Origin of the sequence: Pseudomonas sp. PAMC 26793 (assembly GCF_000313235.1) — a bacterium.
Taxonomy (GTDB): Bacteria; Pseudomonadota; Gammaproteobacteria; order Pseudomonadales; family Pseudomonadaceae; genus Aquipseudomonas; species Aquipseudomonas yamanorum.
Genome location: NZ_AMXG01000058.1, coordinates 115,344 through 170,019, shown reverse-complemented (window position 1 = coordinate 170,019; position 54,676 = coordinate 115,344). Strand labels below are relative to the sequence as shown.

General features: G+C 60.5%; 61 protein-coding genes (2 of these 61 only partly in view). 34 read left to right on the top strand and 27 right to left on the bottom strand.

Translation table 11 applies throughout. The features are described 5' to 3' along the window. Positions 1-326 carry the 3' portion of a hypothetical protein gene (locus tag D109_RS0131315; RefSeq protein WP_152416434.1) on the top strand. 22 nt of this gene lie to the left of the window's left edge, so only the last 326 of its 348 coding nucleotides appear in the window; its start codon lies beyond the left edge, outside the window; the stop codon is at positions 324-326. 65 nt (positions 327-391) lie between these two features. On the opposite strand, the gene D109_RS0131310 is transcribed toward D109_RS0131315, so the two are convergent. Next, positions 392-1,096: an SDR family oxidoreductase gene (locus D109_RS0131310; RefSeq protein ID WP_017480393.1), complete on the bottom strand. Its 705-nt coding sequence runs from the start codon at positions 1,094-1,096 to the stop codon at positions 392-394. A 100-nt stretch (positions 1,097-1,196) separates the two neighbouring features. Here D109_RS0131310 and D109_RS0131305 point away from each other — a divergent pair, with 100 nt between their 5' ends. The 3 genes from D109_RS0131305 (at position 1,197) to rarD (ending at position 4,204) form a co-directional block, all read left to right on the top strand. Beyond that, positions 1,197-2,099, top strand: a complete 903-nt coding sequence (locus tag D109_RS0131305; RefSeq protein ID WP_017480392.1) for a LysR family transcriptional regulator — start codon at positions 1,197-1,199, stop codon at positions 2,097-2,099. A gap of 76 nt (positions 2,100-2,175) precedes the next feature. Next, entirely contained in the window at positions 2,176-3,186 is a 1,011-nt protein-coding gene (locus tag D109_RS0131300) for an aldo/keto reductase (protein WP_017480391.1), read from the top strand. A 136-nt stretch (positions 3,187-3,322) separates the two neighbouring features. Continuing rightward, positions 3,323-4,204: an EamA family transporter RarD gene (gene rarD / locus D109_RS0131295; RefSeq protein ID WP_026078343.1), complete on the top strand. Its 882-nt coding sequence runs from the start codon at positions 3,323-3,325 to the stop codon at positions 4,202-4,204. Between the two features lie 60 nt (positions 4,205-4,264). On the opposite strand, the gene hppD is transcribed toward rarD, so the two are convergent. Both hppD and D109_RS0131285 read right to left on the bottom strand, forming a co-directional pair. Continuing rightward, positions 4,265-5,341 (bottom strand): 4-hydroxyphenylpyruvate dioxygenase, encoded by a 1,077-nt coding sequence (gene hppD / locus D109_RS0131290; RefSeq protein ID WP_026078342.1) that lies wholly within the window; start codon positions 5,339-5,341, stop codon positions 4,265-4,267. 245 nt (positions 5,342-5,586) lie between these two features. Beyond that, a complete protein-coding gene (locus D109_RS0131285) occupies positions 5,587-6,510 on the bottom strand; it encodes a DMT family transporter (protein WP_017480388.1) in 924 nt (307 codons plus the stop codon). 77 nt (positions 6,511-6,587) lie between these two features. Here D109_RS0131285 and D109_RS0131280 point away from each other — a divergent pair, with 77 nt between their 5' ends. From D109_RS0131280 to D109_RS0131270, 3 genes are all read left to right on the top strand, one after another. Next, positions 6,588-7,460 carry a LysR family transcriptional regulator gene (locus tag D109_RS0131280; protein ID WP_017480387.1) on the top strand — a complete coding sequence of 291 codons (873 nt, stop codon included), beginning with the start codon at positions 6,588-6,590 and terminating at the stop codon, positions 7,458-7,460. Positions 7,461-7,571: 111 nt separating this feature from the next. Further along, positions 7,572-9,116, top strand: a complete 1,545-nt coding sequence (locus D109_RS0131275; protein WP_017480386.1) for an EAL domain-containing protein — start codon at positions 7,572-7,574, stop codon at positions 9,114-9,116. 196 nt (positions 9,117-9,312) lie between these two features. Then, the gene (locus D109_RS0131270; RefSeq protein ID WP_017480385.1) at positions 9,313-9,678 is read left to right on the top strand and encodes a histone-like nucleoid-structuring protein, MvaT/MvaU family; all 366 of its coding nucleotides are present in this window, start codon (positions 9,313-9,315) and stop codon (positions 9,676-9,678) included. 170 nt (positions 9,679-9,848) lie between these two features. Here D109_RS0131270 and D109_RS0131265 read toward each other — a convergent pair whose 3' ends face one another. After that, positions 9,849-10,385, bottom strand: a complete 537-nt coding sequence (locus D109_RS0131265; protein WP_017480384.1) for a DUF4946 domain-containing protein — start codon at positions 10,383-10,385, stop codon at positions 9,849-9,851. A gap of 193 nt (positions 10,386-10,578) precedes the next feature. Here D109_RS0131265 and gloA point away from each other — a divergent pair, with 193 nt between their 5' ends. After that, positions 10,579-11,100, top strand: a complete 522-nt coding sequence (gloA, locus tag D109_RS0131260; RefSeq protein ID WP_017480383.1) for a lactoylglutathione lyase — start codon at positions 10,579-10,581, stop codon at positions 11,098-11,100. Positions 11,101-11,163: 63 nt separating this feature from the next. Here the strand turns inward: gloA and ahpF are convergent, their stop codons facing one another. The 3 genes from ahpF to D109_RS0131245 form a co-directional block, all read right to left on the bottom strand. After that, on the bottom strand, positions 11,164-12,729 hold the full coding sequence (ahpF, locus tag D109_RS0131255) for an alkyl hydroperoxide reductase subunit F (RefSeq protein WP_017480382.1): 1,566 nt from the start codon (positions 12,727-12,729) through the stop codon (positions 11,164-11,166). Positions 12,730-12,856: 127 nt separating this feature from the next. Further along, positions 12,857-13,420 carry an alkyl hydroperoxide reductase subunit C gene (gene ahpC, locus D109_RS0131250; protein ID WP_017480381.1) on the bottom strand — a complete coding sequence of 188 codons (564 nt, stop codon included), beginning with the start codon at positions 13,418-13,420 and terminating at the stop codon, positions 12,857-12,859. A gap of 149 nt (positions 13,421-13,569) precedes the next feature. Continuing rightward, the gene (locus tag D109_RS0131245) at positions 13,570-14,496 is read right to left on the bottom strand and encodes a site-specific integrase (RefSeq protein WP_017480380.1); all 927 of its coding nucleotides are present in this window, start codon (positions 14,494-14,496) and stop codon (positions 13,570-13,572) included. A 161-nt stretch (positions 14,497-14,657) separates the two neighbouring features. On the opposite strand from D109_RS0131245, the gene D109_RS0131240 reads away from it, so the two are divergent. After that, positions 14,658-15,665 (top strand): DNA-binding protein, encoded by a 1,008-nt coding sequence (locus D109_RS0131240; RefSeq protein ID WP_017480379.1) that lies wholly within the window; start codon positions 14,658-14,660, stop codon positions 15,663-15,665. Here D109_RS0131240 and gorA read toward each other — a convergent pair whose 3' ends face one another. Together gorA and galU are read right to left on the bottom strand one after the other, a co-directional pair. After that, positions 15,666-17,024, bottom strand: coding sequence for a glutathione-disulfide reductase (gene gorA / locus D109_RS0131235; protein WP_017480378.1), 1,359 nt, complete (start codon positions 17,022-17,024; stop codon positions 15,666-15,668). 103 nt (positions 17,025-17,127) lie between these two features. Next, positions 17,128-17,967 carry a UTP--glucose-1-phosphate uridylyltransferase GalU gene (galU, locus tag D109_RS0131230; protein WP_003212579.1) on the bottom strand — a complete coding sequence of 280 codons (840 nt, stop codon included), beginning with the start codon at positions 17,965-17,967 and terminating at the stop codon, positions 17,128-17,130. Between the two features lie 307 nt (positions 17,968-18,274). Between galU and D109_RS0131225 the strand changes: the two genes are divergently transcribed. Together D109_RS0131225 and D109_RS0131220 are read left to right on the top strand one after the other, a co-directional pair. After that, entirely contained in the window at positions 18,275-18,460 is a 186-nt protein-coding gene (locus tag D109_RS0131225) for a hypothetical protein (RefSeq protein WP_003212580.1), read from the top strand. Positions 18,461-18,605: 145 nt separating this feature from the next. Next, entirely contained in the window at positions 18,606-18,890 is a 285-nt protein-coding gene (locus tag D109_RS0131220) for a hypothetical protein (protein WP_003212581.1), read from the top strand. On the opposite strand, the gene D109_RS0131215 is transcribed toward D109_RS0131220, so the two are convergent. The 4 genes from D109_RS0131215 to D109_RS0131200 form a co-directional block, all read right to left on the bottom strand. Next, positions 18,891-19,121 (bottom strand): hypothetical protein, encoded by a 231-nt coding sequence (locus tag D109_RS0131215; protein WP_003212582.1) that lies wholly within the window; start codon positions 19,119-19,121, stop codon positions 18,891-18,893. Between the two features lie 63 nt (positions 19,122-19,184). Continuing rightward, positions 19,185-20,096 (bottom strand): c-type cytochrome, encoded by a 912-nt coding sequence (locus D109_RS0131210; protein ID WP_017480377.1) that lies wholly within the window; start codon positions 20,094-20,096, stop codon positions 19,185-19,187. Further along, positions 20,093-20,743, bottom strand: a complete 651-nt coding sequence (locus tag D109_RS0131205; RefSeq protein ID WP_026078341.1) for a c-type cytochrome — start codon at positions 20,741-20,743, stop codon at positions 20,093-20,095. Before D109_RS0131205 ends, D109_RS0131210 begins: the two co-directional genes overlap by 4 nt. 195 nt (positions 20,744-20,938) lie before the next feature. Beyond that, positions 20,939-21,289: a hypothetical protein gene (locus D109_RS0131200; protein ID WP_017480375.1), complete on the bottom strand. Its 351-nt coding sequence runs from the start codon at positions 21,287-21,289 to the stop codon at positions 20,939-20,941. A 211-nt stretch (positions 21,290-21,500) separates the two neighbouring features. Here D109_RS0131200 and D109_RS0131195 point away from each other — a divergent pair, with 211 nt between their 5' ends. The 4 genes from D109_RS0131195 (at position 21,501) to ada (ending at position 23,899) form a co-directional block, all read left to right on the top strand. Beyond that, positions 21,501-21,803 (top strand): DUF1883 domain-containing protein, encoded by a 303-nt coding sequence (locus D109_RS0131195; RefSeq protein WP_003212586.1) that lies wholly within the window; start codon positions 21,501-21,503, stop codon positions 21,801-21,803. A gap of 11 nt (positions 21,804-21,814) precedes the next feature. Then, positions 21,815-21,979 carry a hypothetical protein gene (locus tag D109_RS1000000134710; protein WP_017480374.1) on the top strand — a complete coding sequence of 55 codons (165 nt, stop codon included), beginning with the start codon at positions 21,815-21,817 and terminating at the stop codon, positions 21,977-21,979. 98 nt (positions 21,980-22,077) lie between these two features. Continuing rightward, the gene (gene alkB, locus D109_RS0131185; protein WP_017480373.1) at positions 22,078-22,758 is read left to right on the top strand and encodes a DNA oxidative demethylase AlkB; all 681 of its coding nucleotides are present in this window, start codon (positions 22,078-22,080) and stop codon (positions 22,756-22,758) included. A gap of 76 nt (positions 22,759-22,834) precedes the next feature. Next, entirely contained in the window at positions 22,835-23,899 is a 1,065-nt protein-coding gene (gene ada / locus D109_RS0131180) for a bifunctional DNA-binding transcriptional regulator/O6-methylguanine-DNA methyltransferase Ada (protein WP_017480372.1), read from the top strand. 6 nt (positions 23,900-23,905) lie between these two features. Here the strand turns inward: ada and D109_RS0131175 are convergent, their stop codons facing one another. Continuing rightward, positions 23,906-24,490, bottom strand: a complete 585-nt coding sequence (locus D109_RS0131175; protein ID WP_017480371.1) for an ABATE domain-containing protein — start codon at positions 24,488-24,490, stop codon at positions 23,906-23,908. A gap of 174 nt (positions 24,491-24,664) precedes the next feature. Here D109_RS0131175 and D109_RS0131170 point away from each other — a divergent pair, with 174 nt between their 5' ends. From D109_RS0131170 to D109_RS0131135, 8 genes are all read left to right on the top strand, one after another. Then, positions 24,665-25,543, top strand: a complete 879-nt coding sequence (locus D109_RS0131170) for an alpha/beta fold hydrolase (RefSeq protein WP_017480370.1) — start codon at positions 24,665-24,667, stop codon at positions 25,541-25,543. A 110-nt stretch (positions 25,544-25,653) separates the two neighbouring features. Continuing rightward, positions 25,654-26,718, top strand: coding sequence for a nitronate monooxygenase family protein (locus D109_RS0131165; RefSeq protein ID WP_017480369.1), 1,065 nt, complete (start codon positions 25,654-25,656; stop codon positions 26,716-26,718). A 127-nt stretch (positions 26,719-26,845) separates the two neighbouring features. Continuing rightward, complete coding sequence (gene modA / locus D109_RS0131160; RefSeq protein ID WP_017480368.1) at positions 26,846-27,613, top strand: molybdate ABC transporter substrate-binding protein; 768 nt, start codon at positions 26,846-26,848, stop codon at positions 27,611-27,613. Next, positions 27,614-28,294 carry a molybdate ABC transporter permease subunit gene (modB, locus tag D109_RS0131155; protein ID WP_017480367.1) on the top strand — a complete coding sequence of 227 codons (681 nt, stop codon included), beginning with the start codon at positions 27,614-27,616 and terminating at the stop codon, positions 28,292-28,294. It abuts the gene before it with no gap. A gap of 5 nt (positions 28,295-28,299) precedes the next feature. After that, positions 28,300-29,379 (top strand): molybdenum ABC transporter ATP-binding protein, encoded by a 1,080-nt coding sequence (gene modC / locus D109_RS0131150; RefSeq protein ID WP_026078340.1) that lies wholly within the window; start codon positions 28,300-28,302, stop codon positions 29,377-29,379. 204 nt (positions 29,380-29,583) lie between these two features. Beyond that, positions 29,584-30,612, top strand: coding sequence for a DNA topoisomerase IB (locus tag D109_RS0131145; RefSeq protein WP_017480365.1), 1,029 nt, complete (start codon positions 29,584-29,586; stop codon positions 30,610-30,612). A gap of 144 nt (positions 30,613-30,756) precedes the next feature. Further along, positions 30,757-32,391: an ABC-F family ATP-binding cassette domain-containing protein gene (locus D109_RS0131140; protein ID WP_017480364.1), complete on the top strand. Its 1,635-nt coding sequence runs from the start codon at positions 30,757-30,759 to the stop codon at positions 32,389-32,391. 82 nt (positions 32,392-32,473) lie between these two features. Next, positions 32,474-33,178 (top strand): YoaK family protein, encoded by a 705-nt coding sequence (locus D109_RS0131135; protein WP_017480363.1) that lies wholly within the window; start codon positions 32,474-32,476, stop codon positions 33,176-33,178. Between the two features lie 141 nt (positions 33,179-33,319). On the opposite strand, the gene D109_RS0131130 is transcribed toward D109_RS0131135, so the two are convergent. Beyond that, positions 33,320-33,673, bottom strand: coding sequence for a hypothetical protein (locus tag D109_RS0131130; protein ID WP_003212599.1), 354 nt, complete (start codon positions 33,671-33,673; stop codon positions 33,320-33,322). Between the two features lie 109 nt (positions 33,674-33,782). On the opposite strand from D109_RS0131130, the gene D109_RS0131125 reads away from it, so the two are divergent. Further along, the gene (locus tag D109_RS0131125; protein WP_017480362.1) at positions 33,783-34,043 is read left to right on the top strand and encodes a hypothetical protein; all 261 of its coding nucleotides are present in this window, start codon (positions 33,783-33,785) and stop codon (positions 34,041-34,043) included. Between the two features lie 123 nt (positions 34,044-34,166). Here D109_RS0131125 and D109_RS0131120 read toward each other — a convergent pair whose 3' ends face one another. The 3 genes from D109_RS0131120 to D109_RS0131110 form a co-directional block, all read right to left on the bottom strand. Beyond that, positions 34,167-34,478, bottom strand: coding sequence for an AzlD domain-containing protein (locus tag D109_RS0131120; protein WP_017480361.1), 312 nt, complete (start codon positions 34,476-34,478; stop codon positions 34,167-34,169). Continuing rightward, the gene (locus D109_RS0131115) at positions 34,475-35,170 is read right to left on the bottom strand and encodes an AzlC family ABC transporter permease (RefSeq protein WP_017480360.1); all 696 of its coding nucleotides are present in this window, start codon (positions 35,168-35,170) and stop codon (positions 34,475-34,477) included. The genes D109_RS0131120 and D109_RS0131115 overlap by 4 nt, the downstream gene beginning before the upstream one ends. A 72-nt stretch (positions 35,171-35,242) precedes the next feature. Then, the gene (locus D109_RS0131110) at positions 35,243-35,458 is read right to left on the bottom strand and encodes a hypothetical protein (protein WP_003212603.1); all 216 of its coding nucleotides are present in this window, start codon (positions 35,456-35,458) and stop codon (positions 35,243-35,245) included. A gap of 177 nt (positions 35,459-35,635) precedes the next feature. Between D109_RS0131110 and D109_RS0131105 the strand changes: the two genes are divergently transcribed. From D109_RS0131105 to D109_RS0131055, 10 genes are all read left to right on the top strand, one after another. Further along, on the top strand, positions 35,636-35,992 hold the full coding sequence (locus D109_RS0131105) for a metalloregulator ArsR/SmtB family transcription factor (protein ID WP_017480359.1): 357 nt from the start codon (positions 35,636-35,638) through the stop codon (positions 35,990-35,992). 18 nt (positions 35,993-36,010) lie between these two features. Further along, positions 36,011-37,294 carry an arsenic transporter gene (locus tag D109_RS0131100; protein ID WP_017480358.1) on the top strand — a complete coding sequence of 428 codons (1,284 nt, stop codon included), beginning with the start codon at positions 36,011-36,013 and terminating at the stop codon, positions 37,292-37,294. 13 nt (positions 37,295-37,307) lie between these two features. Further along, the gene (locus D109_RS0131095; protein WP_017480357.1) at positions 37,308-37,778 is read left to right on the top strand and encodes an arsenate reductase ArsC; all 471 of its coding nucleotides are present in this window, start codon (positions 37,308-37,310) and stop codon (positions 37,776-37,778) included. Positions 37,779-37,858: 80 nt separating this feature from the next. Further along, positions 37,859-38,650 carry an AraC family transcriptional regulator gene (locus D109_RS0131090; RefSeq protein ID WP_026078339.1) on the top strand — a complete coding sequence of 264 codons (792 nt, stop codon included), beginning with the start codon at positions 37,859-37,861 and terminating at the stop codon, positions 38,648-38,650. 74 nt (positions 38,651-38,724) lie between these two features. Next, positions 38,725-39,336: a LysE family transporter gene (locus D109_RS0131080; RefSeq protein ID WP_017480355.1), complete on the top strand. Its 612-nt coding sequence runs from the start codon at positions 38,725-38,727 to the stop codon at positions 39,334-39,336. A gap of 868 nt (positions 39,337-40,204) precedes the next feature. After that, positions 40,205-41,854 carry an AMP-binding protein gene (locus D109_RS0131075; protein WP_017480354.1) on the top strand — a complete coding sequence of 550 codons (1,650 nt, stop codon included), beginning with the start codon at positions 40,205-40,207 and terminating at the stop codon, positions 41,852-41,854. 22 nt (positions 41,855-41,876) lie between these two features. Beyond that, complete coding sequence (locus D109_RS0131070) at positions 41,877-42,644, top strand: SDR family NAD(P)-dependent oxidoreductase (protein ID WP_017480353.1); 768 nt, start codon at positions 41,877-41,879, stop codon at positions 42,642-42,644. A gap of 11 nt (positions 42,645-42,655) precedes the next feature. After that, positions 42,656-43,840 (top strand): acetyl-CoA C-acyltransferase, encoded by a 1,185-nt coding sequence (locus D109_RS0131065; RefSeq protein WP_017480352.1) that lies wholly within the window; start codon positions 42,656-42,658, stop codon positions 43,838-43,840. 9 nt (positions 43,841-43,849) lie between these two features. Then, the gene (locus D109_RS0131060) at positions 43,850-44,977 is read left to right on the top strand and encodes an acyl-CoA dehydrogenase (RefSeq protein WP_017480351.1); all 1,128 of its coding nucleotides are present in this window, start codon (positions 43,850-43,852) and stop codon (positions 44,975-44,977) included. A gap of 9 nt (positions 44,978-44,986) precedes the next feature. Next, positions 44,987-45,760, top strand: a complete 774-nt coding sequence (locus tag D109_RS0131055) for an enoyl-CoA hydratase (protein ID WP_010171088.1) — start codon at positions 44,987-44,989, stop codon at positions 45,758-45,760. 139 nt (positions 45,761-45,899) lie between these two features. Here D109_RS0131055 and D109_RS0131050 read toward each other — a convergent pair whose 3' ends face one another. The 9 genes from D109_RS0131050 to arnT all read right to left on the bottom strand — a co-directional run. Further along, the gene (locus tag D109_RS0131050; protein WP_017480350.1) at positions 45,900-47,051 is read right to left on the bottom strand and encodes an acyl-CoA dehydrogenase family protein; all 1,152 of its coding nucleotides are present in this window, start codon (positions 47,049-47,051) and stop codon (positions 45,900-45,902) included. A 3-nt stretch (positions 47,052-47,054) separates the two neighbouring features. Next, positions 47,055-48,158 (bottom strand): enoyl-CoA hydratase/isomerase family protein, encoded by a 1,104-nt coding sequence (locus D109_RS0131045; RefSeq protein ID WP_017480349.1) that lies wholly within the window; start codon positions 48,156-48,158, stop codon positions 47,055-47,057. Between the two features lie 142 nt (positions 48,159-48,300). Further along, positions 48,301-48,999: an HPP family protein gene (locus D109_RS0131040; RefSeq protein ID WP_017480348.1), complete on the bottom strand. Its 699-nt coding sequence runs from the start codon at positions 48,997-48,999 to the stop codon at positions 48,301-48,303. Positions 49,000-49,174: 175 nt separating this feature from the next. Continuing rightward, on the bottom strand, positions 49,175-49,354 hold the full coding sequence (locus D109_RS1000000134705) for a type VI secretion system contractile sheath small subunit (protein ID WP_256219629.1): 180 nt from the start codon (positions 49,352-49,354) through the stop codon (positions 49,175-49,177). A gap of 521 nt (positions 49,355-49,875) precedes the next feature. After that, entirely contained in the window at positions 49,876-51,498 is a 1,623-nt protein-coding gene (locus D109_RS0131030; RefSeq protein ID WP_017480346.1) for a glycosyltransferase family 39 protein, read from the bottom strand. Positions 51,499-51,501: 3 nt separating this feature from the next. Next, positions 51,502-52,881 (bottom strand): UDP-glucose/GDP-mannose dehydrogenase family protein, encoded by a 1,380-nt coding sequence (locus D109_RS0131025; RefSeq protein WP_017480345.1) that lies wholly within the window; start codon positions 52,879-52,881, stop codon positions 51,502-51,504. After that, positions 52,878-53,291 (bottom strand): 4-amino-4-deoxy-L-arabinose-phosphoundecaprenol flippase subunit ArnF, encoded by a 414-nt coding sequence (gene arnF, locus D109_RS0131020; RefSeq protein WP_017480344.1) that lies wholly within the window; start codon positions 53,289-53,291, stop codon positions 52,878-52,880. Before arnF ends, D109_RS0131025 begins: the two co-directional genes overlap by 4 nt. After that, a complete protein-coding gene (gene arnE / locus D109_RS0131015) occupies positions 53,288-53,635 on the bottom strand; it encodes a 4-amino-4-deoxy-L-arabinose-phosphoundecaprenol flippase subunit ArnE (RefSeq protein ID WP_017480343.1) in 348 nt (115 codons plus the stop codon). Before arnE ends, arnF begins: the two co-directional genes overlap by 4 nt. Then, positions 53,632-54,676: the 3' portion of a lipid IV(A) 4-amino-4-deoxy-L-arabinosyltransferase gene (gene arnT, locus D109_RS0131010; protein WP_017480342.1), read on the bottom strand. It continues 611 nt past the right edge of the window; only the last 1,045 of its 1,656 coding nucleotides appear in the window; its start codon lies off the right edge, out of view; the stop codon is at positions 53,632-53,634. The genes arnE and arnT overlap by 4 nt, the downstream gene beginning before the upstream one ends.

Below are 54,676 nucleotides of genomic sequence, written 5' to 3'. Positions count from 1 at the left end.
TGAAAGTAGCCATCGTGCTTATTGCCACCCTCGCCATCGCAGGGCAAGCAGAAGCCCGTGGTGGGTACGGCTATGGATGGGGTCACGGTGGTTACCATGGTGGTTGGGGCTGGGGTGGCCCGGCCCTGCTGGGCGCAGTGGTGGGTGGATTGGTAGTGGGCTCGGTGGTCGCCAACTCCCAGCCTCCGGTCTACGTGCAGCAACAACCGGTTTACGTGCAACCGCAGCCGGTGTACATCCAGCAACCGCCGCCGGTCTACTACCAGGCGCCGCCTCCTCCGGGCTATTACTACCCGCCGCAACCGGTTCCGGCACCGCGTTATTAAGCGCGGCCCGATTACTGATAATGCAGGTCCCGCCTAAAAGCGGGACCTTTTTTATTCCGCTGCCTTTAGAGCAATCCACCGCCGTCGACATCAATCACGCTGCCAGTGATAAACCCGTTCTCCATCGCCAGCACATACCCGGCAGCCACTTCTTCGGCCTGCCCCACTCGCCCCACCGGCAATGCCTCGCCCGCCTTGGCAAACATCGCCAGTCGCTGCTCCTCGGATAAGCCCGAATACGCCTCGGTATCGATCACCCCGGGACTCACCACATTGACCCTGCGTGGCGCCAGTTCCTTGGCCAGTTGCTTGCCCAGCGCTTCAGTGGCCGCATTGATCCCGGTCTTGATGAATTGCCCTGCAACCGTTTTGCGCCCCAACTGTCCCGACGTCAGGGTGATGCTGCCGTGCTCGGCGAGAAAGGGCAGCGCCGACTGGATCGCCCGCAGCGACCCCCAGAGCTTCACGTTGAAGTTGTCTTGCGCCAGGGCCAGGTCCGTCTCGATCAAGGCCTTGGCCTGTACCGCCGGCCCTGCCGTGTAGACCAGATGATCAAACGGCCCCACTGTTTCGAACAAGCGCTGCAACGAGGCCGCGTCGGTCACGTCGACCGGCTCGCTGCGCACACCGTTCTCCACGGTTGAAGACAAGCGCCGCCCGGCCAGCACCACCTGGGCGCCGCGTGCCACGGCCTGCTTGGCCACGGCGGCACCAATGCCGCTGCTACCGCCGATGACAATGATGGTTTTGCCGCTGAGGGGAGAAGTCATGGAGCCCTACCTGGTTGAGAAAATGAGCTTTCATCTTCCCAGCTTGGCAATCGTTGAAAAATCCCGGTAAAACGACAAGATCTTTAAAGGATTTTTACAGATGAGTTCAATCCTCGACCTTGAAGTCTTCGTACGCACCGCCGACACCGGCAGCCTGTCCGCCGCCGCCCGTAGCCTCAGCCTGACCCCGGCGGCCGCCAGCATTGCCCTCAAGCGCCTGGAAACCCGCCTGGGCATTCGGCTGCTGGCGCGCTCCACCCGCAGCATGCGCCTGACCGAAGAAGGCCGGCGCTACCTGGACAGCGTGCGGGTGGCCCTGGAGGCGTTGTCCGAAGGCGAACAGGCGATCAAGCAACAAGGCCAAAGCCTCAGTGGTTTGCTGCAGTTGGCTGCGCCCTCGGATTTCGGCCGCAATGTGCTGCTGGGCTGGCTGGATGAGTTCAAGCTCGAACACCCGAACGTTCGCCTGCAATTGCTGCTCAACGACAGCAATGCCGACCTGTTTCGCGAAACCGTCGACATCGCCCTGCGTTTCGGCGTACCACGGGACTCCAGCCTGGTGGCGCTGCCGGTGGTGCCCGACCATACGCGGGTGCCGTGTGCCAGCCCCGACTACCTTGCGCGCCACGGCACGCCACAGATCCCTCAGGACCTGGCACAGCACAGCACGCTCCGCTATATGCGCCAGGGTCGGGCGAACAACACCTGGTACTTTCGCCAGGGTGAGCGCCTGCAGGAAGTCGAGGTCAGCGGCGACTACTTGAGTGATGACGGCGAGATCGTGCGGCGTTGGGCATTGGCCGGCCATGGCATTGCTTATAAAGCGCGACTGGATGTAGCCCGCGACATCAAGGCCGGGCGCCTGGTGCCTTTGCTCACCGATTGGCAAGGCGAGCCGACGCCGTTCAACTTGATGTGCCCGCATCGCCTGCAAGTGTCGGAACGGGTCAAGGTACTGCATCGCTTTCTGCAGCTGCGCTGCGCCGAACTATTACCGCAATAACCGTCCCAGGGCTTGTTCCAGAGCCTTGCTGTCTGGTATTGGATAGGGACTGTCTCCCCCTTATGAGGTGTTCACGATGATTTACCGCACACTGGGCCAGTCCGGGTTGAAGGTCAGCGCACTGACCCTGGGCAGCATGATGTTTGGCGAGCAGACCAACACCGAGGATTCGCTGCGCATCATCGACAAGGCCTGGGATCAAGGCATCAATTTTATCGACACCGCCGACGTCTACACCGGCGGGCGCTCCGAGGAGATCGTCGGCGAAGCCATCGCCCGCCAGCGCCAGGATTGGGTGCTGGCCTCGAAGGTCGGCATCGGCCCCGTGGACGGCGTGCCCAACCGCAGCGGCTTGAGTCGCAAGCGGATTTTCAACGCGCTGGAAGCCAGCCTGACGCGCCTCGACACCGATTACCTGGACATCTATTACCTGCACCGTGAAGACCACAACACGCCACTGGAAGTCACGGTTTCAGCGATTGGCGACTTGATCCGCGAGGGCAAGATCCGCCATTGGGGCTTGTCCAACTACCGCGGCTGGCGGATCGCCGAAGTGATCCGCGTGGCCGAGCGCCTGGGGGTGGACAAGCCGATCATCAGCCAGCCGCTGTACAACATCGTCAACCGCCAGGCCGAGGTGGAGCAGATCACCGCTGCCGCCGCCTATGGCCTGGGCGTGGTGCCTTACAGCCCACTGGCCCGTGGCGTGCTCAGCGGCAAATATGCGCCGGACGTAACGCCTGAAGCCGGCAGCCGTGCCGGGCGCCAGGACAAGCGCATCCTGGAAACCGAATGGCGCGTTGAATCCCTGCGCATCGCCCAGCAGATCCAGCAATACACCCAGGGCCGTGGCGTGGGAATTGTTGAGTTTGCGATTGCCTGGGTGCTGAACAATTCGGCGGTCAGTTCGGCGATTGTCGGGCCGCGCACCGAGGCGCAGTGGGATGCCTACACCGGCGCGCTGGAGGTCAAGATCACCGCGGAGGATGAGGCGTTTATTGATTCGCTGGTCACCCCAGGCAATGCGTCGACGCCGGGGTTCAATGACGTGGGCCACTTTGTCTCGGGCCGAATTGCCCGGCTATAAGCACACTTTACGGGAGGATCCGAGCGCTCCTCCCGTAAAGCGCCCCAAAACAGAGCAAACATCTCACCTTAAAAGCACTATATTCCCTCCCTGAAATCTCCCCTCTTTTGTATGAATCGGTTTTCGCGAGGACAGCGTGTCTAAAGGTGTTGTGTTATCGGTCTTGGCCTCGGTGTTGTTTGCCGTGATGTATTACTTCACCTCGCTGCTCACGCCCTTGAGCGGCCTGGAGATCTTCGGCTGGCGGATGTTACTGACGGTGCCCTGCATGACGGTGTTCATGATCGTCAGCGGCGAGTGGCGGCGGGTGTGGGAGTTGGTTCGGCTGGTGGCGGCCAAACCCGAGTTGATCGGCGGGCTGCTGTTGTCTTCAGCCTTGCTGGGGATGCAGTTATGGCTGTTCATGTGGGCACCGCTCAACGGGCGTAGCCTGGATGTCTCCCTGGGGTATTTCCTGCTGCCGTTGACGATGGTGCTGACCGGGCGCCTGGTGTACGGCGAACAATTATCACGCCTGCAAAAGGTCGCGGTGTTTTTTGCCGGCGTCGGCGTGCTTAACGAGTTGTATCAGGTCGGTGGTTTCTCTTGGGCCACGTTAGTGGTGATCATCGGTTACCCGATCTATTTCATCGTGCGCAAGCGCCTGAAGACCGACCACCTGGGCGGGCTGTGGCTCGACATGGCGCTGATGTTGCCGGTGGCGTTGTGGTTCGTGCAAAGCGGCGAACAGGGTTTTGCCGTGCTTGATGCCCACAAGGGCTTGTACGCCTTGATCCCGATGCTGGGCTTGATCAGTGCCTCGGCGCTGGTGTGCTACATCATTGCCAGCCGCATGTTGGCGTTCAGCCTGTTCGGGCTGCTCAGTTATGTGGAGCCGGTGCTGTTGCTCGGGGTCGCCTTGTTGCTGGGGGAAAGCATCAAGGCGGGAGAATGGCTGACCTATCTGCCGATCTGGCTGGCCGTGATGGTGCTGGTATACGAAGGTTTCAAGCACCTGGTTCGCCAACGTAAAGCCTGATTCCAGGCGAAAAAAAGCCCGGTCGCGGATCCCCACGACCGGGCTTTTTTACCTCAACGATCAGTCAGTGGTGAGCACACCACGGCGTACCTGATCGCGCTCGATGGATTCGAACAGCGCCTTGAAGTTACCTTCGCCGAAACCGTCATCACCCTTGCGCTGGATGAACTCGAAGAACACCGGGCCCATCAGGGTTTCCGAGAAGATCTGCAGCAGCAGGCGCTTGTCCCCCGCCACCGACGAACCGTCCAGCAGGATGCCCCGCGCTTGCAGTTGGTCCACCGGCTCGCCGTGGTTTGGCAGGCGGCCTTCGAGCATCTCGTAGTAGGTGTCTGGCGGCGCAGTCATGAAGCGCATGCCGATTTTCTTCAGCGCGTCCCAGGTCTTGATCAGGTCATCGGTGAGGAACGCCACGTGCTGGATGCCCTCGCCGTTGAACTGCATCAGGAACTCTTCGATCTGCCCGGCGCCCTTGGACGACTCTTCGTTCAACGGGATGCGGATCATGCCGTCCGGGGCGCTCATGGCCTTGGAGGTCAGGCCGGTGTACTCGCCCTTGATGTCGAAGTAGCGCGCCTCACGGAAGTTGAACAGCTTCTCGTAGAAGTTCGCCCAATAGACCATGCGCCCGCGGTACACGTTGTGAGTCAGGTGATCGATGACTTTCAACCCGGCGCCCACCGGGTTGCGCTCAACGCCTTCGAGGTACACAAAGTCGATGTCATAGATCGAGCTGCCTTCGCCGAAGCGGTCGATCAGGTACAGCGGCGCGCCGCCAATGCCCTTGATCGCCGGCAGGTTCAATTCCATCGGGCCGGTTTCGATATGGATGGGCTGTGCGCCCAGTTCCAGGGCCCGGTTGTAGGCCTGTTGCGAGTCCTTGACGCGAAACGCCATGCCGCACACCGACGGGCCGTGCTCGGCCGCGAAATAGGAGGCGATGCTGTTGGGTTCGTTGTTGAGGATCAGGTTGATCTCGCCCTGACGGTACAGGTGTACGTTCTTGGAGCGGTGGGTCGCGACTTTGGTGAAGCCCATGATCTCGAAGATCGGCTCCAGGGTGCCCGGGGTTGGCGAAGCGAATTCGATGAATTCAAAGCCCATCAGGCCCATTGGGTTTTCGTATAGGTCTGTCATTTTCGGTGCCTCATCATTCTTGTAGTTACAAATGTTTATTTGCGAGCAAGGATGAGGTCAGCGGGTGGCGCACAGGAGATACCCCGCACGCTGCGGGCGAGGAAGTCACCAAAGATGAGGGGGGACCCGAGTAGCTTCATGGTTACATCAGTCTCTTACGGGCGAGGCTTGCGTTAGCGCAAGTCCTTATTCTTGTATGCGTAAATCGATTCTACACAGCGTAAACAGATTTGTCCGTACTCTTATCAAATCCCCATTGCCCTCACCCGCGCAAGGGGTTTGTTGCACAGGTAGATGCCCAGCAGGATCACTGCCCCGCCCAGTAGCATCGGCGCGGTGAGTCGCTCGCCGAGCAGCAATGCACCGCAGATCACCGCCGTCAGCGGATTGAGGGCGATGAACACACCCGCGCGGGTGGCGCCGATGCGGCGCAGGCCATCGTAGTAGCCGATGTAGGCGAGTGCCGAGCCCAGCACGCCGAGGTACAACAAGCTCGTCAGTTGGGGCAGATTAATCGCGCCCAACGCCGCCACGGTCAACCGCCCCGTCACCAGCGTGGTGAGCGTCAGCATCAGCGTGCCCAACAGGATCGACCAGGTCACGGTTTGCAACGGGCCCAGGCTCTGGTTGAGGCCCCGGGAGAATAGCGAGTACACGCCCCACCCCACCACACAGCCAAAGATCAACAGATCACCGATCCAGGCATTCGCGGTGCCCTGCAATAGCTGCGGGTTGCGGCTAACGATCACCAGCCCCGCGCCGCCCAGGCACAGCGCGATACCCAACAGTTTCACCTGCCCCAGCCGCTCCTTGAACAGTAGCCACGACGCCAGGCCAATCACCGCCGGGTTCAGCGCCACGATCAGCGACGCCCGGGATGCGTTGATGTAATGCAGGCCATAGAAAAAGCACAGGTTGTAGAAAAAGATCCCGAAAAAACCGAGCACGGTCAGTTGCGCAAGCTGTGCGTTGGTCGGGCGCACCAGGCGAATGCGCGCGACACCCAGGAATACCAATAAGGCCACGCTGGCCAGCACAAAACGAACGGTCGCCGCCAGCAGCGGGTCCAGGCCTGCGGCCAGATAGCGCCCGGCCACGAAGGTGCCGCCCCAGATCATGGTCACCACCGCCAATTTCAAATACGTGAGACGGTCAGAAGTCGGGGTCATCAGGTTTCTACTCAAAAAACGTGGGATTGGTTTATTGTTTAGCTAATTCCTTGTCATCGTAAAATGAGTAAATACTCATGACCCTTACCCAACTGGAAATCTTTTCCCTGGTGGCCGAGCTGCAAGGCTTCACCAGCGCCGCCAATCGCCTGGGCATCAGCCAGTCGGCGGTGTCCCATGGGATCAAATCCCTGGAACAGGAACTGGGTGTGGAGTTGATCCGCCGCCATCAATCTCAAGTCGAACTCAGCGATATCGGCCAACAACTGCTGCTGCGCGCCCGGGCCATGCTCGGGCTGGCCAATACACTGCGACAGGAAGCCGCCGATGCCCGCGGGATGAAGCGCGGTACGCTGCGGATCGGTTCGTTTGGGCCGACTTCATCCATTCGCCTGTTGCCGAAAATTTTGCAACGCTTTCGCGAGCTGCATCCGGGCATCGAGGTGCACGTCGACGAAGGCCCTGATCGGCAGGTGATGCAGTGGCTGGAAGAGCGACGCATCGACGTCGGGTTTGTGGTGCTGCCTGAAGAGCGCTTCGATACCTTCCCGCTGATCGAGGATCAGTTGGTCGCACTGCTGCCATCGGGGCATCACCTGGGCGCGCAGCCGAGTATCAGCCTCAAGGCGCTCTGCGGCGAACCCTTCATCCTGACCCAGGCCGGCTCGTCCGAACTGGTCTCAAGGCTGTTCGCCGGGGCCGGGCTGCAGCCGGATGTGCGCTACCGCTGTTCACAATTGCTCAGCACCCTGGACACCGTGCGCCGAGGCGACGGCGTGACCATTGTCGCCGAGTTGTCATTGCCTGAATCCGCAGCGCCGGATTACCTGATCAAGCCGCTCAAGCCTGCCGTCAAACGCCAGGTCGGGCTGGCGGTTCTGGATCGACGACAGTCCTCGCCGGCGACCCTGGCGTTTATTGAACTGGCCACACGTTTGCAGCTTGATTGAGCAGGCAGGGTCGCGTGCCGCCATCTATCATGGCCAATACCAATACGCTTTGTTGGACGTCCCGACCGCATTTGAGCGTCTTATCACCCCCTCCCGCTACAGGCTGCACAAATGCCACTGACCGTCCAAGGCCCACGAAAAGCCAGCACCCGCCTCCTGATCACCTTGCTCAGTGGCGCACTCCCGATTTTGCTGGGGGTGCTGATCCTGTACTGGCAAGCCGGGCGCACCCTGGAGTACAGCACCGCGCAAACCGCCCGGGAAGCCGTGCGCCAGTTCGACCTGATGCTCGACAACACCGCCCTCGCCGCCAAGGACTTGCTGCCGCTGGCCGGCCATGAATGTGATAACCCGACACAACTGGCGCTACGGGAACAAGTCACCCGCCGGCCTTTTGTGCGCGCCACGACCTTGTCCTGGCAGAGAAACATCTATTGCAGCTCGTTGTTCGGTGGCAACTACCAGTCGCCGGTCAACCCTGAAGACTACGTCGACGGCCGCCTTTGGCTGATGAAAGGCAACCCGGTGACACCTGACACCGCATTGCTGGTGTATCGCCTCACCGAGGGCGACCGGGGGGCCTTTGCCTCCATTGATGGCTACCACTTGACCAACGCCTTGCGCCTGATCAGCCGATATACCGACCTGGTGTTGCAGGTGGGGCCTAACTGGCTGGCGTCGGATGGCAAGGTGCACAGCACAGCGCTGCCGACATTTTCCGTCGCGCACCATCATCTCGACTCCACGCGGTATACCTACAGCGTGGAAGCCGGGATGCCGGAGGGTGAAACCTGGCGCTACATGCAAGCGCGGTATCCTGCACTGTTCGTCCTGGTGGTGTTTTTCGGCGTGTTGGCCGGCATCCTCGCCCACTGGCTGCAAAAGCGCTCATCGGCACCGACCCTCGAGCTGCAACGTGCCTTGGGTGCCAATGAATTCGTGCCCTATTACCAGCCGGTGGTACGTGGCCAGGACATTCGTCAGTGGGCCGGCTGCGAAGTGCTGATGCGCTGGAACCACCCCAAGGAAGGCCTGGTGCGCCCCGACCTGTTCATTCCCCTGGCCGAGCATTCCGGCCTGATCGTGCCAATGACCCGCGCCTTGATGCGCCAGACCGCCCTGCAACTCGCGCCCCACGCCGCGCAGTTCGCGGATGGCTTTCATGTCGGGGTCAACATCACCGCCCGCCATTGTCACGACCTGGAACTGGTGGAGGACTGCCGGGAATTCCTCGCCGCCTTCCCGCCGGGCAAGGTGATTCTGGTGCTGGAATTGACCGAGCGCGAGTTGATCGAACCCACGGATGTGACCCGCCAACTGTTCCAGGCGCTGCACGAAATGGGGGTAATGATTGCGATCGACGACTTCGGTACCGGTCACTCGAGCCTGGGTTATTTACGCAACTTCAATGTCGATTACTTGAAGATAGATCAAAGCTTCGTGGCGATGATCGGGGTTGATGCACTCTCGCGGCATATACTCGACAGCATCATTGAACTGTCCGCCAAGCTCGACTTGGGCATCGTTGCCGAAGGTGTCGAAACACCAGAACAGTGCGAATATCTTGCCGCTCAAGGTGTTGATTTCTTGCAGGGCTACCTGTTTGGCAAGCCTGTACCTTGCGATGAGTTCATTAGATTCCTGAACAGCCATTGAATAGCCATCCACTTCAACGGAAATATTGTTATTTATACAAAAGACATGATTTACTCATGGCTGATTAACTACTACAATTTTTCCTGCCTGTGCTGAATTGGCAGGAAGGCCACTTTTGTTGAGTCGCCTTAAGGCTCTTGGCTTATCGCTTTGTTTGCAGTAGATATCAGCCAAATACACTATTGGAGTATAGATTTTGTCCAGACTCGCCGAATTTCGCGCAGCAGAAAAAGCCCTTCAAGAGCAGCTTGCCCAGCTGGAATCCCTGAAGAACGACGCAGGCCTGAAGAAAGAAATCGAATTCGAAGAAAAGCTGCAAGGGCTGATGAAAACCTACGGCAAAAGCCTGCGCGACATCATCTCCATCCTGGATCCTAACCCGAGCAAGTCCGGCGCCTCCGTCGCCACCGCACCAAAACAGCGCCGTGCACGTGTGGTCAAGGTTTACCACAACCCGCACACTGGCGAACTGATCGAAACCAAAGGCGGCAACCACCGCGGCCTGAAGGCATGGAAAGAACAATACGGCGCGGCCACTGTAGATTCCTGGCTTCGCGGCTAATGCTTTGCAGCTAGTACAATCGCACTAAGAAAAGCCCTGCTCATGCAGGGCTTTTTTGTTTACAGGCATCGATATTGAAACAAAACAGGACCAGGACACTTTCAAAAACGAACTTAAAAAAACATTTCACTTTGTTCAGATTGACTAATTTCCTGCTTTGCCTACAGCGCTCAAAGTTTCAGGCTATCACGCACCGAACTGACTTCATCCTTGCTTGATTCGTAAGCCTGCGCCTGGCCTGCGTATGAAAATACATAGGCCTTATCGGTGTCGACCGCTCCCACCAGGGTTTGCGACAGCACATGCCGACCGTTCTCGGTGATTACACAAGTAGTTTCCAACGCCTCAAGGCGGCTCAATGTTGTGGGGTGCATCTTGGTGCACACACTTTGATAACCGCCTTGGGCAAAGTCCTTCTGGATGGACTTGCGCATTTCCAGCAACACACCTTGAAGATTGACCGTATGCCCCGCTTCGATGGGAGTGCCTGTCAACTCCATGACCATCAAGGTCGCGCCATTTTCATCATTCTTGATCGCACGCTGGCGGGAGACTGCCGAAGGCTGCGCCGGAGCCTGATCGTCGGGCACCACCTCCTCCACCTGCCAGCCGCTGGGCCAGTGAATTTCCGGGTCAGCCGCCCATGCAGCAGTGCTGCCCAACAACAGGCCCAAGGTACTTAACAGCGGTGCGCGAAATCCGATCATTGCGAAAAACACTCAAGGTTCAAGCGACAAAGTTTGGGCCCCTGCACCCGCTTGCCGCAAGGGTTGCGTGACCTTTTTCATTTGGCGCAACCGGCAGGGCTGCGTATCATGGACCGGCTGCACGGACGCCAGCCGCAAGCCAAGGGATGCTCCAACCGGAGCCACGTTTGCCCCATTTTTCTCTGGAGGGCCCATGAGCCTGCACGAACTGAACACTTTCCCGGGCGTCACCGCCCAGCCTGACACCGCCACCGCGAACTTTGTGTTCAACCACACCATGCTGCGGGTCAAGGACATCACCAAGTCGCTGGATTTCTACACCCGCGTATTGGGTTTTTCCCTGGTTGAAAAACGTGACTTCCCGGAAGCGGAATTCAGCCTGTACTTCCTGGCCCTGGTGGACAAGGCCCAGATCCCGGCCGACGCCGCCGCCCGCACCCAGTGGATGAAGTCGATCCCGGGCATCCTGGAACTGACCCACAACCACGGCACCGAAAACGACGCGGACTTTGCCTACCACAACGGCAACACCGACCCGCGTGGCTTTGGCCATATCTGCATCTCGGTGCCGGACATCGTTGCTGCCTGCGCGCGCTTTGAAGAACTGGGCTGCGACTTCCAGAAGCGCCTGAGTGACGGCCGCATGAAAAGCCTGGCCTTCGTGAAAGACCCGGATGCGTACTGGGTTGAAATCATTCAGCCAACGCCGCTGTAAGGTTCCGCCGGCAATAAAAAACCCCATGATCACTCATGGGGTTTTTCATTTCCGGACCGGAATTTACGCCGGGGCGGAAGTGCGGATCAGGTGATCGAAAGCACTCAGGGAAGCCTTGGCGCCCTCGCCTACTGCAATCACGATCTGCTTGTACGGCACAGTCGTTACGTCACCGGCGGCAAAAACGCCTGGCAGCGAAGTCTCACCGCGTGCATCGACGATGATCTCGCCACGAGAAGTCAACTCCACAGTGCCTTTGAGCCAGTCGGTGTTGGGCAGCAAACCGATCTGTACAAAGATGCCTTCCAGGTCGAGAGTCTTGAATTCGCCACTGTCGCGATCCTTGTAGGCCAGGCCGGTCACTTTCTGGCCATCCCCCTTGACCTCACTGGTCAGCGCACTGGTAATCACGTCAACGTTCGGCAGGCTGTACAGCTTGCGCTGCAACACGGCGTCGGCGCGCAACTTGCTGTCAAACTCAAGCAAGGTCACGTGGCTGACGATACCGGCCAGGTCGATGGCTGCTTCAACGCCGGAGTTACCGCCGCCGATCACCGCCACGCGCTTGCCCTTGAACAGCGGACCGTCGCAGTGCGGGCAGAAGCACACGCCCTTGGCCTTGTATTCCTGCTCGCCCGGCACACCCATTTCGCGCCAGCGGGCACCGGTGGCCAGGATTACGGTCTTGGACTTGAGGGTCGCACCGCTTTCGAAACGGATTTCGTGTAGCTCACCGTTGTTTTTCGCCGGGATCAGCGCAGTAGCACGCTGCAGGTTCATGATGTCCACGTCGTACTGACGCACGTGAGCCTCCAGGGCGCTGGCGAGTTTCGGCCCTTCGGTTTCCTGTACCGAGATAAAGTTCTCGATCGACATGGTGTCCAGCACCTGCCCGCCGAAGCGCTCAGCTGCAACACCGGTACGGATGCCTTTACGTGCAGCGTAGATAGCCGCTGCCGAACCCGCTGGGCCACCGCCGACGACAAGTACGTCGAACGCATCTTTGGCGCTGATTTTCTCGGCGGCTTTTTCGATGCCGCTGGTGTCGAGCTTGGCGAGGATTTCCTCCAGGCCCATGCGGCCCTGGCCGAAGCTAACACCGTTCAGGTAAACGCTCGGCACAGCCATGATCTGACGATCATCGACTTCGGCCTGGAACAGCGCACCGTCGATGGCGACGTGGCGGATGTTCGGGTTCAGTACTGCCATCAGGTTCAGCGCCTGGACCACGTCCGGGCAGTTCTGGCACGACAGCGAGAAGTAAGTCTCGAAGCTGAACTCGCCTTTAAGGGCACGAATCTGTTCAATCACTTCGACACTGGCCTTCGAGGGGTGGCCGCCGACTTGCAGCAGTGCCAACACCAGCGAAGTGAATTCATGGCCCATTGGGATGCCGGCGAAACGCAGGCTGATATCGGCACCCGGGCGGTTGATGGAGAACGATGGCTTGCGCGCATCATTGCCATCGCTTTTCAGGGTAATCAGCGTTGAGAGGCTGGCTACGTCCTGCAAGAGGGCAAGCATTTCCTGGGATTTCGCACCGTCGTCGAGGGAGGCGACGATCTCGATCGGCTGGGTGACCCGTTCCAGGTATGACTTCAACTGAGCTTTAAGATTGGCGTCCAACATACGGGCGATTTCCTATTAATTCGGTTTATTGCAGACAAAAAAACGCCCGAGCGAATCTCGCCCGGGCGTTTCGAGGGCGGATGCAGCTTACTTAGGTGCGGTCATCCGCCCTTGGTACTTCACAGACTTAGATCTTGCCGACCAGGTCCAGGGACGGAGCCAGGGTGGCTTCGCCTTCTTTCCACTTGGCTGGGCACACTTCGCCTGGGTGAGCAGCAACGTACTGAGCAGCCTTGATCTTGCGCAGCAGCTCGGAAGCGTCACGGCCAACGCCGCCATCGTTCAGTTCAACGATTTTGATCTGGCCTTCCGGGTTGATCACGAAGGTGCCACGGTCTGCCAGGCCAGCTTCTTCGATCAGTACGTCGAAGTTGCGGGAGATGGTCAGGGTCGGGTCACCGATCATGGTGTACTGGATTTTGCCGATGGCTGGCGAAGTGTTGTGCCAGGCTGCGTGGGCAAAGTGGGTGTCGGTGGAAACGCTGTAGATTTCGACGCCCAGTTTCTGGAATTCGGCGTAGTTGTCAGCCAGGTCTTCCAGTTCGGTTGGGCAGACGAAAGTGAAGTCGGCTGGGTAGAAGAAGACGACAGACCATTTGCCTTTCAGGTCAGCATCAGTCACGTCTACGAAGTTGCCGTTTTTGTAGGCGGTAGCTTTGAACGGTTTTACATGGCTGTTGATGATAGGCATCGTTGACTCTCCGTCAGGTTTGTAGAAGGGCTTAGAAAGTTGATGAGGTGAATCCTACCCACTCTCCCGGCCGATGGCTCATTGGCAAACCTGATGCTGACGATTGGTTTTCACTATCAACGGACGGTATTAATAGAAGAAACCTTAAATCACTCGAGGGATGCTCGGGTCATGCCGAGAAAGGGTGTCGCTTCAACATAGCGCATGGCCGATTTCATGTCTTTCCAGCCGACGTAAGTCATCAACGACTTCAAGTCCCAGCCGCTGCGGTGGGCCCAGGTGGCAAAGCCCCGGCGCAGGGAGTGGCTGGTGTATTGATCTGCTGCAATGCCGGCGCGCTCCAGGGCCTGGCGCAACAACGGGATCACGCTGTTGGGGTGCAAGCCCTCCTCACCCAGGTTGCCCCAGCGGTCTATGCCGCGAAATACCGGGCCACGCACCAGGGCTGAAGCGCTGAGCCACTCGCTGTAGGCCTGGACCGGGCACAGGCGCAGTAACGCCGGCGTCTGGTACGTGCGGCCCAGGTTCTCCCGATCGCTTTTACTGCGTGGCAAATACAGGGTGATGCCCAAGCCGGGCACTGCCTGCACATGCTCGATATTCAGACGGCACAGCTCGTCACTGCGAAAGCCGCGCCAGAAACCCAGCAGGATCAACGCGGCATCACGTTTAGCTCGCAGCCACCGCGGATGATCTTCGGCGCGTCGAGCATCGTTGCCTTCCTGCTCGAGAAACTGAATCACCTGTTCCAAGTGTTGGAGCTGCAATGGCTCCGCCTGTTTTTCCTGGGCCGGGTGCACGGCGCGAATCCCTTTCAGGACTTTACGCACCACCGGCGCCTTGGTCGGATCGGGAAAACCCTGGCTGGTATGCCACTGGGCCAGGGCCGACAACCGCACCTTCAACGTGTTGACCGACAACACGCCCGCATGGGCCACCAGGTAGCGCGCCACGCTGTCGCTGGTGGCCGGCAGGAACCCGCCCCAACTGACCTCGAAATGCTCGATTGCCGCTCGATAGCTGCGGCGGGTGTTATCGCGGGTGGCCGCATTCAGATAACGGTCCAGCTCACTCATACCTGTACTGCCATTGGGCGCTGTCCACTTCAAAACCTTGATCACACGGGATAATACGCCAATATCCCATCTGTTAAATCATCAATTTCGGCTTAAATATAATCATGATATAGTACGTATATACATACTACGTACCACATTACTAAATCGACGGAGACTCCATGGCTCGCGGCGGCATCAATAAAGCAGTAGTTCAAACGGCACGCCTGGCGATCCTCGCCCGCGGCGAAAACCCAAGCATCGATGCAGTACGCATCGAGATGGGCAATACCGGCTCGAAAACCACGATTCACCGCTATTTGAAGGAGCTGGACGAAAGCGAAACCCGCCAGACCATCACCGAAGCGCCCATCGACGACGAGCTGGGCGAACTGGTGGCACGATTGGCTCAGCGCCTGAAGGAGAAGGCCCAAGAGCCTATCGACCTGGCCCTGGCGCAGTTCCAGCAACAGAAAGCCGCCCTGCTCGCTCAGGTTGAAGAACTGGAAGCCGCCCACAGCCAGCTCAAGCAACAATTCGATATCCAGGCAGCCGCCCTGGCTGACGAAAGCGCGGCACTGCAAAGCACCCGCTCCAGCCTGCAAACCGAGCAAACCCGCAACGCCGGACTGAGCCAGGCGTGCAGTGATTACGAGTTGCGGATCAACGACAAGGACGAGCAAATTCGCTCATTGGAAGAGAAGCACCTGCACGCCCGGGATGCTCTTGAGCATTACCGCAACGCAATCAAGGATCAGCGTGAGCAGGAACAGCGTCGCCATGAGGGTCAGTTGCAGCAGGTACAGGCAGAACTACGTCAGGCTCAGCAGAGCGCGATGGTGCGCCAGGACGAGATCACCCAGTTGCATCGCGATAACGAGCGCCTGCTGATTGAACATCGAGTGACGGTGAAGGAATTGAGCGCACTGCAGGAACAGGCCCGCCAGGACCGCGATCAGCAGCGTCAGCTAAGCGAACAGGTGAACGTGATCGACAGCGAACGCACCCTGTTGCAGGAACGGTTGCGAGTTGCACTGCTGGAGAGTCAGGCGCGCCAGGAAGCGCTGGCCGAGCATCAGCAGACCAACAAAACCCTGGAGCTGGACCTGGTCAAAGCCCAGGCCAGCATCGAGGCGCTGCGCCTGGCGGCCGTCGTTGCGACGGCGCCAGAGGCAACTACCGAGGGCTGATTACTGCGCCACCGGCGTGCGCATGGTGACGAACTCTTCCGCCGCCGTCGGGTGCACGCCGATGGTTTCGTCAAAATGCTGCTTGGTCGCACCCGCCTTGAGTGCGATCGCCAGGCCCTGCACGATCTCCCCGGCGTCGGGGCCGACCATGTGGCAACCCAGGACCTTGTCGGTCTCGGCGTCCACCACCAGCTTCATCAGGGTCTTTTCCTGGCAGTCAGTCAGGGTCAGCTTCATCGGCCGGAAGCGGCTTTCAAAAACCTGCACCTTGTGACCGTCTGCACGGGCCTGCTCTTCGCTCAGGCCCACGGTGCCGATGTTCGGCAGGCTGAACACCGCCGTCGGGATCATCGCGTAATCCACCGGGCGATATTGCTCAGGCTTGAACAGGCGACGTGCCACGGCCATGCCTTCAGCCAGCGCCACCGGCGTCAGTTGCACGCGACCAATCACATCACCAATCGCCAGGATCGACGGCTCGGCAGTCTGGTACAGGTCATCCACCTCGACAAAGCCACGCTTGTCCAACTTGACGCCGGTGTTTTCCAGCCCCAGGTTATCGAGCATCGGGCGCCGGCCGGTGGCGTAGAACACACAATCGGCTTCCAGCACCCGGCCGTCTTTCAAGGTGGCCTTGAGGCTGCCGTCGGCCTGCTTCTCGATACGTTCGATGTCGGCATTGAAGTGGAGATCCAGACCACGCTTGGTCAGCTCTTCTTTCAAGTGTGTGCGCACAGAACCGTCAAAACCACGCAGGAACAGGTCGCCGCGATACAACAGCGAGGTCTGTGCACCCAAGCCATGGAAAATCCCGGCGAACTCGACCGCGATATAACCACCGCCGACCACCAGCACACGCTTGGGCAACTCTTTGAGGAAGAACGCCTCATTGGAGCCAATGGCGTGCTCGCGCCCCGGAATTTCCGGGATCTGCGGCCAGCCGCCCGTGGCCACCAGAATGTGCTTGGCGGTGAAGCGCTCACCATTGATTTCCACCTGGTGCGGGTCCACCAACCGCGCATGGCCTTCATGCAGGGTCACGCCGCTGTTGACCAGCAGGTTGCGGTAGATGCCATTGAGGCGGTTGATCTCGCGATCCTTGTTGGCGATCAGGGTCGCCCAATCGAAGTTTGCTTCACCCAGGGACCAGCCAAAACCGCTGGCCTGCTCGAAGTCTTCGGCGAAATGCGCGCCGTACACCAACAGTTTCTTCGGCACACAGCCCACGTTCACACAGGTACCGCCCAGGTAGCGGCTTTCAGCCACTGCCACCTTGGCGCCAAAACCTGCGGCGAATCGTGCAGCGCGCACACCGCCGGAACCGGCACCAATTACATAAAGGTCAAAATCGTAGGCCATTTCACTCTCCTCGGCAGGACAACAGCATACCTGCTTACATGGGGCCGAAAAACGAAAAAGCCACCCGAAGGTGGCTTTCCCAGATCAAGCAGGCAACCGTGAATCAGTAAGCCTTGCCAGTCTTGTAGAAGTGCTCGTAGCAGAAGTTGGTTGCTTCGATGTAGCCTTCAGCGCCACCGCAGTCAAAACGACGGCCCTTGAACTTGTAGGCAATCACGCAACCGTCTTTTGCCTGCTTCAGCAGGGCGTCGGTGATCTGGATCTCGCCACCCTTGCCCGGCTCGGTTTCTTCGATCAGCTTGAAGATGTCCGGAGTCAGGATATAGCGACCGATGATCGCCAGATTCGACGGAGCATCTTCCGGCGCTGGCTTTTCAACCATGTCGCGTACGCGGATCAGGCCATCGCCGATATCGTCGCCGGCGATCACGCCGTACTTGTTGGTTTCCTGAGGATCAACCTCTTGAACCGCGACGATGGTGCAACGGTACTTCTGGTACAGCTTGACCATCTGGGTCAGGACGCCGTCGCCTTCCAGGTTTACACACAGGTCATCCGCCAGTACCACGGCGAAAGGTTCGTCACCGATCAGCGGGCGACCGGTCAGGATTGCGTGACCCAGGCCTTTCATTTGGGTCTGACGGGTGTAGGAGAACGAGCACTCGTCGAGCAGTTTACGGATGCCGACCAGGTATTTTTCCTTGTCGGTGCCCTTGATCTGGTTTTCCAGCTCGTAGCTGATGTCGAAGTGGTCTTCCAGGGCGCGTTTGCCACGGCCGGTCACGATCGAAATTTCGTTCAGGCCGGCATCCAGTGCTTCTTCCACGCCGTACTGGATCAGTGGCTTGTTCACCACCGGCAGCATTTCTTTGGGCATGGCCTTGGTCGCTGGCAGGAAGCGAGTGCCGTAACCGGCTGCTGGGAACAAGCATTTCTTGATCATATGAGTCCTTACAAAGGGCTGTGCGTACGAAATTCGGCGCAGTCTAATCAGGCCGCAGTCACCTTACAATGGGTCCTGCTGGCGTTGCGATGTCAACATAGAGGAAAAATGTCGGCGTAAGTTCCGCCGGCATTCAATCCAGTACCTTCGCCGCTGTTAGAAATCGTCGACTTGTGCCCGTCATTCAAAGGGCTTAAACCTTTTTAGCACGCTTTATGGCGATCGGCACTGACCTGCAACATCTTGCGCCGCCCCGCGCCGTTTGGCGCTATCATTACCGCCTTGAACCAGACAACGAGATTGATAGATGTCAGAACCAAAAGGCGTGAACGGCTACCTGATCACCAAGCGAGCAGATGGCTGGCACTTGATCAACTTCCACGGCGACAGCGTTGCCGGGGCATTCGCGACCGAAGCTCAAGCCTGTGCCGTGGCCGAAGTGTTTGTGGATGAAGCGGGCCATGCGTCGAGCAAGCGCCCCAAAACCAAGTAACACCCGCAGAAACGCCAATCAAGCCTCGTTTATCGGGGCTTTTTTGTGTTTGTCTGTACCTTGATGGCGGTTCGCTATAATCTCGCCTGAAACGCCCCACGACAGTGTCAGCGCTTCCCTCCAACACCCTAATGACGACTCCTACATGAACAAGATCCTGGCACTGATTGCGGTACTGGCGCTTACCGGTGGCTGCACCACCACTTCCGACACCGTGCTGAAAAACGGCGAACAAGGGCTGGCCATCGATTGTTCCGGCGAAGCCAACTCCTGGGCCAGTTGCTATGAAAAGGCTGATGCGTCCTGTGCAGGGACCGGTTACCGGATTGTCGGCACCGAAGGCACACCGGCCCTGAAAGAAAGCGACAAGACCCTGGGCAAGGATGTCGGCAACTACAAGACCCGCAGCGTGACCGTGGTCTGCAAATAATTACATGTGAATTTCGGCGAATTTGATGCCCAGGCCGCGAATGGTCTCGATCAAGTCGTCCAGGCGAGAAAAGGATTCGACTTCGTCCTGGTCATCCACCAGGAAATAGCTGCGGCCGCCGCTCTTCTTGAAGAACACGATCCACTCGCCCGTATCCGCGGGATTTTGAATCACATGGGTCGCAGATATATGCCCCCCTGCATGCTGTTCTCTGACTTGCTCACGCTTCATGACTGAACTTCCGAAAAGACAATGCCGCTGATTCAGCGGCATTTTTTGTGGGTGACCGACAGTTTAACGGATGCCTTGGCCGATCAGTACGCCATCGACCGTCTGCCCGTAAAGATTGACGCCGTCATTGGCGTGGAACTTCAGCCGGGTTTTCTCCACGGAACCCTCCACCAGGCGCGGGTCCTGGGGGCGCTCGTGGCGGTTGACGTAAGCTGCGACGTCCCAGGCTTGCTGATCGGTCAGGCTGCCGCCCTTGCCCAGGGGCATGTTGTGCTTGATGAAGGACGCGGCGGTGTTGATCCGGTGCATCCCGGCGCCCCAGTTGTAGGAATCTTTACCCCAGAGCGGCGGCATTACGTAGCTGTCACCGACTTTCTGGCCCTGGCCTTCGGCGCCATGGCACACCGCGCATTGGCCCTTATAGACCTCCGCGCCCTGGGCCAGGTCGTAACCCTTGGCGGGTGTCGGCACGTCCGGATAACCACGCCCCGGCAACTCGACGCCCAACGGCGCCTTGCTCGACAGCCAATAGGCATACACTGACAGCGCAGTAATTTCCGGGCTGTCTGCGGCCGGTGGCGTGCCGCCATTCATGCTGAACTGGAAACAACCCTGCAAGCGCTCGGCGAAGGTGTTGACCTTGTCGTTCTTTTTTCGATACGCCGGGTACATCGGGTAGGCACCCCACAACGGCGCGGAATTGGCCAGGCGGCCCTGGTCCAGGTGGCAATTGCTGCAATTGAGGCCATTGCCGACAAATTGCGGCGCCAGGCGCTTGGTGTCGACAAACAGCGCGTATCCCTGTTTAACCAGCTTGCCGTAGGCGTTGTCCGGCAGCTCGCTCTCTTGGGGCGGCTGGAACTGCGCGGCAGCCGTCGAACGGGCGACTGGCTGCAACTGTGACTGGTCTTCCATGGCGATGGTGGCGGCATGGACAGGCACACTGGCGAGGATTGCCAATAATAAAAGCTTCATGGCCGGGCCTCCTGGCCGCTCAACGACGCAAAATAGGTGGCCACGGCCTGCACTTCTTCAGCGCTGAGGGATTTGGCGATATGGCCCATCAAATCGTTCGGATCGTTATGGCGCGTGCCACTGCGCCAGGCATTCAACTGCGCCGCCAGGTAGGCCGCGGATTGCCCGGCCAGGGGCGGAAATGCGTCGCCAACACCCACGCCGGCCGGCCCATGACAACTGACACACGCCGGAATCTGACGCTCCCACGCGCCTTGCAGGGCAATCTTTTGCGCAGCTTCGGTTGGCATCTCGCTGCGGTACACCGAAACGGCCACCGGCGCAGGCATTGCCGCCAGCTCCCGGGTCACGGCGTTGATTTCCTCTTGCGTCAGGGCGTTGGCCAGCGGCTGCATCACCGGGCTGTTACGGGCGCCGCTTTTAAAATCCTCCAGTTGCTTGCGCAAATACCCCGCCGGCAGCCCCGCTAAACGCGGAAAACCGGCCGCTGCCAGCCCCAGCCCATCAGCCCCGTGACAGGCCACGCACGGCGCAGCTCCTGGCTGCGAACCACCCTGCGTAAATACGTTTTGCCCCTCTAGCGCGTGGGCATTGCCCAACATCAGCAGCAGCGCGCTACCCAACAGAACTCGTTCCAGAGATATCATCACGACTCCATTTTTATAGTTATATGCTTAGGCGAATTAGGCATAAGCCTACAAATGGTAGGGTAATGATTCGATAGCCACAACACCCAGCACTGAAGGAAAACGGCGACTTACTGAAAATCCCACACAAAAAACCCGACACTGCACTGGCAGGTCGGGTTTCTTGATCGGATTCGAAAGTGGGCGGCTATAGACTCAGCCGGAAATGCAAGCCTCCCCTGCCGCCTTCACGTCACCCGGACGAATAGGCACATTGGACATGCTCTCGTAGAGTTTGATGCTGCTACCGCTGGAGCGCTCTTCAATTTCGAAAATGGCAGACGGATCAGCAGAAAACTTCTGCGGAACGATCACCTGAACGCCATCCTTGTGGGGCTCGATCTGCGATGGCCTACGGGTTTTCGACAGCTTCTGGACGATACACGCCGCGTATTCCTGTGGCTTTTTCCCGGAGATCACTGCCAGCGTCGGTGGGGTCTGCTTGATATCCGCCACCGAAGCACATCCACCCAACGCCAAGGCCAGAACCAACACACTCCACTTCATAAAAAACCTCCGATAAAGACCCTACGACAACGGGAAAGGTATTTTTCTCCCGTCAATGTAGGATTTATCCCTGATAACTCGGTAAATAACTGTTTTAAATTGTCGAACTCGTCGACGACGGTCCGATAATAAACGTGCTGGGGCTGATAAACTCCATCTTATCCTACGTATCGTTCTGATTTTTCAGAAAAAGCCCTTCTGGAGACACCTCATGAAATTCATCCACCAGCGCGAACACCTCAATGAAGGAGACATTGTCGTCATTGAATGTTCGCAAACGTGCAATATCCGCCTGATGAGCGACGCGAACTTTCGCAGCTTCAAGAACGGTGGCCGCCACACTTACCACGGCGGCGCGTTCGACAAATTCCCGGCAAAAATCACCGCGCCGAGCACCGGCTTCTGGAACATTACCCTGGACGTGGTGACCCGCCGCGCCATCAGCGTGACCAAAAAGCCGACCTTGTCCCACAAGATCCGCATCGTGCGTCGCACCAATTCGAAACTCAGCTGACAGGAATGCCCGTGACTACCACCAAATATGTGATCAAGTACAAACTCAACGGTGAGCGCCGCTTCGAATTCGCCCAGCTGCAAGCGGGCAGCATTGAGGAAGCCAAGGAAGCACTGGCAAAAATGCACGATGCCAGCGATGAAATCACCGATATCACTGTGAGCAAGGCCCTGTAATTCGAGCGCAAGCATCGGTGTGTCGTAACGCTGGCGACTTCCTGGACTGGCAGCCCTTATCCGCTGTACGCGGCACACCTTGGGAGTGTTTTTTCACGATGCGCAGTAAGACCGATCCTGGAGCAACCGCCAATTTATTCGCCGACGAGGCCTTGCAGCAGCCCCCGGGACGCGAGCAAATCGGTGAACAATCCTACGTCCTCAGGGGCTACGCCTTGCCCTGGGTCGAGGATTTGCTACCGGAACTGCGGCGCGTTTTGGCTCAATCGCCGTTCCGGCAAATGGTCACGCCGGGGGGCTTTACCATGTCGGCCGCCTTGAGCAGTTGCGGTGAGCTGGGATGGACAACCGATCCCACCGGTTATCGCTATTCCCCGATCGACCCCAATAACCAAAGACCCTGGCCAGCCCTGCCGGCCACATTGCGCGAACTGGCCGTGATGGCGGCGGCCGACGCGGGCTTCGATGACTTCGAGCCGGATGCCTGCCTGATCAACCGCTATGTGCCAGGCGCGAAAATGTCCCTGCATCAGGACAAGAACGAGCGCTGCTATGCCGCTCCAGTGGTCTCCGTGTCACTGGGTTTGCCGGCGATCTTTCTGTTCGGCGGCCATCAGCGGAGCGACAAGGCGCAAAAAGTCTCGCTGTTCCATGGCGATGTCGTGGTATGGGGCGGTGTGGATCGCCTGCGTTTTCACGGCGTGATGCCGATCAAGCCCGGCACTCATCCGGTCATGGGGCCGCAGCGCATCAACCTGACGTTTCGCACGGCCGGATGAATTTGACCGCAAGCATCGGAGTGATGGGAATGCCCCCGGGGACTAACCTGGCATTCTTCAACCAGGAGCCACCACCATGACCGCGCGCCACGCCACCGAACAAGACCCACGCTGGGCCGCCATCGTCGCCCGCGACGCCAAGGCCGACTTGACCTTCGTCTATGGCGTGAAAACCACCGGTGTGTACTGCCGCCCCAGCAGTTCCGCACGGCGGCCGCGCCCGGAGAACGTCGAGTTCTTCGATACTCCGCAACAGGCCGAAGCCGCGGGCTACCGCCCCAACAAACGTTCGTCGGGCGACCAGACCCAGGTGGCCGCACGCCATGCGCAACTGGTGGCAGCCGCCTGCCGGCACATCGAACAGGCCGAAACCCTGCCGGCCCTTGAAGACCTGGCCACCCTCGCCGGCTTGAGCCCGTTTCATTTCCATCGGGTGTTCAAGGCGTTGACCGGCCTCACACCCAAGCGCTACGCCAGTGCCCATCGCTCGCGCAAGGTCCGCGACGGGCTCAAGGACCAGCACTCGGTGACCGACGCGCTGTACGACGCCGGCTTCAACTCCAACAGCCGTTTTTATGAGGCCGCCGACCAGTTGCTCGGCATGAAGCCTGGCGACTACAAAGCCGGCGGCACCAACACAGACATTCGCTTTGCCGTCGGCCAATGCTCGTTGGGCGCAATTCTGGTGGCGCAGAGCAATCGCGGTGTGTGCGCGATCCTGCTGGGGGATGATCCGGACAAACTGGTGCGCGACCTGCAGGACCAGTTTCCCCGCGCCAATCTGTTGGGCGCCGATCACGATTTCGAACAATTGATCGCCCAAGTGGTGGGCTTTATCGAGGCGCCGGCCCTGGGCCTGGACTTGCCCCTGGATCTGCGCGGCACCGCGTTTCAGGAGCGGGTCTGGCAGGCCTTGCGAGAAATCCCGGTGGGGTGCACCGCCAGCTATGCAGAGATTGCCCAGCGTATCGGCGCCCCGACCGCCTATCGCGCCGTGGCCCAGGCGTGCGGTGCCAACAGCCTGGCCGTGGCGATTCCCTGCCATCGGGTGGTGCGCGCCGACGGTAATCTATCAGGCTACCGCTGGGGCGTTGAGCGCAAGCGGCAGTTGCTGGAGCGCGAAAGCCCGGCCGGTGCCTGACGACCGCTACAAGCGTTTGCGCTTGCGAAACTCGGCCACCTTGTGCCGGTTGCCACACAGCGCCATGCTGCACCAGCGGCGCTTGTGGCCCTTGGTCCGGTCGTAGAACCACAGCACGCACTCGGGGTGTTCGCAGGTGCGGATCAGGCCGAAATCCCCTTCCACCAGCAACATCGCCGCGGCTTCGGCGATCGGCGCCAGGAACTGCTCAGCGGTTTGCTGTTTGCGCTGGCGCTCCAGGCGCAACTCGCCCGGCGCCGGCCAAGCCAGCTGCGGATGGCTGGCGGCCTTGCGCAAAAATGCATTCAACGCAGCAGGATCACCCTGCTGGCCGGCCTTGCGTTGCTCCAGCAACAGCCGGATCACTTCCCGCAACCCCCGCGCCGCGCCCAGTAAAGCGCCCTCCTCGAATACCGGCACCGCGCCCTCTTCGCACCAGCCCAGTCGCACCAGCCAGCGTTCGACATCGGCGTCGCCTTGCCAGAATTCAACGGGCACACCGTCGACATTCGCCCGGGTGTTGAGCATGTCCAACACCGGATGGTCAGCCAGAACGTAGGGTTCCAGCGGGGATGGTGTGACGGCGATCATGGCGAATCCTCTTAAAGTCCGCGTCATCGTAACCGCTGATAACTCTTTTGGATAGTTACTAAACACATCGAAAAGTAACCTATAAAAATAATTTGACAGGTTACTTTTCCGAGCGCAGCCTGCAAAACCAGTAACCCAACAAATAAATTTATCCAGTTACAGAGGATTCCGATCATGTCGATTTCAACCCCCGTTGTGCGCTACCAGCATGTTGACGCCGATGGCGTGCGCGTGTTCTACCGCGAAGCCGGCGACCCGTCTGCGCCCGTGCTGTTACTGCTGCACGGTTTTCCCAGCTCGTCCCATATGTACCGTGACCTGATCCCGCTGCTCGCCACCCGCTACCGGGTCATCGCCCCCGACCTGCCCGGTTTCGGCTTCACCGAAGTCCCAGCCGAACACAATTACCACTACAGCTTCGACAACCTGGCGATGACCGTCGGCCATTTCGTCGACGCCCTGCAGCTCAGCCGTTACGCCCTTTACGTGTTCGACTATGGCGCGCCGGTAGGCCTGCGCCTGGCGGTGGCACACCCGGAACGGGTCAGTGCGCTGATATCGCAGAACGGCAATGCCTACCTGGAAGGTCTGGGTGACGCCTGGGACCCGATCCGGGCCTATTGGGCCGAGCCCAGCCCAGCCAATCGTGAGGTGATTCGCAATGCCGTCATCAGCCTGGAAGGTACGCGCTATCAATACCTGCACGGGGTACCGCAACCGGAGCTGGTTGCGCCTGAGTCCTACATGCTCGATGTGCTCCTGATGCAGCGTCCCGGCAACGACGAAATCCAGTTGGACCTGTTTCTCGACTATCGCAACAACCTGACGCTGTACCCGGCGTTCCAGGCATTTTTCAAGGCCACGCAAGTGCCGGCGCTGGTGATCTGGGGCCAGAACGATCCCTTCTTCATCCCACCGGGTGCCCATGCCTATCAAGGCGATAACGCCAACGCCGTGGTGGAATTGCTCGACACCGGCCACTTCGCCCTGGAAACCCACGCGGCGCATATCGCTCAGCGGATTCATGCGGTGCTGGGCGCAGCTATCAACTGATAGCCGCCCACGAAACCCTGGATTCGTCCAGTGAATAATACAGACTGGCCGGGTGCTGCATGGCCCTGCTAAAACGATGGAACAGCATTCCACCGTTGGAGAAGCGTCCCATGAGCACCTGGCCAGACACCCGAATTCTTGACCTGCTGGGCATTGAATTGCCGATCATCCAGGCGCCCATGGCGAATGCCACGAGCACCGCCATGGTGATTGCCGCCAACCAGGCCGGCGCCCTCGGTTCGATGCCGGCAGCAACGCTCAGCATCGAGCAACTGCACGAAGCACTCACCACCATTCGCCAGGCCAGTTCACGGCCGCTGAACGTGAATTTCTTCTGCCATCAGCCGCCGGCGCCGGACGCTGATCGCGACCTTCAGTGGAAGAACCTGCTGGAAACCTACTACCGCGAACTGGGCGCCGATTTCGATGCCCCGACGCCCGTCTCCAACCGCGCCCCCTTCAACGACGCCGCCTGCAAAGTGGTGGAAGAGTTCCGCCCGGAAGTCGTGAGTTTCCACTTCGGCCTGCCGGAAAAATCCCTGCTGGACCGGGTCAAGGCTACCGGGGCGAAAATACTGTCATCGGCTACTACGGTGGAAGAAGCCATTTGGCTGGAACAGCATGGCTGCGACGCAATCATCGCCATGGGCTACGAAGCCGGTGGCCATCGCGGGATGTTCCTCAACGAGGACCTGAATAGCCAGATCGGCACCCTGGCGTTGGTGCCACAGATCGTCGACGCCGTCAGCGTGCCGGTAATCGCGGCCGGCGGTATCGGCGATGCGCGGGGCATCGTCGCGGCCTTCGCCCTCGGCGCGTCGGCGGTACAGATCGGCACGGCGTACCTGTTTACCCCCGAAGCCACCGTCTCAAAGTCACACCACCACGCGTTGCGCAACGCCCAGGCCAGTGAAACCGCGCTGACCAACCTGTTCACCGGCCGGCCGGCGCGGGGCATCGTCAACCGGGTGATGCGTGAGTTGGGCGCGATCAACCCCACAGCACCTGCGTTTCCGTTGTCTGGCGGTGCATTGATGCCATTGAAAGCCAAGGATGAAGCCGGCTTCAGTAACTTGTGGGCGGGCCAGGCGCTGCGCCTTGGCAAGGACATCTCCACTTATGACCTGACGCTGGAGCTGGCCGCGCAAACCCTGGAAAAAATCGGCCGACGCTGAACCTGAACTCCCGAGACAACTTTGCACTGTACCGGCAGTGGCCAACCGCTATATATTCTCATACATAGCGATAGCCCCCTCTGCCTATAACAAGCCGCAAAGTCGGTAACCCCCAAGGAGCTTCTTGATGATGATTCGCGCCTCACGCCTGGCCCCCACGGCCCTCGCCACCCTGATCGCCGCGTTTGCCTTTTCCTCGGCGAATGCCGATGAAGTCCAGGTGGCCGTGGCCGCCAACTTTACCGCCCCGATCCAGGCAATTGCCGCCGACTTTGAAAAAGACACCGGCCACAAGCTGGTCGCCGCCTACGGTGCCACCGGCCAGTTCTACACCCAGATCAAGAACGGCGCGCCGTTTGAAGTGTTCCTCAGCGCCGACGACACCACCCCACAGAAACTCGAAGCCGAAGGCGACACCGTCAAAGGCTCGCGCTTTACCTACGCAGTAGGCACCCTGGCGCTGTGGTCCGCCAAGGAAGGCTACGTGGATGCCAAGGGCGAAGTGCTGAAGAAAAACCAATTCCAGCACCTGTCCATCGCCAACCCGAAAGCCGCGCCTTACGGCCTGGCCGCCACCCAGGTACTGGCGAAGGAAGGCCTGACCGAGAAGGTCAAGGACAAGATCGTCGAAGGCCAGAACATCACCCAGGCCTATCAGTTCGTGTCCACCGGCAATGCCGAGCTGGGTTTTGTAGCGCTGTCGCAGATCTACAAGGACGGCAAGGTCACCAGCGGTTCCGCCTGGATCGTGCCGTCGTCGATGCACGACCCGATCAAGCAGGATGCGGTAATCCTCAACAAGGGCAAGGACAGCGCCGCCGCCAAGGCCCTGGTTGAATACCTGAAAGGTCCGAAAGCCGCCGCCGTGATCAAGTCCTACGGGTACGAGCTGTAAATGCCGCTGTCGAGTGCCGATTTTTCCGCGATCTGGTTGACCCTGAAGTTGGCGTCACTGACCACGGTCATCCTGCTGATCATCGGCACTCCGATCGCTCTGTGGCTGTCGCGCACCCGTTCTTGGTGGCGCGGCCCCATCGGCGCGGTGGTGGCCTTGCCGCTGGTGTTGCCGCCCACCGTGATCGGCTTCTACCTGCTGCTGACCATGGGGCCCAACGGCTACTTCGGCCAGTTCACCCAATGGCTGGGCCTGGGCACTCTGACCTTCAGCTTCGCCGGGCTGGTGATTGGCTCGGTGATCTATTCCATGCCGTTTGTGGTGCAGCCGTTGCAAAACGCCTTCTCCGCCATCGGCACTCGACCGTTGGAAGTGGCCGCCACCTTGCGGGCCAATCCCTGGGACACTTTTTTCAGCGTGATCCTGCCCCTGGCGCGCCCGGGTTTTATCACCGCGTCGATTCTCGGCTTTGCCCACACCGTCGGTGAGTTCGGCGTAGTGCTGATGATCGGCGGCAATATTCCAGACAAGACCCGGGTAGTCTCCGTGCAGATCTACGACCACGTCGAATCTATGGAATATGCCCAGGCCCACTGGCTGGCCGGCTCGATGGTGGTGTTTTCTTTCCTGGTGTTGCTGGCGCTCTACTCCAGCCGTAAAACCAAAGCGGGCTGGAGCTGATGTCGATGATCGAGGTGCGCCTGCAACTGAAGTACTCCGGGTTTGCCTTGGACGTCGACCTGCAACTGCCCGGTCGCGGAGTGACGGCGCTGTACGGTCATTCCGGCTCCGGCAAGACCACCTGCCTGCGCTGCATCGCCGGGCTGGAACGGGCTGAAGAGGGCTTCGTGCAAATCAACGACGAAGTCTGGCAAGACAGCCGCAAAGGGATGTTTGTGCCACCCCACAAGCGCGCCCTGGGCTACGTGTTTCAAGAAGCCAGCCTGTTCCCGCATTTGTCGGTGCTGGCCAACCTGGAATTCGGCCTCAAGCGCATCCCGCGCCAGCAGCGGCGGGTGGAGATGGCCCATGCCACCGAGCTGCTGGGCATCGGCCACCTGCTGGACCGCCATCCGCAGCACCTTTCCGGCGGTGAACGCCAGCGCGTCGGCATCGCCCGCGCCCTGCTCACCAGCCCGAGCCTGTTGCTGATGGACGAACCATTGGCGGCGCTGGACAGCAAACGCAAAAGCGAAATCCTGCCGTACCTTGAACGTTTGCACGACGAGCTGGAGATCCCCGTGCTGTACGTCAGCCATGCCCAGGACGAAGTGGCCCGCCTGGCTGATCACATCGTGTTGCTCAGCGACGGCAAGGCCCTGGCCAGCGGCCCCATCGGCGAAACCCTGGCTCGGCTCGACCTGCCCATGGCCTTGGGCGACGATGCCGGCGTGGTGATCAACGGTACGGTCTGCGCCTACGATGAGCATTACCAGTTGCTGACCCTGCAACTGCCCGCGAGCCAATTGCAGATGCGCGTGGCCCATGCACCGCTGGCGCTGGGCAAACCGTTGCGCTTCAAGATCCAGGCGCGGGACGTCAGCCTCAGCCTGCAGGCCGAGGAACACAGCAGCATTCTCAATCGCCTGCCGGTGACGGTGACCCAGGAGATTCCTGCGGACAACGCAGCCCATGTGCTGGTGAGCCTGGATGCGGCCGGCACGCCGCTGCTGGCGCGCATCACCCGCTACTCACGGGACCAGTTGCAACTGCATCCCGGCCAGACGTTGTGGGCGCAGATCAAGGCGGTGGCGGTACTGGCCTGACAGCCCGACACCCCGTCCCGTAGCAGCTGTCGAGCCCCAGCGAGGCTGCGTCAGGCGCGCCTCGGTTCAGCGCCTGGCTGGTTAATGGAGGTGCTGCTAATGCAGCCTCGCTGGTGCTCGACAGCTGCTACGGGGGAGCAAACTTGTTGGCACGACCGCAAAACCCTGCGGTCAATCAGAAATACCTGCCAAGGAATTTGCGCCATGCCCGATCCTGCGTTGCTTGCCGACTTGCCCCGCGACCTGCATTACGTTGACGACACCCAACCCGGGATCTCCCGGAAAAAGCTGCGGGGCAAGTTCCAGTACTTCAAGGCCGACGGCACCCGCATAACCGATGCCGACGAAATCAAACGCATCAACGCCCTCGCGGTGCCGCCGGCCTACACCGATGTGTGGATCTGCGCCGACCCGCGCGGCCACCTGCAAGCGACCGGCCGTGATGCCCGGGGGCGCAAGCAATACCGCTATCACCCGCGCTGGCGGGAAGTGCGTGACACCGATAAATATTCCCGTCTGCAACAGTTCGGCAGCGCGCTGCCCAAATTGCGCAAGCAGTTGGAAGCGCAGATCGCGGCGCCCGGGTTCAATCGTGAGAAGGTCCTGGCCACGGTGGTGATGCTGCTCGACGCCACCCTGATCCGCGTCGGCAACACTCAGTACGCTCGGGACAATCGTTCCTACGGCCTGACCACCCTGCGCACCCGCCATGTGGACATCAAGGGCAGCGAGATCCTGTTCCAGTTTCGCGGCAAGAGCGGCATCGAGCACCAGATCACCGTCAAGGACCGCCGCCTGGCCACGGTGATCAAGCGTTGCCTGGAGTTGCCGGGGCAGAACCTGTTCCAGTACCTGGACGAGAACGGCGAGCGCCATACGGTCAGCTCCACCGACGTGAATGCCTACCTGCAGACCCTGACGGGTGCGGATTTTACCGCCAAGGATTACCGCACCTGGGCCGGCAGTGCTCTGGCGTTGGCGGTATTGCGTGAGCTTGAATGGCAGCCGGAGTCCGACGCCAAGAAGCATGTGGTGGAGATGGTCAAGAATGTCGCCAAGCAACTGGGCAACACCCCGGCGGTGTGCCGCAAGTGCTATATCCACCCGGCCGTGCTGGAGCATTTCAGCCTGGGCGAGCTGGCAAAGCTGCCCAAGCCAAGGGTGCGCAAAGGCCTGAAAGCCGAGGAAGTGGGGTTGGCGATGTTTCTGGAGCAACTGGCCGAACGCTTGTAGGGAAAATCCAAAGTGCGTTACCCTGCCCGTCCTTTCTGATCCCGGGATGACCGCTGACGTGAACAACTAAGCCTTCCAACATGTAAACGCAACGAGCCGCCTGACGCGCTTGTTGGCTTGTGCCACATTGTTTTGGAGGTGCTGATGACTGACGTCAAACGGCTGCCTGTACTCGTTTCCCTGCAACACGTGTGTTTCCAATTCGCCAATGGCGAAACCCTGCTGGACGACCTGAACCTGTCTTTTGATCGCACCTCCACCGGTATTGTGGGGCGTAATGGCGCGGGCAAAAGTGTGCTCGCCAAACTGATTGCCGGCCGGCTGGCGCCCTCCTCCGGCACGCTTGAGACCTGCGCCAGGCTGGCTTATGTCCCGCAGACGTTGAGCCTTTTTCCCGGCCAAACGGTCGCACAAACCACCGGGACCGCCGAGGTACTCTCCGCCCTGGATCGCCTGGCCCGTGGTGAAGCCCACGCCGATGACCTCGAACTGATCGATGACCGCTGGGACCTGGCCGAGCGCCTGCGCAAGGCGCTGGACGAGGCGGGCTTGCAGCAGGTCGGTTTCAAGGATCGCGCCGACCCGTTGAGTGGCGGCCAACTGGCGCGCCTGGCGGTAATCGGCGCACTGTTAGCCAACCCGCAACTGCTGATTCTCGATGAGCCCACCAATCACCTGGACAGCCAAGGCCGCGAGTGGCTGCTGGGCATTCTGGCTGACTGGCGTGGCGGGTTGATCGTGGTCAGCCATGACCGGCAACTGCTCAACTGCATGCAGCGAATCGTCGAGCTGTCACCGTTGGGCATCCAGGTCTACGGCGGTAACTACGCCGCTTTTCACGCCCAACGCGAGACCGAACAACACGCCGCCCAAGCGACGCTCGATCACGCCCGTCTGGAGCGCAGCCGTGAAAGCAAGCGCCTGAAGCAAAGCAACGATGACATCCAGCGCCATGCCGCGCGCTCGCGCAAGCACGCCGAAACGGCGAACGTCGACCGCTTCACCAAGGCCCGCTGGAAAGGCGCCGCGACCGAAATCGTCAGCACCGTGCGCAGTGCTCACCAGCAACACAAGGACGAGTTGGATGAGCGCGTGCGCAAAGCCTACGAACAGGTGGTGGATGAAACACCAACGCTGCTGGCGTTGCCCGGCACGGCAGTGCCCTGCGGTCGCCAGGTGTTGAGCCTGGAGCATACGCAGTTGCCCTGGCTGGATCCGCAGCAACCCAGTACTTTCCTCAGTGCCACCCTGATGGGCCCCATGCGAGTGGCAGTCCACGGGCCGAACGGTTGCGGCAAATCCACCTTGCTCAAGCTGCTGGCGGGTCAGTTGCAGCCGGTCAGCGGCGAGTGCACGGTGCATGTGCCGGCGGCCTATATCGATCAACATCTGGCGCTGCTGGACGACCAGCGCTCGATCGTCCAACAGTTCAATCTGCTCGACACCCCGCTGGCCGAGGGCGAACTGCGCACGCGCCTGGCCTTGCTGCAACTGGATGCCTTGCGGGTCACGCAACCCGTGGCGCGGCTCAGTGGCGGCGAACGCCTGAAGGCGGCCATGGCGATTGCCTTGTGGCGCAAAACGCCGGCGCAGTTGTTGCTGCTGGACGAACCGACCAACCATCTGGACATGCAGTCGGTGATCGCATTTGAGGAGGCATTGCAGGGGTTTACCGGGGCGATGATTGCGGTGTCCCATGACGCGGCATTTCTTGATGCACTCAAGCCCAGCCACACCCTGACATGGCACGCGAAGGGCTGGCGCCTGGAATCGGTGTGAAAGGTCTGCGCCAGGTCATTGCAGCCGAACGCAAAGCGTCCTACGGTAGTGGCCGGATAATCTCACCGCGGAACACGGCCCCATGCTGCCTTCATCCTTGAAGCCCTACACCAATGCCGCCTTATTGCATCGCCACAAATGGCGCGGGCGTGTCGGACTGATGCTGGTGGCCAGCCTTTCCGTGCTGGCGGGCATGACCGACGCCATTGGTTTCATGGCCAGCGGGGATTTTGTCTCGTTCATGAGCGGCAACACCACGCGCCTCGCCGTGGCGATCAGCGAAGGCGACCTGGGCCTCTCCGCGCGCCTGACGCTGTTGGTGGCGACGTTTATCGCCGGGAATGCGTTGGGCGTGATGGTCAGCCGCATCAGCCGGCGCCATGCCCTGCCTTTGTTGCTGTGCATCGCGACCCTGCTGTGCGGGGCCGCCGCCTGGCCGTTCGACGATCTACTGCCGGCATTGCTGGCGGCGATCATCGCCATGGGCATGCTGAATGCCGCCGTCGAAGAGGTAAACGGATTGCCGGTGGGGCTTACTTATGTCACAGGTGCGCTGTCGCGATTTGGTCGCGGGCTGGGCCGCTGGATGCTCGGTGAACGCCGCAATGGCTGGCGCGTGCAGCTGATCCCCTGGGCCGGGATGTTTGCCGGTGCGGTGATCGGTGCATTGCTGGAACATCAGATGGGGATTCGTGCGCTGCTGGTCAGCGGGGTGCTGTCGGCGCTGTTGGGGCTGGTGTCGCTGAAGATTCCCCGGCGCTGGCACCTGGGGTATATGCCACGCTAGAAAAGAGTTGCCCGCCCAACGTTCCGGCCTCGACGTCCATGTGCCGGTAAAGAGCCGTCACGCCGGGCGAGCGGGAAAATACTAAAACAATGCCCGCGAAGCTGTCCGCAGGGCATTTCTGAATTTTTCTAACGCAACCGATTACAGACACGTCGCCAGTGCGGCGAGACGACGCTTGGCCGGGTAGTCATCCTGGGCAGCATAATAGTTGACGCTGGCACCCGCGCCAGCGCTGCGCACGTCGACAAAGTAATCACCCGCCGTGGTGTAGATGGTGAAGCCACCGGCCTGTGCAGGCTCCATAAAGCCACCGGCGTCCACGCCGAATACCGCTTCGTCCTGCCAGCCGAACTGGATGCATTGGGCAACCACCAACGGTGCCTTGTCCGAGGCCAGGGTTTTATAGGGCGTACCGGTACGCGCCTCTTTCATCTTCGAGCCCGCGCAACCGGCCAGCGATGCCAGTACCAAAGCGCCAATTACCACCATCCGCATACCGAAGCTTCCTTGGAAAAAACGCGACTGTACCATTAGCAGGCGACACCGAATGATAATTGCGTCACCCTGCCGCCTACTTACGAACCCGCTTTTACCCGGACCCCCCATGACACCCAACGCCGAGCGCTACAACCCCTCCACCGACTACGCCGACAAGCTGATCAGCCGCATCGGCCAAACGCCTTCGTGGATCGCCAAACGCATCGGGGTGACCGACAAGCGCATCCGCTACATCCTGGATGGCGAACGCACCGTCAAGGGCGAAAGCACCCCGATCCAGATGACCTACACCGAGCAGTTTGCCCTGGAATGCCTGGCGGCCGAGGCCAAAGCCAACAAGAAGCCCGCCAGCCCGGTTGCTGAATAGCTGACAGATTCATGAACTTTTTTTCACTGTGAGGGGAGACCTTGCCGCCTATAGTCGGCAGGCTCATTTTTAAGAAGTCTCCCTTCCAGCCTGCCCTCCCGCAGGCTTTTTTTTGCCTGTATTTCAGAGCAGCCAGCGGAACAGATAGAACAGCGCCATGCTCAACAACACGGTGATCAGCACGCTGCGGGTCCAGAACATCAACGCCACGGCGCACACCCCGGCCAGCAGGTAAGGGTTGCCCAGGCTCAGGTTGAGCGTGTGGTCGGCCAGGAAAATGATCGGGCCGCAGATGGCGGTGAGCATCCCCGGCACGGCAAACCCGAGAAACTCCCGCGCTCCGCGATTGAGGCGCACCGGCAAACGCGGTTCGATGAACAGGTAGCGGTTGAGAAACACGATCAAACCCATGCCAAAAATCATCACGAAGATCATGGTTGCCCTACTCCCAGCCGCTTGCAGGCAAACCCCGCGCTCATCCCCAGCACACCGGACACCACCACGGCCGACTCCCAATGCAGGTAGCTCAGCCATACCGAGCACAGCAACGACACGGCGACGCAGACGATGGTTGGCACGTCGCGCACCACGGGGGTGATCAAAGCGATAAAGGTCGCGGCAATCGAGAACTCCAGGCCCAACTGATCCAGCCCGGGAATGCTTTTACCAAGCACGATGCCGGCGAAGGTGAACAGGTTCCAGATGATATAGAACGTCAGGCCGACGCCTAGGGCGTACCAGCGGTTGAAGGTCTGGCGGTCATACTGGCTGACCAGGGCGAAGAATTCATCGGTCAGCAAAAAGCCCAGGCTCATGCGCCACCTGGGTTTGAGCGGCGACAGCGTGGGGCGCATGTGCATGCCATAGAGCAAATGCTGTGAGGTCAGCAGCAAGGTGGTCAGCAGGATCGAAATCAGGCTGGCGCCGCTCTTGACCATACCGATGGCCACCAGTTGGGCGGCACCGGCAAACACAATGGTCGACAGCCCTTGGGCTTCCAGCGGGGTGAATTGGGCATCAATTGCGGTGGAACCGGCCAGCAATCCCCAGGGCGCACAGGCCAGGGACAACGGGATGATCGCAATCGCGCCACGGGAAAAGGCGTTTAGAGGCAGGGCGTCAGGCATACACAACAGGCTCATCGACAGTCAGTCGACAAGCATGCCAGCGGTATCAGGGATTGTCTTGAACGATCGTGCTCAGGCCAGTTTGACCGACACCCGCTCCACCGCATCCCGGGCTTCGCGCAGTTCGTGGGCGTCCTGGTTGAGCCGGTGGATGGTATTGAGCAGGCGCTGGCGCAGCACTTCATCGCTGAGCTTTTCGACGGCGCGCATCAGGTCAAAGGCCGCGGTTTCGTTATTGTCCGCGACGGAATCCAGGGTCTTGCGCAGGTTGCGAGTGGCACGGGTCACACGTTTTCTTCCTTCATCACCAATGGGCAGGCACTTTAGGACATTTGTGTTTCAGTTTAATTTCAACCACTTGTCGTCGATTGCCGGGCCATTGACGTAGATCAATCGAAACAAGATTTGACCAAAACATCTGGACATCCGTATATTCGTATTTCCATATGTTTCAAGGCGCTGACCATGTCAGATCTTTTCTCCCCGCCCAACGTCTTCAAGTGCCTGGCCGACGCCACCCGAGCTCGGGTGACGCTGTTAATCCTGCGCGAAGGCGAACTTTGCGTGTGCGAATTGATCCATGCTCTGGATGACAGCCAGCCGAAAATATCCCGCCACCTGGCGCAGCTGCGCAGTTGCGGGTTACTGCTGGACCGTCGCCAGGGCCAGTGGATTTATTACCGCCTCAATCCTGTATTACCTGAGTGGGTGACGGCGGTGCTCGACGTCACCCTGCAAGCCAACCAAGCCTGGTTAAACACAGACGCCCAGCGTCTGGACACCATGGGCGACCGACCACAACGGGCCAGCGCCTGCTGCTGATCCTGCGGAGAGCTTTTCATGCTTGTTGCCGTTGCTATCTTTCTGTTCACCATCATCCTGGTCATCTGGCAGCCCAAGGGCCTGGGCGTCGGCTGGAGCGCCACCATGGGCGCGATCCTGGCGCTGGCGTGTGGCGTTATCAGCCTGGCGGATATTCCGGTGGTGTGGCACATCATCTGGAACGCCACCGGGACGTTCGTTGCGCTGATCGTCATCAGCCTGCTGCTGGATGAGGCAGGCTTTTTTGCCTGGGCCGCCTTGCATGTGGCACGTTGGGGCCGTGGACGCGGTCGGCGGTTGTTCGCGTATATGGTGCTGCTGGGCGCGCTGGTGTCGGCGTTGTTCGCCAACGACGGCGCGGCGCTGATCCTCACGCCCATCGTGATGTCGATGCTGTTGGCGTTGCGCTTCTCTCCGGCGGCGACCCTGGCGTTCGTCATGGGCGCCGGGTTTATCGCCGACACCGCGAGCCTGCCACTGGTGGTCTCCAACCTGGTGAATATCGTATCGGCCGACTACTTCAAGATCGGCTTCAACGAATACGCCGCCGTGATGGTGCCGGTGAACCTGGTGAGCGTCGCCGCGACCCTCGCGGTATTGATGTGGTTTTTCCGCCGCGATATTCCGCAAACTTACGACCCGGCAGACCTCGACGATCCCGCCAGTGCGATCCACGACCGTGCGACGTTTCTCGCCGGCTGGTGGGTACTGGGCATTCTGCTGGTGGGCTGTTTTGCCCTGGAACCGCTGGGCATTCCCATCAGCGCGATCTCCGCCGCCTGCGCCACCTTGCTGCTGGTGATCGCCGCCAAGGGCCACAAGATTTCCACCCGCAAGGTGCTGAAGGAAGCGCCCTGGCAGATCGTGATCTTTTCCCTGGGCATGTACCTGGTGGTCTACGGCCTGCGTAACGCCGGGCTGACCAACTACCTCGCGACCTGGCTCGACACCTTCGCTGGTTACGGCGTGTGGGGCGCGGCATTGGGCACTGGCGTGCTGACCGCCCTGCTGTCTTCGGCGATGAACAACCTGCCGACCGTGCTGATCGGCGCGCTCTCCATCGAGGCCAGCCACGCCGTGGGCGTGGTGAAGGACGCGATGATCTACGCCAACGTGATCGGCAGCGATCTCGGCCCGAAAATCACCCCCATCGGTAGCCTGGCCACCTTGCTCTGGCTGCACATCCTGGCGCGCAAAGGCATCAGCATCACCTGGGGTTACTACTTCAAGGTCGGGATCGTGCTGACCTTGCCGGTGCTGTTGATCACCCTCGCCGCCCTCGCCCTGCGCCTGAGTTTCTGACGGAGTCCGTTTGATGAAAGTCCTGTTCATGTGCACCGCCAACAGCTGCCGCAGCATTCTCTCGGAAGCATTGTTCAACCATCTGGCGCCGCAAGGTTTCCAGGCCATCAGCTCCGGGAGCTTTCCCAAGGGCCAAGTGCTGCCCCGCAGCCTGACCACCCTGAAGGCCGCCGGCATCAGCACCGAAGGTTTGTACAGCAAGGGCAACGACGCCTTTGAAGGCAGCCCGCCGGACTTCGTCATCACCGTGTGCGACAAGGCTGCCGGGGAAGCCTGCCCAGTGTATTTCGGCCCGGCCATCAAGGCGCATTGGGGGTTGGAGGATCCGTCGGATGTTCAAGGCGATGAAGTCCAGGTCGACGCCGCGTTCCGCGACACCCTGGCAATCATTGAACGGCGCTGCCGAGCTTTTTTCGAGATTCCGTTCGCCAGCCTGAGCCCCGTTGAACTCAAGGCCGAACTTGATCGCATCGCCGCGTTGTAACCGAAGAGCCTGGCGAGTAGTCGATCTGAAGCCCTTTTCCGGCGTATGCTCGCGGGTAACCGTCACTGCGAGCCCCCTCAATGAGTTCCATGCAGCACGCCTGGCTGGGCAACTACGAAGTCAGCAGCACATCGTGCACCGGCCTGACATTTGCCCGCCACAGCCATGATGAATGCGTGATCGGCGTCAACCTGCTCGGCGAGGAACAGGTGTGGCTGGACCGCCGCACGTTCGAAGCCGGCCCCGGCAGCATTACCTTGTACAACCCCGGACAGATTCAGGGCGGCGGCGCAGCCGAGGGGCGGCCGTGGCGGTTTGTCAGCCTGTATGCGACTGCCGATCAATTGGCGGCTGACCTGGGTCTGGCACACTTGGAGTTCGACCGTTCGCTGTGCTTCCAGCCGGAGCTGGCGATGAAACTGGCCGGTGCGATTGAAGGTTCGCTGAGTGCCGATCCGATCGCCCGGGAGCTGAGTGAGGAAGCCTTGGTGGTGCTGCTCGGCGAGGTGGTCAGTTGCAGCGGCGTGCGCCTGCCTGGCAGCACAGCGGTGGGTCGCGGGCTGGTGATCAAGGCTCAGGAGTTGCTGGCAGAAAACCTGCACCAGGCGGTGGCACTCGATACCCTTGGTGACGAGCTGGGCCTGTCGAAATTCCATCTGCTGCGAGCCTTCCAGAAAGAAACCGGACTGAGTCCGCGCCAGTGGGCGATGCAACTGCGCACTCGTCGCGCCAAAGGGCTGTTGCGCTCAGGCGTGGCGGCGTCGCAAGTGGCCCACGCCCTCGGGTTCGCCGATCAGAGCCATCTGAACCGGCATTTTCGTGCGGCCTACGGCATTACCCCCGGTCGCTATCAAAGCGTGCTCAAGGGCTGAAAAGCGCAATCTGGTTCAAGACGACTTCTTCACCCTCCCCCAAACTACCGGCCATCCATTGAAGGAAGGCAGGCATGTTGACGATCTTTTTTTCGGCGCTGGTGTTTGGTTTTGTGTTTTGCCTGTCTCCGGGGGCGGTGCTGGCGGAAACCCTGCGCCGTGGGCTATTGCACGGGTTTACGCCGGCGTTGTTGGTACAGGTTGGCTCGCTGGTGGGCGACGCCGTGTGGGCGGTGATTGGGCTGACCGGCATGGCGTTGTTGATCCAGCATGAGTCGGTGCGGGTGCCGCTGACGGCGGTGTGCGGGTTGTATCTGGCGTGGCTCGGGGTGCGCAGCCTGATGGATGCCTGGCGGCTGCCGGAATCCGACAGTGCGCCGGCCAGGTCCGGGCAGAATGCGCTGATGGTGGGGGCCGCGATTTCCCTGGCCAATCCGAAGAACATTGTTTATTGGGGGGCCTTGGGCAGCGCGCTGTCGGGGATAGTCGGGGCGACGCCGAGCCATGGGCAGACGTTGATGTTTTTTGCGGGGTTCATGGTGGCGTCGGTGCTTTCGTGCTTTTTGATTGCGGCGTTGGTTAACCTGTTGCGCCAGAATGCGTCGCCCATGTGGCAGAGGGTTAGCTATGGCGCTTGCGGTGTGGTGCTGCTGTATCTGGCGGTTCTGGCTTTGCGGGCGATTTGAGGGGGGATTGAGTACATATCGGTTATTTAGGTAACGGCCGCCTATGGTTCCGCTCTTACAGCGGCTCACTTTGGAAAAGCCGGAATGCCGGCCCAGCCCAAAGTAAGCAAAACGCTCTGCCCAGCCTGTCGGCACCTCGCTGGGTCTCGGTGTTCCCTCGGGCTTATTGGGGCAGTCAGATCAAGATCAAAAGCAAGAGCACAGCGGCCTACCGGCCGGCTTTAGTGTTAAAAGCAGGGGCAAGATCCAGAGCGAAAACCGATCTGCTTTTCTGTGGGAGCGGGCTTGCTCGCGAAAAACCTGAGAGCGCCGCGTTCATCCAGAATGCCCTCGTCATCGTTAACGATCTTCGCGAGCAAGCCCGCTCCCACATTTGGACCGTGCCCGCTTTAGCTTTTGATTTTGCTCTACAACACTCAAGCCGGCCGGTAGGCCGCTGTGCTCTTGCTTTTGATCTTGATCTTAGGCGCCCCGTTAAACCACGCTGGCCGAACGCAGGCTTTGGAGCGTGGGTAACCCGGCAGGACGCCGGGTTAGCCGCGCTGGGCCAAGGATGGCCCATCGCGGCGGCCCACGGTCCAAAGCCGGAGTGAGGGCACTCCGAGCCTAGGCGAGGTGCCGAGTGGTGGGGCAAGAGCGTTTTGCTTACTTTTGCGCTTTTCAAAAGTGAGCCGCCGTAAGGGCGGAACCAACAGCGGCCGTTACCTAAATAACGGATACACACACAACCCAAAAAAAGCCCCCTCATTGGCCAAACCAGTCAACCAAGTTGAAAGCTTTGACCATTGCCCACCCACCGCTCTAGAGCGACTATTTCACCGGTCTACGTACCCATCCTGAAAATAAAAAAACACAGGGATTTGAAGCGATGCGTGATTACTCGGCTGCCATCACCCAGTTCAATTACCAACTCACCGTCGAAACCGCCTTGTCGGGCAACCTGCAGGCCCTCAACGCCTGCGTCGAATGCTGCGACCGTCACGCCTTACCCGGCCGCATCGCGCTGTTCTGGGAGGGCAAGGACGGCCGCAGCGCCACCGTCACCTTCACCCAATTGCAGGACCAGGCCGCACGCTTCGCCAACTTCCTCCTGGCCCAGGGCGTAAAGCGCGGTGACAAGGTAGCAGGCCTCCTGCCACGCACCGCCGAGTTACTGATAGTGGTACTCGCCACCTGGCGCATCGGCGCGGTCTATCAGCCGCTGTTCACCGCCTTCGGCCCCAAGGCCATCGAACATCGCCTGAACAGCTCCGGCGCAGCATTGGTGGTCACTGACGCCGTGAACCGCCCCAAACTCAATGAAGTGGCCGACTGCCCAACCATTGTCACCGTCGCCGGCCCCAACGGCGAAGGCATCGTGCGCGGCGATTTCAGCTTCTGGGCCGAACTGCCCAACTATTCCAACCTCTGCGAACCCGTATTGCTGGGCGCCGAAGACCCGTTCCTGTTGATGTTCACCTCAGGCACCACCGGCCCGTCGAAAGCCCTGGCCGTGCCGCTCAAGGCAATCGTCGCGTTCCAGAGCTACACCCGCGACGCCGTCGACCTGCGCCCCGAAGACGCGTTCTGGAACGTCGCCGACCCGGGCTGGGCCTACGGCATCTATTTCGGCGTGACCGGTCCCTTGTCCATGGGCCACCCGATCACCTTCTACGATGGCCCGTTCACCCTCGAAAGCACGTGCCGCGTCATCAACAAATACGGGATTACCAACCTCACCGGTTCCCCCACGGCCTATCGCCTGCTGATTGCCGGCGGCGAGCAGTTCGCCAAGTCGATCAAGGGCAGGCTGCGCATTGTCAGCAGCGCCGGCGAGCCCTTGAACCCGGAAGTGATCCGTTGGTTCGCCGACAACCTCGGCGTGACCATCCATGACCATTACGGCCAGACTGAACTGGGCATGGTGCTGTGCAACCACCACGGCCTGGAACACCCGGTGCACGTGGGTTCCGCCGGCTTTGCCTCGCCAGGCCACCGCATCGTGGTACTGGACGACAACCATCAGGAACTGACTGCCGGCCAGCCGGGCATCCTCGCCATCGACCGCGAACAATCGCCGATGTGCTGGTTCGCCGGCTACGACGGGGTCAAGACCAAGGCTTTCGTCGGCAAGTACTACCTCAGCGGCGACACGGTGGAGTTGAACCCCGACGGCAGTATCAGCTTTGTCGGGCGCAGTGACGATGTGATCACCACCTCCGGTTATCGAGTCGGCCCTTTCGATGTGGAAAGTGCATTGATCGAGCATCCGGCCGTGGTGGAAGCCGCGGTGGTGGGCAAGCCATGCCCGGAACGAACGGAGATCGTCAAAGCCTTTGTGGTGCTCAGCGAGCAATACCGCGCCGAGCCGGCCCTGGCCGAAGAGCTGCGCCAGCACGTGCGCAAGCGCCTGGCGGCGCATTCGTACCCACGGGAAATCGAATTTGTCAGCGAGCTGCCCAAGACCCCGAGCGGCAAGCTGCAACGCTTCATTTTGCGTAATCAGGAAATTGCCAAGGCCCAGGCGGCCACGGCGTGACCCACTCTTCAAGGAAACAATGATGCAGATTGAGAACAAGGTTTTTCTGGTCAGCGGCGGCGCTTCAGGCCTCGGCGCGGCCACGGCCGAGATGCTGGTAGCTGCCGGTGCCAAGGTAATGCTGGTGGATTTAAACGCTGACGCCGTGGCGGCCCAGGCGCAAAAGCTCGGCGAGCAGGCCCGCAGCGTGGTCGCGGATATCAGCCAGGAAGCCGCCGCCGAAACTGCGGTACAGGCCACGGTAGCGGCCTTTGGTGGTTTGCACGGGTTGGTCAACTGCGCCGGTGTGGTTCGCGGCGAGAAGATCCTTGGAAAAAATGGCCCTCACGTTCTGGCCAACTTCGCCCAGGTGATCAACGTCAACCTGATCGGCAGTTTCAACCTGTTGCGCCTGGCTGCGGCGGCTATCGCTGAGACCGAGGCGAATGCTGATGGCGAGCGCGGTGTGATCATCAACACGGCGTCGGTGGCGGCGTTTGACGGCCAGATCGGCCAGGCGGCCTATGCCGCCTCCAAGGGCGCGATCGCCAGCCTGACCCTGCCGGCGGCCCGCGAATTGGCGCGCTACGGGATTCGGGTGATGACCATTGCCCCCGGCATTTTTGAAACACCGATGATGGCTGGCATGACCCCGGAAGTGCGCGAGTCCCTCGCCGCCGGTGTGCCATTCCCGCCGCGCCTGGGCAAGCCAGGCGAGTACGCCGCGCTGGTGCGGCATATCATTGAAAACAGCATGCTCAACGGCGAGGTGATCCGTCTCGACGGTGCCTTGCGCATGGCGGCCAAATAAGGAGATTTTTCATGACTGATCCCATCGTTATTGTCAGCGCCGTACGCACCCCAATGGGCGGGTTCCAGGGCGATCTCAAAGGCCTCACCGCTCCGCAACTGGGCGCTGCGGCGATTCGTGCGGCGGTCGAGCGCGCCGGTATTGCTTCCGATGCCGTGGATGAAGTGCTGTTCGGCTGCGTACTGCCCGCCGGCCTCGGCCAGGCACCTGCACGTCAGGCGGCGCTGGGTGCAGGCCTGGATAAATCCACCCGTTGCACCACGCTCAACAAGATGTGCGGCTCGGGCATGGAAGCCACGATCCTGGCCCATGACTCGCTGCTGGCGGGCAGCGTGGAAGTGGTCATCGCCGGTGGCATGGAGAGCATGTCCAACGCGCCGTACCTGCTGGACCGCGCCCGCAGCGGTTACCGCATGGGCCATGGCCGGGTACTCGACCATATGTTCCTCGACGGCCTTGAAGACGCCTACGACAAGGGCCGCCTGATGGGCACCTTTGCCGAGGACTGCGCCGAGCACAACGGCTTTTCCCGTGAAGCTCAGGACGCGTTTGCCATTGCCTCCCTGACCCGTGCGCAACAGGCGATCACTGACGGTAACTTCATCGCCGAAATCGTTCCGGTGCAGGTCACCGTGGGCAAGGAACAGAAAACCATCACCCACGACGAACAGCCGCCAAAAGCGAAGCTGGACAAGATCGCCACCTTGAAGCCGGCCTTCCGCGAAGGCGGTACGGTGACGGCGGCCAACTCCAGTTCGATTTCCGACGGGGCGGCGGCGTTGTTGCTGATGCGCGAGTCTGAAGCGCAGAAGCGCGGGCTCAAGCCGCTGGCGGTGATCCATGGTCACGCGGCATTTGCCGATGAGCCTGGCCTGTTCCCGGTGGCGCCGGTGGGGGCGATCCGCAAGCTGATGAGCAAGACGGGTTGGAACCTCGACGAAGTCGACCTGTTTGAAATCAACGAAGCCTTTGCCGTGGTCAGCCTGGTGACCATGAGCAAGCTGGAAATTCCCCACAGCAAGGTCAATATCCACGGCGGTGCCTGTGCCCTGGGCCATCCGATCGGCGCGTCCGGCGCGCGGATCCTGGTGACCCTGCTCTCGGCCCTGCGCCAGAAAGGCCTGAAGCGCGGCGTTGCGGCGATCTGCATCGGCGGCGGTGAAGCCACGGCCATGGCCGTTGAATGCCTGTATTAAGGACCACCTATGCTCCCGAATGACGAACAACTGCAAATCAGCGAAGCCGCCCGGCAATTTGCCCAGGAACGGCTCAAGCCGTTCGCCGCCGAGTGGGACCGCGAGCATCGCTTTCCCAAGGAAGCCATTGGCGAAATGGCCGAGCTGGGCTTTTTCGGCATGCTGGTCCCGGAACAGTGGGGCGGTTGCGACACCGGCTACCTGGCCTACGCCATGGCCCTGGAAGAGATCGCCGCCGGCGACGGCGCCTGCTCCACCATCATGAGCGTGCACAACTCGGTGGGCTGTGTGCCGATCCTCAAGTTCGGCAACGACCAACAGCGGGAACAGTTCCTCAAGCCCCTGGCCAGCGGCGCGATGCTCGGCGCTTTTGCCTTGACCGAGCCCCAGGCGGGTTCCGACGCCAGCGGCCTGAAAACCCGTGCCCGGCTGGAGGGCGATCACTACGTACTGAATGGCTGCAAACAGTTCATCACCTCCGGGCAAAACGCCGGGATCGTGATTGTGTTTGCGGTCACCGATCCGGCTGCCGGCAAGCGCGGTATCAGCGCCTTTATCGTGCCCACCGACTCGCCGGGCTACAGCGTGGCGCGGGTCGAGGACAAACTCGGCCAGCATGCCTCCGACACCTGCCAGATCCTGTTTGAGGACTTGAAAGTGCCGGTGGCCAACCGTTTGGGCGAGGAGGGTGAAGGCTATCGGATCGCCTTGGCCAACCTCGAAGGCGGGCGCGTCGGCATTGCCTCGCAAGCGGTGGGCATGGCCCGGGCGGCGTTTGAGGCGGCCCGGGACTACGCCCGCGAGCGGGAAAGCTTTGGCAAGCCGATCATCGAGCACCAGGCCGTGGCCTTCCGCCTGGCGGACATGGCGACGCAAATCGCCGTGGCGCGGCAGATGGTGCATTACGCCGCCGCCCTGCGTGACAGCGGCAAGCCGGCGCTGGTGGAGGCGTCCATGGCCAAGTTGTTTGCTTCGGAAATGGCCGAAAAGGTCTGTTCGGCAGCCTTGCAAACCCTCGGCGGTTACGGTTACCTGAGCGACTTTCCCCTGGAGCGGATCTACCGCGATGTGCGGGTCTGCCAGATTTACGAAGGCACCAGCGATATTCAACGCATGGTCATTTCACGCAATCTCTGAGGAGTATCTATGAGTTACGAAACCATTTTGCTGGACGTCCAGGGCCGTGTCGGGCTGATCACTCTCAATCGCCCGCAAGCGCTGAACGCTTTGAACGCACAGCTGGTCAGTGAGCTGAACCAAGCGTTGGACAGCCTGGAGGCCAATCCGGAAATCGGCTGCATCGTGCTCACCGGCTCGAAAAAGGCCTTTGCCGCCGGCGCCGACATCAAGGAAATGGCCGAGCTGACCTACCCGCAGATCTACCTCGACGACCTGTTCAGCGACAGCGATCGCGTGGCTAACCGCCGCAAGCCGATCATTGCGGCGGTCAACGGCTTCGCCTTGGGCGGGGGCTGTGAATTGGCCTTGATGTGCGACTTCATCCTGGCGGGCGACAACGCCAAGTTTGGCCAGCCGGAAATCAACCTCGGCGTGCTGCCGGGCATGGGCGGCACCCAGCGCCTGACCCGCGCCGTAGGCAAGGCCAAGGCCATGGAAATGTGCCTGACCGGGCGCTTTATCGATGCGGTGGAAGCGGAGCGTTGCGGGATTGTCGCGCGGATCGTGCCGGCGGATGAGCTGTTGGACGAAGCATTGAAAGTCGCGACCCTGATTGCCAGCAAATCGGTGCCCATCAGCATGATGGTCAAGGAAAGCGTCAACCGCGCGTTTGAAGTGAGCCTGTCCGAGGGCGTGCGCTTTGAGCGCCGGGTGTTCCATGCGGCGTTTGCCACACTGGATCAGAAGGAAGGCATGGCGGCGTTTGTGGCCAAGCGTGCGCCGGAGTTCAAGGACAAGTAAACACTGTCCTGAAACGCTGAAGATCAAAAATGTGGGAGCGGGCTTGCTCGCGAAGACGGTGTTACAGTCACCCGATGCATCGACTGATCCACCGCCTTCGCGAGCAAGCCCGCTCCCACATTGGTTCTGGGAATACCTGTTACAGCTGGTAGTTTTTCAACTCTCTGGCAATCACCATCCGCTGAATCTCGCTGGTGCCCTCGTAAATCTGGGTAATTCGCGCATCCCGGTAGTAACGCTCCACCGGGTAATCCTCCAGATAGCCATAACCCCCATGAATCTGCATCGCTGAAGAGCACACTTTCTCGGCCATTTCCGACGCAAACAGCTTGGCCTGGGACGCTTCCGACAGGCACGGCTTGCCCGCACTGCGCAATCGGGCCGCGTGCAGGATCAGCAAGCGCGCCGCATTCAGACGGGTTTGCATATCGGCCAGCAGGTTGGCCACGCTCTGGTGTTCAATGATTGCCTTGTCGAACTGCACCCGGTCACGGGCGTAGGCCAGCGCCGCTTCAAAGGCGGCGCGGGCGATGCCCAGCGCCTGGGCGGCAATCCCGATGCGCCCGCCTTCGAGGTTGGACAGGGCGATGGCCAGGCCTTTGCCGCGTTCGCCCAACAAGTTGGCTTCCGGCACCGTGCATTGGTTGAGGGTGACGGCGCAGGTGTCCGAGGCACGAATGCCCATTTTGTGTTCGGTACGGTCCACCACGAAGCCCGGGGTGCTGGTCGGTACGAGGAATGCCGAGATGCCTTTCTTGCCCAGGTCCGGGTCGGTCACCGCAAACACGATCGCCAGTTTGGCGCGCTTGCCGTTGCTGACAAACTGCTTGGCGCCGTTGATCACCCACTGGCCGTCCCGCAGTTCGGCGCGGGTACGCAGGTTGTGCGCTTCGGAACCGGCCTGGGGTTCGGTCAGGCAAAAGCACCCAATGGCCTGGCCGCTGGCCAGTTCCGCCAGCCAGGTTTCCTTTTGTTTCTGTGAGCCGTAGTTGAGGATTGGCCCGCAACCGACTGAATTATGGATACTCATCAGTGCGCCGGTGGCGCCGTCACCGGCGGAAATCTCTTCCACCGCCAGGGCGTAGGCCACGTAGTCGACGTAGGTGCCGCCCCATTCTTCGGGCACGACCATGCCCAGCAAGCCCAACTCGCCCATCTTAGCGACGAGGGCGTCGTCGATCCAGCCGGCCTTTTCCCAGGCCTGGGCGTGGGGCGCGATTTCGCCACGGGCAAAATCCCGGGCCATGTCGCGAATCATTACCTGTTCTTCAGTAAATTCAATATCTTGCATGACTTAGTTCCCGTTCTTGTCGAAGTCGCGGAAGAAGCTTTCGACATGATCAGCCTCCAACGCTTGGAGGGTAGGAGGGTTCCAGCGAGGGTTTTTGTCCTTATCGATCAGCAGCGCGCGCACGCCTTCGATCAAGTCGCCACGGGCGAACCATTGGCGGTCCAGGTGCAACTCCAGGGCAAAGCACTGCTCCAGGGGCAGGTGGCGTCCGCGGCGCAGCATCTGCAGGGTCACGGCCATGGCCAGGGGCGAGCGGGTTTGCATCAGGCTGGCGGTGGTCAGCGCCCAGTCATGGCTGTCGGCGACGGTGACTTGCTGCAATTGCTCGACGATGCTCGGCACATCCGGCAAGGCAAAAAAGTGGTCGATGGCCGGGCGCAGCGCCGCCAGTGGCGCGTCGGGCAATTGTTGCACCGCCAGGCCGGCCAGCAGGCCTTGCAGGTCTTTGAGTGGTGAGTCGTGCCATTTCAGGCGGTCCAGGCGCTGGTCGAGGTCGGCGAGCCTGGCGCTGTCGAGGTACCAGTCTGCCAGCCCGCAATACAGGGCATCGGCGGCGCGAATCTGTACGCCGGTCACCCCGAGGTAGACCCCCAGTTCCCCGGGAATACGTGGCAGGAAATAGCTGCCGCCCACATCCGGGAAATAACCGATGGCCACTTCAGGCATTGCCAGGCGGCTGCGCTCGGTGACCACCCGCAGGTCGGCGCCTTGTACCAGGCCCATGCCGCCGCCGAGGACGAAGCCGTCCATAAGCGCCAGGACCGGCTTGCGGTAGCGGTGAATAGCGAGGTCTAGGGCGTATTCCTCGACGAAGAAGTCTTGGTGGAGGGTGTCGCCGTTCTTGAAGCTGTCGTACAGCGAGCGAATGTCGCCCCCGGCGCAGAAGGCTTTTTCACCGGCACCGCGCAACACCACGGCATGCACCTCGGGGTCGTTGGCCCAGGCCTGCAAGTGCCGGCTGAGGCTGCGGACCATGTCCAGGGTAATGGCGTTCAGGCCGGCGGGGCGATTGAGGGTCAGGTGGCCTATGTGGTTGCGTACGTGCGCCAGGACCTCGTCGTGCACGACCCCGGCGCTGCTTGCTTCGGATGAAACCTGAGCAGTCATCTCTAACTCCCTGCTTTTATTGTTCTTTATCAAGATGTTCGTAGGCGAACCATCTCGCGATCGTACCAGTGCAAATTTGCCCAGTACAAGTCGGAATCATGCAGGTCGTTTTTGCATTTTTGCCCTAGGGAGGATGCCGGCCCTAGCGTTGGAAAACCGCGCCGATCGTCCGTCGCCGGGCATAGCGTTCGCTGGCCTGGATCAGTTCTTCCAGTTCCTGCGGTGTCACGTCCAGGAACTGCTCGCGCTCGGCCAGGGCCTGCTTGAGGTCTTCGGCGCTGATGCCGGGGCTTTCGATGGCCGTTGGCATAAAGTTCGGTGCAGCGGGCTCGCTGGCTCCCTTGGGATAGCGCGTGCGGGTTGCGTTGTTATAGACCAGTGCGCAGGCCAGCAAGGCAGCGGCGCCCAGCATGACGACGCCCAGTTCGTGCCAGCCGATGGCAATGGACGCGGGATCAGCCAGCACCAGGCTCATCGCCAGCCCGCCCGCAGGTGGGTGCAGGCAGCGCAGCCAGCAGATCAGAATGACGGTCATCCCGGCGGCCAGGCATGCGCTGCCCAATGTGCGTCCCAACACCCGCGCCACCAGCAGCGCAACGACCCCGGCACACAGGTAGCTGCCAATGATCGACCAGGGCTGGGCCAACGCGCCGGAAGACACGGCAAACAGCAGCACCGCCGAGGCCCCCAGCGGACCTATAAGGTGCAAGGCGACCTCCATACCAAACACCTGGGCGCACACCCAGACACTGAACAGGGTGCCTAACGCCATGCCGATGGCGGCACGACTCCATTCGGCGGGGCGGGTATTGATGGCAGCGGGTAACCAGCGAGCGAGCATTGACGGGCGATCCATAAAAAGCGGGCAAAAAAAAGGCTTGTCTGGTTTCCCGGAAAAGCCTTTCAAAACAGTTCCTGCATTTGGGGGAGGAACCCGCGCAGTGTGCCAATCGGACAAGGTTGCCGCCAATGCATATTAATGCAGGTCAAGTGCAGTATTTTTGCGGTAAAGCGGCTCAACCAACAGGTATCAGGCGGGTTGGGGGCGGCAGCGGGCTGCCGATCTTGCCCAGTACCCGATCATTGGTTTCCTCATTGATCAGCAGGTTCTGTACGTTTTCCCGCAGCGAGGGATCGTTGGCCAGTGGCCCCTTGAGTACTACCAGTGCATCACGCAGTTCCATGAGCCGATCCAGTTTTGGTTGGGGGATATAACCCACATTCACCTGGTCGCGAGATAACGGCGCAACAGTGTCAGAAGCAGCAGGGGCGGGCAATCGATGGTCGGACACAGAGCATTCCTCTAGATGAAATAAACGGCAGGGCTAAGTGCTGTTTAAAACGTATTTATTGTTACTGCGGCTGTTTCTTTAGTCGGGTACTTCGCGGTAGATGGCTTGTTACTAGGTTCGTTGAGTTTTGTGTGAAAGCAACAGGAAGGCCCTGCGCCGAACCTTTGGTGTCTCTAAAAGTAATTAGAAGGTATTAAATAAATAACTCACTTTGCAGGCGAGTCTACAGTCGGTGACTTGGAGCGGGAAGGGGGCGTGGCATCGGCGCGTGCGTATAGATGCGTAGGATCTTTCTCGATAGTTACAATCCGGAAAGTTTCGAAGTTGCATGGATAAAGAAGTTTCTTACATGCACTTGGATTTATAACTACGGACTGTACTGGCGCGGGATAAGCGGTCTGTGCCGCTTATCCCATTGCCAAGTATCAAGGTTGCGTGGGTTTGGTCAAATGCAGCAGCACGTAGGGGTTCTTGTCGAACTGGCCGGTCAGCACCGGTTCCAGTGAGCGAATACGCGGATCGCTCAAGGCCTCGTAGTCCGCCTGGCTCATGATCAGCCAGGCAGGCGCCTGGATCGGCGCCAGTTCGGCGGGCAACTGGGTAAACAACGGCACCCGGTCGCAATCGAGGTTGACCATGAACTTGATGGCTTTCGCGTCCTTGCCCAGCGCGTGCAGCACCAGTGGCGCTTGTTCTTGCTGGATGAGCGTGTGGGCCTGGAGGGTAAAGGTGCGCGTGTCATACAGCCGGCGCTCCAAGGGCTCGACCATCACGATATAGGCGAGCCACACCGCGAGTACGGCAGTGAACGCCGGACCCAGGTAGCGCAGACGCCGGTTGAACAGCAGTCCCAGCGCCAGAGTCTGTAGCGCGATCAGCAGCCCGAACACCGGATTGAGACTACCCATCTGCTCAGGGAAGCGATGACGTGCCACGAACAAACCTGCGATCAGCAAACCCGGAATGACCGTCCACAGCGCCAGCATCAGCCAGCGCAACCCGGCGAACAGTTTTCCGCGCGCTACCTGGAATGGATACGCGGCAATGATCGCCGCCATGGGCAGCATCGGTAGTACATAGCGGGCTTTTTTCGCTTGGGGCACCGACAGGCCGATCATCACGATCAAGCCGGCGGCCAGGCAATACAGCACCAGTTTCAACGCCGGGCCCTTGTCTTCGCGACCGCCGGCGACAATCGCAATCAGCGCCAGTATGGCCAGTGGATAGGCAGGCGCGTAATTGCCCATGGAGCTGGCGAAGTAATACAGCTTGCTGCTGGAGCCTTCGGTACCGTCCATGCGGCCGAGGAACTGCATGCGGATCACGTCCTGCATGAACGCCTCACCGCCACTGAGCTTGGCCAGCAACAACAACAGGCCGACACACGCCGCCAGCAACGCCAGCGCCAACAAGCCAAAACTGAACAACTGCCGCCATTGACGATTGATCAGGTAATAGCTGCACAGCATGCCGGTGGGAATCACCAGACCGATGGGCCCACGGATCGCGAACCCCAGGATCAGCAGCAGGAACAGCCAGTGCAGGCGTTTGCCGGCGCCGAAGTGGTCATGGGCATAACCCAGGTAAAACACCGCCAGGGCCACGGCGGCCAGCATCTGGTCGAGGGACACCGCGCGGGTTTCGCTGATGAAGGTACTGCTGAGCAGCAGCACCGCAATGCTCAGCAACGCCCAGCGCCGGGAGTAGGGCGCGGTCAGCCGGTAGATCAGCACCACGATCAGCGCCGAAGCAATGGCCGTTGGCAGCCAGGCCGTCAGGCTGGTGACCTGCCCCAGAGGCAGGGACAGCAGCCAGGTCATCAGCGTCGAGGTGGCCAGGTAATCGGCATAAGGTTGCCCGTACGTTGTCGGGAAAAACCCCGGCCCATGGCGCAGCATCTCCTGGGCGAACAGCACGAAGCGCGAATCAAAACCGATGATGGCCTGGTTCCAGTTGCCTGCGATAAACAGGACCAGTGCCAGGAGCCCCAGCACCCAAGAGTGTCGGCGGATCGTCGGGTTGAGCAGGGGCGGATGGGCTTTGTCCACGTCTTAGGCTTCCTCGGCCTGAGGCACCCAGTTTTGCTGGGGGATCGGCAAGTTGCAGGAGTCGCCGCGGCCCATCGGGAAGTACTGGATGCCTTTGCGCGCCAGGCGTTCGCCGTCGTACAGGTTGCGACCGTCGAAGATCACCGGGGTTTTGAGGCGCTGCTGGATCAAGTCGAAGTCCGGTGCCTTGAACTGCTGCCATTCGGTGCAAATGATCAGGGCGTCGGAGCCGCTCAAGGTGGATTCCGGGGTGCCCATCAGCATCAGGCGCGGGTCATCGCCGTAGATGCGTTGGGTTTCCTGCATGGCTTCCGGGTCAAACGCGCGCACATTGGCGCCGGCGGCCCACAAGGCTTCCATCAGTACCCGGCTGGGTGCATCGCGCATGTCGTCGGTGTTGGGCTTGAACGCCAGGCCCCACAACGCGAAGGTCTTGCCCTTGAGGTCGCCCTTGAAGAACGCATTGGCACGTTCGAACAGCTTGCTCTTCTGGCGCTGGTTGATGGCTTCCACGGCTTCCAGCAGGTCGCTGGAGCAGTTGGCCGCCTTGGCGCTGTGGATCAGGGCGCGCATGTCCTTGGGGAAGCACGAGCCGCCATAACCGCAACCCGGGTAGATAAAGTGGTAGCCGATCCGCGAGTCGGCACCAATGCCCAGACGCACAGCTTCGATGTCGGCGCCCAAGTGTTCGGCCAGTTCGGCGATCTGGTTGATAAAGCTGATCTTGGTGGCCAGCATGCAGTTGGCGGCGTACTTGGTCAGTTCGGCGCTGCGCAGGTCCATGAAGATGATGCGGTCGTGGTTGCGGTTGAACGGTGCATACAGCTCGCGCATCACTTCGCGCACTTCTTCACGCTCGCAGCCGATGACGATGCGGTCCGGACGGCGGCAGTCGGCAACGGCCGAGCCTTCCTTGAGGAATTCCGGGTTGGAGACGATATCGAATTCCAGATGGCGGCCGGCAAGGTGCAGGGCTTTTTCCATGTGCGCGCGCAAGGTGTCGCCGGTGCCGACGGGCACGGTGGATTTTTCCACCAGGATCACCGGGTCGATCCGGTGGCGGGCCACGGCATCGCCTACCGACAGCACGTATTTCAGGTCGGCCGAACCGTCTTCGTCCGAAGGGGTGCCCACGGCGATAAACAGCACTTCACCGTGTTCAACGGCGAGTTTCTCGTCATAGGTAAACGTCAGGCGACCGCCTTCGAGGTTTTCCTTGACCATGGCCGCCAGGCCCGGCTCGAAGATGCTTACGTGGCCCTGTTGCAGCAACTTGACCTTTTTCTCGTCAACGTCCATGCAGATGACATCGTGGCCGACTTCGGCCAACACGGTGGCCTGTACCAGACCGACGTAACCGCTACCAAATACACTGATTTTCATGGGGCATTCCTGGGACTTGTGGTGCTAGCACGACGAGAGTTGATAGTCAGGACTCCGAGAATGACCAAGGCCACGCCCGTAGTTTTTGAAACGGAAAAATGTTCGTTGAAGACCGGCAGGCTGGCAGCCAGCAGGTACACCAGCGCGTAGCTGATGCTGAGCAGCGAGTAGGCGCGCCCCAGCGGCAAATCTTTCAGTGCGCCGAGCCAGCAGAGCATCGACAGGGCATAGGCAATGATCGCCAGGATCACCACCCCCAGTGCGCCGAGGTCGATGGCGCCGGTGTTGAGTGCTGTCAGCCATTCAGTGGGCAGCGGCAGGCGCGTCATGCTCCAGCGCATGCCCAACTGGGCACCGCTCACCAGTGCAACGCTGCCCAGGGCCAGGGCAAAACCGCGAGCGCGACTCATACCTGGCGCCCCAGCAGCACTACACCGGCAATCACCAGCAGCACACCGAACCAATGGCGGCCATCGATGTGTTCGTGGAACACAAAGCGCGCCACCAGGGTGACCAATACAAAGTTGAGACTGAGCATCGGGTAGGCGATGCCGACTTCCAGGCGTTGCAGCACCAGCAGCCACACCAGCAAACCCAGACCCAGGCACACCAGCGCCGACCACAGCCACGGCGAACGCAGCTTCAAGGCCCAACCATCCGGCTGGTCACGCCAGCTTTCAACTGCAAACTTCTGGGACACCTGGCCCATGCAGGTCAACAGGCAAGCGCCCAACAACAGCAGCAACGTGGTCATGGTGCGCTCTGCGGGAAGATCAGGATCACGATATTGCCCTGCTCGTAGCGCTTGCCGTCTTTGGGCAGCAGGTCCACTTCCTGGCGCTCGTCGTCACCCTTGACCCGCATCACAACGCCCACCGAACCTTGTTTACGCGCATCGCTCATCCATTGCTGGACGCTGGCGGCATCGATCTTGCGGTAAGCGGTGTCCGGGAAGGCGATGCCGTATTTCACTTCGCCAACGGTGTTGTAAAGCATCACTTCAGGCCGCTGCAGGCGCCACGACAAGGCCGATGCGGCACCGAGGTCGTTGCTCAGCAGGGCGGTGGTCGGCTGCAGCTCCTGGAGGTGATCAATGATGAACTGGTCCGGGGTCTTGTTATAAACCACCGAGTGCGGCAACGCGGCCGGCACCAGCGCCACCAGCAACCAACTGCCCATTACCGGTGCGGCCCACATCTGCAATGGGCGTGCGGCTTGCAGCAGGTTGGCAATGATCCAGCCGAACAGGAAGACGAACACCAGCACCAGGCTTAAGGTTTCCTGGCCGTGCTCATACACCGGCTTCTTCAATTGGAACCAGGTCAGGGCCAGCAGCCCCAGCACGCCAATGACCAGGTTCAGCCAGCCATTGATGCGCAGTACGCGGCCACGGGCCCGGGCCAGTTTGTCGGCCAGGGTGTGCCCCATCAGCAAAGCGAGAGGCAGCAGGCACGGCATGATGTAGGACGGCAGCTTGCCCTTGGCCAGGCTGAAGAACGCCAAAGGCATCAGCAACCACAGCAGCAGGAAGGCGATTTTGGCGCTGCGCTTTTCCTGCCAGGCCTGTTTGGCGGTGGAGGGCAGCAACGCCACCCATGGCAGGCTGAACGCGACCATCAGCGGCAGGTAGTACCAGAAGGGCTCGGAGTGCTGGGCGTCTTCGCCGGCAAAGCGCTGGATGTGCTCGTGCCAGAAGAAGAAGTGCCAGTAATCCGGCTCCTGGGCATGCACCATCAGTGCCCAAGGCAGGCTTACGACAATCGCCACTGCCACGGCCACCAGGCCATAGGTGAGC

Bases quoted from the DNA above. Each gene is read 5' to 3' on its own strand.
- D109_RS0131310 (WP_017480393.1), bottom strand. From the start codon at position 1,096: ATGACTTCTCCCCTCAGCGGCAAAACCATCATTGTCATCGGCGGTAGC.
- D109_RS0131305 (WP_017480392.1), top strand. From the start codon at position 1,197: ATGAGTTCAATCCTCGACCTTGAAGTCTTCGTACGCACCGCCGACACC.
- D109_RS0131300 (WP_017480391.1), top strand. From the start codon at position 2,176: ATGATTTACCGCACACTGGGCCAGTCCGGGTTGAAGGTCAGCGCACTG.
- hppD (WP_026078342.1), bottom strand. From the start codon at position 5,341: ATGACAGACCTATACGAAAACCCAATGGGCCTGATGGGCTTTGAATTC.
- D109_RS0131285 (WP_017480388.1), bottom strand. From the start codon at position 6,510: ATGACCCCGACTTCTGACCGTCTCACGTATTTGAAATTGGCGGTGGTG.
- D109_RS0131280 (WP_017480387.1), top strand. From the start codon at position 6,588: ATGACCCTTACCCAACTGGAAATCTTTTCCCTGGTGGCCGAGCTGCAA.
- D109_RS0131275 (WP_017480386.1), top strand. From the start codon at position 7,572: ATGCCACTGACCGTCCAAGGCCCACGAAAAGCCAGCACCCGCCTCCTG.
- D109_RS0131265 (WP_017480384.1), bottom strand. From the start codon at position 10,385: ATGATCGGATTTCGCGCACCGCTGTTAAGTACCTTGGGCCTGTTGTTG.
- gloA (WP_017480383.1), top strand. From the start codon at position 10,579: ATGAGCCTGCACGAACTGAACACTTTCCCGGGCGTCACCGCCCAGCCT.
- ahpF (WP_017480382.1), bottom strand. From the start codon at position 12,729: ATGTTGGACGCCAATCTTAAAGCTCAGTTGAAGTCATACCTGGAACGG.
- ahpC (WP_017480381.1), bottom strand. From the start codon at position 13,420: ATGCCTATCATCAACAGCCATGTAAAACCGTTCAAAGCTACCGCCTAC.
- D109_RS0131245 (WP_017480380.1), bottom strand. From the start codon at position 14,496: ATGAGTGAGCTGGACCGTTATCTGAATGCGGCCACCCGCGATAACACC.
- D109_RS0131240 (WP_017480379.1), top strand. From the start codon at position 14,658: ATGGCTCGCGGCGGCATCAATAAAGCAGTAGTTCAAACGGCACGCCTG.
- gorA (WP_017480378.1), bottom strand. From the start codon at position 17,024: ATGGCCTACGATTTTGACCTTTATGTAATTGGTGCCGGTTCCGGCGGT.
- galU (WP_003212579.1), bottom strand. From the start codon at position 17,967: ATGATCAAGAAATGCTTGTTCCCAGCAGCCGGTTACGGCACTCGCTTC.
- D109_RS0131225 (WP_003212580.1), top strand. From the start codon at position 18,275: ATGTCAGAACCAAAAGGCGTGAACGGCTACCTGATCACCAAGCGAGCA.
- D109_RS0131220 (WP_003212581.1), top strand. From the start codon at position 18,606: ATGAACAAGATCCTGGCACTGATTGCGGTACTGGCGCTTACCGGTGGC.
- D109_RS0131215 (WP_003212582.1), bottom strand. From the start codon at position 19,121: ATGAAGCGTGAGCAAGTCAGAGAACAGCATGCAGGGGGGCATATATCT.
- D109_RS0131210 (WP_017480377.1), bottom strand. From the start codon at position 20,096: ATGAAGCTTTTATTATTGGCAATCCTCGCCAGTGTGCCTGTCCATGCC.
- D109_RS0131205 (WP_026078341.1), bottom strand. From the start codon at position 20,743: ATGATATCTCTGGAACGAGTTCTGTTGGGTAGCGCGCTGCTGCTGATG.
- D109_RS0131200 (WP_017480375.1), bottom strand. From the start codon at position 21,289: ATGAAGTGGAGTGTGTTGGTTCTGGCCTTGGCGTTGGGTGGATGTGCT.
- D109_RS0131195 (WP_003212586.1), top strand. From the start codon at position 21,501: ATGAAATTCATCCACCAGCGCGAACACCTCAATGAAGGAGACATTGTC.
- alkB (WP_017480373.1), top strand. From the start codon at position 22,078: ATGCGCAGTAAGACCGATCCTGGAGCAACCGCCAATTTATTCGCCGAC.
- ada (WP_017480372.1), top strand. From the start codon at position 22,835: ATGACCGCGCGCCACGCCACCGAACAAGACCCACGCTGGGCCGCCATC.
- D109_RS0131175 (WP_017480371.1), bottom strand. From the start codon at position 24,490: ATGATCGCCGTCACACCATCCCCGCTGGAACCCTACGTTCTGGCTGAC.
- D109_RS0131170 (WP_017480370.1), top strand. From the start codon at position 24,665: ATGTCGATTTCAACCCCCGTTGTGCGCTACCAGCATGTTGACGCCGAT.
- D109_RS0131165 (WP_017480369.1), top strand. From the start codon at position 25,654: ATGAGCACCTGGCCAGACACCCGAATTCTTGACCTGCTGGGCATTGAA.
- modA (WP_017480368.1), top strand. From the start codon at position 26,846: ATGATGATTCGCGCCTCACGCCTGGCCCCCACGGCCCTCGCCACCCTG.
- modB (WP_017480367.1), top strand. From the start codon at position 27,614: ATGCCGCTGTCGAGTGCCGATTTTTCCGCGATCTGGTTGACCCTGAAG.
- modC (WP_026078340.1), top strand. From the start codon at position 28,300: ATGATCGAGGTGCGCCTGCAACTGAAGTACTCCGGGTTTGCCTTGGAC.
- D109_RS0131145 (WP_017480365.1), top strand. From the start codon at position 29,584: ATGCCCGATCCTGCGTTGCTTGCCGACTTGCCCCGCGACCTGCATTAC.
- D109_RS0131140 (WP_017480364.1), top strand. From the start codon at position 30,757: ATGACTGACGTCAAACGGCTGCCTGTACTCGTTTCCCTGCAACACGTG.
- D109_RS0131135 (WP_017480363.1), top strand. From the start codon at position 32,474: ATGCTGCCTTCATCCTTGAAGCCCTACACCAATGCCGCCTTATTGCAT.
- D109_RS0131130 (WP_003212599.1), bottom strand. From the start codon at position 33,673: ATGCGGATGGTGGTAATTGGCGCTTTGGTACTGGCATCGCTGGCCGGT.
- D109_RS0131125 (WP_017480362.1), top strand. From the start codon at position 33,783: ATGACACCCAACGCCGAGCGCTACAACCCCTCCACCGACTACGCCGAC.
- D109_RS0131120 (WP_017480361.1), bottom strand. From the start codon at position 34,478: ATGATCTTCGTGATGATTTTTGGCATGGGTTTGATCGTGTTTCTCAAC.
- D109_RS0131115 (WP_017480360.1), bottom strand. From the start codon at position 35,170: ATGCCTGACGCCCTGCCTCTAAACGCCTTTTCCCGTGGCGCGATTGCG.
- D109_RS0131105 (WP_017480359.1), top strand. From the start codon at position 35,636: ATGTCAGATCTTTTCTCCCCGCCCAACGTCTTCAAGTGCCTGGCCGAC.
- D109_RS0131100 (WP_017480358.1), top strand. From the start codon at position 36,011: ATGCTTGTTGCCGTTGCTATCTTTCTGTTCACCATCATCCTGGTCATC.
- D109_RS0131095 (WP_017480357.1), top strand. From the start codon at position 37,308: ATGAAAGTCCTGTTCATGTGCACCGCCAACAGCTGCCGCAGCATTCTC.
- D109_RS0131090 (WP_026078339.1), top strand. From the start codon at position 37,859: ATGAGTTCCATGCAGCACGCCTGGCTGGGCAACTACGAAGTCAGCAGC.
- D109_RS0131080 (WP_017480355.1), top strand. From the start codon at position 38,725: ATGTTGACGATCTTTTTTTCGGCGCTGGTGTTTGGTTTTGTGTTTTGC.
- D109_RS0131075 (WP_017480354.1), top strand. From the start codon at position 40,205: ATGCGTGATTACTCGGCTGCCATCACCCAGTTCAATTACCAACTCACC.
- D109_RS0131070 (WP_017480353.1), top strand. From the start codon at position 41,877: ATGCAGATTGAGAACAAGGTTTTTCTGGTCAGCGGCGGCGCTTCAGGC.
- D109_RS0131065 (WP_017480352.1), top strand. From the start codon at position 42,656: ATGACTGATCCCATCGTTATTGTCAGCGCCGTACGCACCCCAATGGGC.
- D109_RS0131060 (WP_017480351.1), top strand. From the start codon at position 43,850: ATGCTCCCGAATGACGAACAACTGCAAATCAGCGAAGCCGCCCGGCAA.
- D109_RS0131055 (WP_010171088.1), top strand. From the start codon at position 44,987: ATGAGTTACGAAACCATTTTGCTGGACGTCCAGGGCCGTGTCGGGCTG.
- D109_RS0131050 (WP_017480350.1), bottom strand. From the start codon at position 47,051: ATGCAAGATATTGAATTTACTGAAGAACAGGTAATGATTCGCGACATG.
- D109_RS0131045 (WP_017480349.1), bottom strand. From the start codon at position 48,158: ATGACTGCTCAGGTTTCATCCGAAGCAAGCAGCGCCGGGGTCGTGCAC.
- D109_RS0131040 (WP_017480348.1), bottom strand. From the start codon at position 48,999: ATGCTCGCTCGCTGGTTACCCGCTGCCATCAATACCCGCCCCGCCGAA.
- D109_RS0131025 (WP_017480345.1), bottom strand. From the start codon at position 52,881: ATGAAAATCAGTGTATTTGGTAGCGGTTACGTCGGTCTGGTACAGGCC.
- arnF (WP_017480344.1), bottom strand. From the start codon at position 53,291: ATGAGTCGCGCTCGCGGTTTTGCCCTGGCCCTGGGCAGCGTTGCACTG.
- arnE (WP_017480343.1), bottom strand. From the start codon at position 53,635: ATGACCACGTTGCTGCTGTTGTTGGGCGCTTGCCTGTTGACCTGCATG.